This window comes from Streptomyces sp. NPDC026589, from assembly GCF_040638385.1.
Classification (GTDB): domain Bacteria; phylum Actinomycetota; class Actinomycetes; order Streptomycetales; family Streptomycetaceae; genus Streptomyces.
This window is the reverse complement of sequence record NZ_JBEZYG010000013.1, coordinates 1-57671: the sequence shown is the minus strand read 5'-3', so window position 1 is coordinate 57671 and position 57671 is coordinate 1. Positions and strand designations below refer to the sequence as shown.

Genomic DNA, 57671 nt, shown 5'->3' with positions numbered 1-57671 from the left:
CCAGGGACGCGAGCGAGGTCGTCCTGGACGGCGCGCTCGCGGCGGGCGGCCACGCCCCGGGCGAGCGGGTCGTGCTGCGGGCCGACGGAGCCGCGCGGACGTACACCGTCAGCGGGATCGCCCGCGCCGGGGACGGGGGCGACGCTCCCCCGGCCGTGTTCTTCACCGAGCCCCGGCTGACCGCCCTGGCCGGGCACCCGGGCCGGATCGACGCGATCGGCGTGGTCGCGGAGGAGGGCGTCTCGCCGGATGCGCTGCGGGACGCGGTCGGCGCGGTCCTGCCGGAGCGTTCGGGCGTCGCCGGGTCCGACCGGGGGGTGCGGGTGCTGACGGGTGCGGAGCGTGGGGAGGCCGAGCACGTGGACGCGCTCGGCGGACGCGGTGACCAGCTGGCCCTGCTCGGTTCGATCGGCGGCACCGTGCTGATGGTGGCGCTCCTCGTGATCGCCTCGACGCTGTCCCAGGCGATCCGTCAGCGGTCCGGGGAGCTGGCGCTGCTGCGGGCGGTGGGGGCCTCGCCCCGTCAGCTGCGGTCCGCGATCGGCCGGGAGGCGGGCCGGGTGTCCGCGGCGGCGGCGCTGCTGGGCGGCCTCGGAGCCGTGCCGCTGGGTCTCGCGATGCGTTCGCTGCTGACGACCGATCCGCTGCCGCTGCCGGTTCCGTGGTGGCTGCCGCCCGCCGCGGCGCTGACCGGCGGGCTGCTGGTCGCACTGCTCGCGCGGCCCGTCGCGATGCTCGCGGCCCGGTCCATCACCCGGCTGCGGCCGGCCGCCGCGCTGGGTGCGGCGACGGCGGACGAGCCGAGCGAGCCGGGACGGTTCCGTACGGTGGCGGGGGTGGTGCTGGCCTTCGCAGGGATCAGCTCGGCGGCGGTCGCGACGACGCAGAGCGGTCAGGCGGCGGGCGCGGCCGCCTCGGGAGCGGCGATGTCCCTGGTGATCGCGGTCGCCCTGCTGGGGCCCCGGATCTCCCGGATCGTTCTCGGCGTGCTGGGCCGTCCGCTGCGGAAGGCGGGCGGGGTCTCGGGGTTCCTGGCCGAGCGGGCCGCCTCGGCGCACACCCGGCGGCTCGCCACCGCGTTCACCCCGATCGTGCTGGTGGTCGCGTTCGTCTGCGTGCAGCTCGCCTCGGGGCCGACGATGGAGCGGGCCGCCGGCCACCAGGCGTCCGCCGCGCTGCGGGCGGACCTGGTGGCGACGGGCGGCGGGGCGGGGTTGCCCGCCGGGGCGGCCCGGGCGGTGCGGGAGGCTCCGGGGGTCACGGCGGCGACCGGGGTGCTGCGTTCGGCGGTCGTCCTGGCCGACCGGCAGGCCGGGGAGCCGGTGCTGACCCGGCTGCCCGTGCTGGGCGTGGAGGCGCGCGGCCTGTCCGGCACGCTCGACCCCGGCGTCACGGCGGGCGACCTGGACCGGCTCACGGGGCGGGACGCCGTCGCGGTCGGGGCGGACCGGGCGAAGAGCCTGGACCTCGGCCCCGGGGACCGGGTCGCGCTGCGGCTCGGCGACGGTACGCGGGTGGAACCGCGGGTCGTCGCGGTGTACGAACACGAGCTGGGCCTGGGCGAGTTCCTCTTCCCGCGCGAGGCGCTGGCGGGCCATGTCTCGGCCGCGCGGGACCAGGTCGTGCTGATCCGGACCGGGTCCGGGTCCGGGTCCGAGGCCGGGTCCGAGGCCGGGTCCGAGGCCGGGTCCGGTGCGGACCCGGCGGCCGCGGTGCGCCAGGCCCTGGCTCCGTACGGCGGCGGGGTCGCGGTGCGGGCGGCCACGGGCGACGACATCGCGATCGCTCCGCCGGTCTCGGACGGGGACAACGCCGTGATCGTCATCGGCGTCGGGGTGATCGGCGGCTTCGCGCTGCTGGCGGTGGTGAGCACGCTGGCGCTGATCACGATCGGCCGCCGGGGCGAGTTCCGGCTGCTGCGGATGGTCGGCACGGGGCGTCGGCAGCTGCGGCGGATGCTGGTGCTGGAGACCGGCCTGGTCACGTTCGCCGGGCTGGTGATCGGCACGGCGGTGGCCGCGGTTCCGCTGACCGCGTTCGCCGTCTCGCTGGCGGGCACGGCACCGTATCTTCCGCCGGTGCACTACGCGGTGATCGCGGGGGCGGTGGCGCTCGCCGCCGCGGCGGGGACGCTGGTCCCGGGCGCGTCGGCCGGGGGACGCTTCGTCCTCGGGCGCCGGGCGGGGTGAGAGGCGGCGGCGGGGCGGGGGCGAGCTGAGCTACGGGGCGGCCGAGAGACGAGCTGAGCGACGGGGCGGGGCGGGCCTGGATTCAGACCCGCGCCAGGCCCGCTTCCCGTACGGCCACCGCCTCCATCGCGTCCAGCACCGGCCGGATCAGCGGATGGCCCTCGGCCCCCTGCCGTACGGCCGCGAAGACTCGGCGGGTGGGGGCGCTCCCCTCGACGGGGCGGACGACCACCCCGGTCAGCTCCATCCCGCGCAGCGCGGACCGGGGCACCAGGGCCACCCCGGCGTCGGCCCCGGCCAGGGCGACCACGGCGCGGAAGTCGTCCGACGAGTGTTCGAGGCGGGGGGCGAACCCGGCGAACTCGCAGGCCAGGACCACCACGTCATGGCAGGGGTTGCCCGGGTAGGGCCCGATCCACGCGTCCTTCGCGAGGTCGGCGACCGCCACCTGGTCCTGGTCCGCGAGGCGGTGGTCCACCGGGAGCACCGCGTCGAACGGCTCCGAGTACAGGGGAACGCGGGTCAGGCGGCGGTCGTCCTCGGCGGGCGCGCCCCGGTATTCGACGGCCACCGCCACGTCGACCTGCCGGTCCAGCACCATCGGCACGCTCGCGTCGCCCTCCGCGTCCTGGACCTTGACCCGGATGCCGGGCGCGGTGCGGGCCAGCTCGGTGAGGGCGGGGGCGAGGACGAGGCCGATGCCGGTGGCGAACGCGGCGACCGTGACCGTACCGGCGACGCCCGCGCTGTAGTCGGCGAGCTCCGCCTCGGCTCGCTCCAACTGGGCCAGGACCACGTTGGTGTGGCTCAGCAGGATCTCCCCGGCGGCGGTGAGCCGGGCGCCGCGCGCACCGCGTTCGACGAGGCGGTGGCCGGTCTCCTGCTCCAGGGCGGCGAGCTGCTGGGAGACGGCGGAGGGCGTCAGGTACAACGCGGCGGCGGCGGCGGTCACCGTGCGGTGGTCGGCCACCGCACGGAGGATTCGCAGCCGCCGCGCATCGATCATGTGCCCATTGTCCCAGGCCGCGACGAGTGCCCGACCCGGTGAGCGGTTACGCCTCCGCGTCCAGGGCGGCCCGCGCGTCGACGAACGCGTCCACGGCGCGGTTGACGTCGGCCGTGGAGTGGGCGGCGGAGAGCTGGACCCGGATCCGCGCCGCGTCCTGCGGGACGACGGGGTAGGAGAAGCCGATCACGTACACCCCGCGCTCCAGGAGCAGTTCCGCCATCCGGCCGGCCTTGCCCGCGTCCCCGATCATGACGGGGGCGATGGCGTGGTCGCCGGGCAGGATGTCGAAGCCCTCCTCGGTCATCCGTGTGCGGAAGAGCGCGGTGTTGGCGTTGAGCTGCTCGCGCAGGTCGCCGGCGGACTCCAGCAGGTCGATGACCTTGAGGGAGGCGGCGGCGATGACCGGGGCGAGGGAGTTGGAGAAGAGGTAGGGGCGCGAGCGCTGGCGCAGCAGGGCGACGATCTCCGCGCGGGCCGCGACGTAACCGCCGGAGGCTCCGCCCAGCGCCTTGCCGAGGGTGCCGGTGATGATGTCGACCCGGTCCATGACGTCGTGCAGTTCGGGCGTGCCGCGTCCGCCGGGGCCGACGAAGCCGACGGCGTGCGAGTCGTCGACCATGACCATGGCGTCGTAGCGGTCGGCCAGGTCGCAGATCTCCTGGAGGGGGGCGACGTAGCCGTCCATGGAGAAGACGCCGTCGGTGACGATGAGGCGGCGGCGGGCCCCGGACGCCTCCTTGAGGCGCGTCTCCAGTTCGGCCATGTCGCGGTTGGCGTAGCGGTGGCGCTGGGCCTTGGAGAGCCGGATGCCGTCGATGATGGAGGCGTGGTTGAGGGCGTCGGAGATGACGGCGTCCTCGGGGCCCAGCAGCGTCTCGAAGACGCCGCCGTTGGCGTCGAAGCAGGAGGAGTAGAGGATCGTGTCCTCCTGGCCGAGGAAGGCCGAGAGCCGCTGCTCCAGCTCCTTGTGGACCTCCTGGGTACCGCAGATGAAGCGGACCGAGGCCATCCCGTAGCCCCAGCGGTCCAGCGCCTCGTGCGCGGCGGCGATGACCTCGGGGTGGTCGGCGAGGCCCAGGTAGTTGTTGGCGCAGAAGTTGAGGACCTCGCCCGCGCGCCCGCCGGAGGTGACAGCCACGGTCGCGGACTGCGGGGTGCCGATCACGCGCTCGGGCTTGTGCAGCCCGGCGGCGCGGATCTCGTCGAGGGTGGTGCGCAGGTCGTCGCGTACGGAGTCGAACATGCGGATTCCTTAAGGGATCAAAGGGATCAAAGGGATCAAGAGCGAAGGGCGGTCGGGAGATCAGGCGCGTCCCGCAGTCCGGCGGTCAGGCGGTCAGGCGGTCAGGCGGTCAGGCGGTCCAGTCCAGGATGACCTTGCCGCCGAGGCCGCTCGCGGCGTCGTCGAAGGCCGCTTCGTAGTCGCGGAAGCCGTACCGGCCGGTGATCACGGGGGCGAGGTCGAGGCCGCCCTCCAGCAGGACGGACATGGCGTACCAGGTCTCGTACATCTCGCGGCCGTAGATCCCCTTGATGGTGATCATCGAGGTGACGATGCGGGACCAGTCGACGGGGAACTCCTCGGCGGGCAGGCCGAGCATGGCGATACGGCCGCCGTGCGTCATGTTCGCGACCATGTCGCGCATCGCCTCGGGGCGGCCGGACATCTCCAGGCCGATGTCGAAGCCCTCGCGCAGGCCCAGCTCACGCTGGCCGTCGGCGATGGTCCGGTCCGCGACGTTGAGGGCGAGGCTGACGCCGACCTTGCGGGCCAGCGCGAGGCGGGCCTCGCTGACGTCGGTGATGACGACGTTGCGGGCCCCGGCGTGCCTGGCGACGGCGGCGGCCATGATGCCGATCGGTCCGGCGCCGGTGATCAGGACGTCCTCGCCGACGAGCGGGAAGGACAGCGCGGTGTGGACGGCGTTGCCGAACGGGTCGAAGATCGCCGCGATGTCGAGGTCGACGGGGGTCCGGTGCACCCACACGTTGGAGGCGGGCAGGACGACGTACTCGGCGAACGCCCCGTCCCGGCCGACGCCGAGGCCGACGGTGGAGCGGCAGAGGTGGCGGCGGCCGGCGAGGCAGTTGCGGCACTTGCCGCAGACGAGGTGGCCCTCGCCGCTGACCAGGTCGCCGACGGCGATGTCCGCGACGTCGGAGCCGGTCGCGGCGACCTCTCCGGCGAACTCGTGGCCGAGGATCAGCGGGGTGGTGACCGCCTGCTGGGCCCAGCCGTCATAGGCGCGGATATGCAGGTCGGTGCCGCAGATGCCGGTGCGCAGGACCTTGATCAGGACGTCGGTGGCGCCGTACTCCGGCTCCGGCACGTCCATCAGCCACAGTCCGGGTTCGGCCTTCTGCTTGACGAGTGCCTTCACGGCTGGGGCTCCCTGACGTCGGTACGCGAGTGGATACCCCGGGCCTCGGGGCATGTCGGACGAACCCTGCGGCCCGGGGTCGTTTTCGGGTGGGCGCCCCCACGTCGTGTCGGGGGGCTCGGCGGGACAGGACGGAGCACGACGTACGGCTGCACGGCATACGACTCCACGACGTACGGCTGCACGACATACCGCTGCACGTCGTACGGCTCCACGCGCCATCCTCGGCCGTCACGGAGAAATCTGCCGTACGACGGGGCCCGGGTCCATCGAGGATTTCTTAAGCACGGCCGCAGGAGATCTTCACGCCTGGCCCCGGCTTCACCGACCGCTGCCGTCGACAGCCCTTACACATCGCCGAACGGGCCCAGGAAGCGGGGGCGGCCCTTCTCGATCCGGTAGAGGAAGATCCCGTTCTCGTACCGCAGCACCTGGCGGGTGGACGGGTGGAAGGCGAGCGGGCGCACGATCCCCCGGTGCTCGGTACGGAAGAGCCGCCGGGCGGTGCCGCTGCGCACCTCCCCCGAGGCGCTGGTGGTCCCGGCGGCGCGGGCGATCAGGCCGACCGCGTCATACGCCTCGGCGGCCCAGGTGCCCGGGGGTGCGCCGAAGCGTTCGCGGTGGGCGGCGGTGAACTTCCTGGCCGACGGGAGGGCCGTGGGGTCGGCGTACGCCTCGGCGAAGACCCAGCCCTCGGCGGCGGCGCCCGCGCCCGCCAGGAAGGCGGGCCCGAGGGCGGGTCCGGCGGCGACCCTGCTGCCGGTGTAGCCCTCGCCCGCCAGCGCGGTGGCCAGGCGGGCGGCCCGGGTCGCGGCGCCGCTCGCGAACACCACGGCGTCCGCCCCGCTGCTCATGGCCTTGCGGGCGGCCGCGCCGAAGCCGGCGTCGCCCCGTGGGAGCGCGTGTTCGATGAGCGTGGCGTCGGTCGGCGGGGTGTCGCGGATCGCGCTGCCCAGCTGTCCGCCGAGGCCGGTGCCGTCGCTGTCGCTGTCGCTGTCCTGGACGAGGAGGACGCGCTTGGCGGAGCGGGTGTGGACGACGTAGCCGACGAGGCCCGGGGCGAGCATGCGGTCGTACGGGCGGGTCACGCAGAGGTGGGCGGCCGTTTCGGATGCCGTGGTGGAGCCCGCCGCGACGACGACCAGGGCGAGCCGCGCCTCGCCGTACCGCTGGACGACGTCCTCGTCCAGTACGGCGCCGGTGGGCCCGACCGTGGCGATGACGTCGGGGTCGGCGCCCAGCCGGTCGGCCGCCCGCAGGGCCCGGCGCGGGTCCCCGGCGTCGTCCTCGGTGCGCAGGGCGAGGCGGAACGCCGTGTCGGCGCGGGCGTTGTGATCGGCGACCGCGAGCCGTGCGCCGCGCTGGTGGGCCAGCCCGGCGGCGCGGCCGGGCCCGCTGAGGTCGGCGTGGAGCCCGATCGTGTACGTGGGCGGTGTGCCCGAGCCCGACCCGGCCCCGGCGGACCGCCGCCCGGCGAGCCACACCGCGGTGGAGCCGCCGGTGACCACGACGGCCCCGGCGGCACCGGCGATCAGGAGCCTCCGGCGTGTGAGGCCCGCCGCCGGCGGTGCTGCTTCGTCCTCGTCCGGGACGAGGGTGGCGGGCAGCGGCTCGGGGTCCGGCAGCGCGAGGGCGGCCGCGGAACGTTCGGCGATCAGCGCGGAGAGCCCGGGCAACGAGAACCAGGACTCCGGGGACGGGGCGGTGCCAGGCTCCACGGCCGGAGCCCCGCCCGGTGCGGCCTCGGCAGCCGCGTCCGGAGTCCCGCCCGGTGCGGCCTCCGCAGCCGCCTCCAGAGCACCATCAGCACCGTCCGGCACGGCCCCGGCAGTCACCTCCGAAACCCCGGCCGGTACGGCCCGGGCAGCTGCCTCCGAAACCCCGCCCGGCACCGCCCCGGCAGCCGCGTCCGGTGCCGCCCCGGAGGCTCCGTCGCGCGCACCGCCCTCGGATGCCCCGCCCCGGGCCGTTCCCGGAGTCCCGCCGCCCGGAGCCGCCCGGGGGGACCAGGCCGCACGGGGGTCCGGCGGCCGGAGCGGGACGGGCCCTGGGCTCCTCCCCGACCGGCCGCGGTCGGCTCCCCCGGCCGCCTCCAGGTCGTCGCCGACGCGGCTCGCCGACGGCCGGGCGGCCGGGTCCTTGCTCAGGCAGGCGGCGATCAGGGGCAGCAACTCGGGCGGCACACCCACCAGGTCCGGCTCCTCGTGGACCGTACGGAACAGCACACCGGCCGCGCCGGCCGCGCCGCCCTCGCCGAACGGCCGCCGGCCCGTCGCCGCGTACACCAGGACGCAGCCGAGGGAGAACACGTCGCACGCCGGTCCCACCGGCCCGGCCGACGCCTGTTCGGGGGCGAGGTAGCCGGGCGTGCCGATCACCGCGCCGGTGGCGGTGAGTGCGGTGGCGCCCTCGTGGCGGGCGATCCCGAAGTCGATGAGGCGGGGGCCGTCGAGGGCGAGGAGCACGTTGCCGGGCTTGACGTCGCGGTGGATCAGCCCGGCCTCGTGGACCGCGACGAGGGCCGCGGCGAGCCGGCTCCCGAGCGCCCGGACGGTGGACGTGGGCAGCGCGCCGCCGACGCCCACCACCTCGGCCAGCGAGGGCCCGGGGACGAACGCGGTCGCCAGCCACGGCTCGCGGGCCTCGGTGTCCGCGCCGAGCACCGGGACCACCCACGGGCCGGTGATCCGGGCGGCGGCCTCGGCCTCGCGCCGGAAGCGGGCCCGGAAGCCGGGGTCGGCGGCGTGCTCGGCCCGGATCACCTTGACAGCGGCGAGCGCCCCGCCCGCCGAGCGTGCCAGGTAGACCACCCCCATGCCGCCGGCGCCGAGCCGGACGAGCGTGCGGTACGGGCCGACGGTGCGGGGGTCTTCGGTGATGAGGGGCCGCACGTCAGCTCTTCGGCTTCGGGGCCGGGCCGAGATAGCGGTGGCGGCCCTTCTCCACCCGGTACAGGTGGGCTTCCTGGCCGACGAGTTGCTGACGCTCCTCGTCGAACGCGTACGGGCGGGAGATCCCCTCGTACCGGGCGGCGGCGATCGCGGCGGTGAGCTGGGAGCGGGTGGGGCGGCCGTCGCCGGAGGGCGTGGCGCTCGCCGTCGCCTTCTTGGCCGCGGCCTCGGTCAGAGCGGCCAGTTCGCGGGCGACGAGCCCCGTGACGTCGTACGCCTCGGCCGACCAGGCGGCGGGGGCCGCGCCGAAGCGCTTGCGGTGGGCGGCGGCGAACGTCGCGGCGGCCGGGGCGCTCGCGTCGGTGAACGGTGCGATGAACTCCCAGCCGTCGGCCGCGGCGCCCGCCTGTTCCAGGAACTCCGGCCCCATGACGGTGTGCTGGGCCATGCGCGGTCCGGGGAAGGAGAGGTCGGCCAGGATGCGGGCGACCCGGGAGGCGCCGGCCGCGTCACCGGCGTAGAAGAGGGCGTCGCTCCGGTGGGAGAGGAGGTCGGTGACGACCGGGTCGAAGACGGTTGTCCCGGCGGGCACCACCCGGGGGTGCGTGGTGCCGGTGGTGAGGTTGGGCGCCATCAGGTTCGTCGCGTAGCCCGCCTGGTAGGCCGTCTGCCCGCCGGCCCGGTCGATCAGGATGCCCAGCCGCTCGACGTCGGGGCGCAGCAGGAGGCGGTTGACGATGGGGACGCTGAGCGAGGCGTAGGAGGGGGCGGCCTGGAAGAAGGAGCCGTTGGCCCGGGCGGGGAAGGCGATCTGGAGGGCCGACACCGTCAGGACCGGCAGCACCGCCTCGTCGTACGCGGCCAGTGCCGCCCCGGCCGCCTCGTCGCCCGTGGGGCCGATGACGGCGACGACCTCCGGGTCGCGGGCGAACTCCTCGGCGACGCGGGCGGACCGGGCCGGGTCCCCCTGGTCGTCGAGGACCTTCACGGCGAGCCGGAACGGCTGGTCGTCGAGGGAGTTGAAGCGGTCGACGGCGAGCCGGGCGCCGCGTTCCTGGGCGCGTCCGGCGGCGCTCAGGGGGCCAGTGAGATCGGCGTGCACGCCGATGATCCAGCGGCGTGCGCCGGAAGCTCCGTCCCCGCCGCCGTCGGGTTCGTCGCCGGTGAGGCGTACGGCGGCGAAGGCGCCCGCGCCGAGGGCCACCGCCCCGCCCGCCGCGAGGAGCAGGAACCGCCGTCGGGCGGGGGCGGGTTCCGGCGGGCCGGGTTTCTCGGTGACGGTGGCGTCGATGCCGGGCAGGGCCAGCACGGCGGCGGACCGCTCCGCGATGATCCGGACGATGTCCTCGGGCAGCCAGCCGGCGGTGGGGTCGGCCGGTATGTCCTCGGCGATCAGGGAGTCGAGGCCGGCGGCGGACGGACGCTCACCGGGGTCCTTGGCGAGGCACCGGTCCAGGACGGCGCGCAGGTGGGCGTCGTCGATCCCGTCGAGGTCGGGCGCGTCGTGGACGGTCCGGTAGAGAAGGGCGTCGACCGCTCCGCTGCCGAACGGCGGCCGGCCGGTGGCCGCGTACGCCAGCAGGCAGCCGAGCGAGAAGAGGTCCCCGGCCGGTCCCGCGGTGTTCCCGGACGCCTGCTCGGGCGGGAGGAATCCGGGGGTGCCGACGACGAGTCCGGTGGCGGTCAGTGCGGTGGCGTCGACGGCGCGGGCGATCCCGAAGTCGATCAGCCGGGGGCCGTCGGCCGTCAGCAGGACGTTGCCGGGTTTGACGTCGCGGTGGACGAGCCCGGCTCCGTGCACGGCGGTGAGGGCGCGGGCGAGCAGTCGGCCGAGGACGGTGACGCTGCGAACGGACAGCGGCCCGCGCCGGGCGACGACATCGGAGAGCGTGGGCCCGGCTACGAACTCCGTTGCGAGCCAGGGGCGTTCGCCCTCGGTGTCGGCGCCGGTGACGGGCACGGCCCAGGGGCTGTCGACCCGACGGGCGGCCTCGGTCTCGCGGCGGAAGCGGGTCCGGAAGTCCTCGTCCTCCGCGAGTTCGGGCAGGATCACCTTGATCGCGGCGAGCGCGCCGGCGTCGGTGCGCCCGAGGTAGACGACGCCCATGCCGCCCGCTCCGAGGCGGCCCAGGAGCCGGTGTCCGCCGACGCGGGCGGGATCAGTGGGTCGCAGGTCGTCCATCGCCGGGCCTCAGCTCTGCTTTTCGACGGCGTTTTCGAGCCGGGCCAGCATGGCGCCGTGCGCCTCGTTGACCAAGGTGTCGATCTCGTCCTCGGTGCGCCCCTTCGCCCCCTTGCCGGTCACGGCGACGGTGAACTGGAGGGTCTGCGCCTGCTGCCAGGAGTAGTGGTGCGGCCCGCCGAGTTCGGAGCTCCGGTACTCCCCCATCTCGTTGAGGAAGTCCTCGGAGGTGTTCTGGGTGCTCTCGCCGCCGAGGAGGCCCGCGGCGACCATGGATCCGATCGTCTCGCCCTTGCGCAGTTGCTGGGTGGGGCAGCGCATGCTCTCCTCGATCGACTCCGCCATCTCCCAGGCCGCGTCCTCGCGGGTACGGTGCACGGTGACGACGGCACCGAGGCGCACCGGCCCCTTTCCCGCCTCGGCCGGCAGCTCGAACGACCGGGTGAGGGTGGCCAGGACGCTGTACGCGGGCTTCCGCTGCTGCCAGACACAGTCCTCGCCGAGCACGGGCCAGGTCGCGGGGTCGCTCTCGTACGGGCTCCGCTTCACCACCCCGGGGCCGAAGCTGTCGGGGCCGGCGATGACGCGGCCGATGAGGTCGCGCGCCTGGGCCGGGGTCTTCGGGAGCCGGGCGGGGTCGGGTACGAGCGAGGCCTCGGGCGACGGCCCGGCACCGGTGCCGCCGGGGTCCGGACTCGCGCTAGCGCTCATCGAGGCGTCGCGTTTCCCTGCTTCCCCCGGGTCGTCCGCCGCGCCGGAGCAGCCGGCGAGCAGCACGGTCACCAGGGCCAGGGCCAGGGGCAGCGCGTACCGGCCCCCTCCTAACGGCACGTGACAGGTCACAGCGTTTCCCCGTTCCTCCTCGACGCCGCGTCGATCATAGGATCGTCCGGCGTGGCGGGCGGGTGCCGATGAGGGACTGTTACCTCGTCGGGACATGCGCGGCGCCCCTGGGGCTCCGGGCCCACCCCCTCGGGCGGTCTCCGGAGCACCGGGCGGCCGATCCGTGCCGCTCGGGCCCACATGATGGGGAAACGCCGCCGTGAGCGCCCCGGATCTGCTGGGATGGGCGGTGAGAACACGCGTAGTGAGCACGGGGGCGCAGGGTGGGGTTGGAGTTCGGGCACGATCTGGGGCCGCGTCGTGCCCTGCGGGGGCTGCCGCTCTCCCCGCTCGTCACGGGGTACCGGCACGTCCTCGCCCAGCAACAGGCCCTGGGGCTACGGCACATCGGCGATGCGCTGGTGGAGCGCGGGCGGGTGCTGCGGGTGCTCGACGGGCTCTTCGAGGAGGGCGCCGGGCGCCGCTGGCAGCACATCGGCCCCGATCGGCTCCGTCGGGTGGGCGCCTTGCGCGGCGAGGCGTACCGTCCGCTCCTCGCCCGGCTGGAGACGGTGCAGCTCCAGGACCCCGCTGCCCTGCGCCGCATCCTCCTGTACCAGCTCGTCGAACTGCTCCAGGCCCACCCGCGGCACTCCGAGCCCGGGACCGCCGTCTCCCTGGGGGTCTGCCCGACGGAGGCGGCCGCCCTCGTGCGCGCGGCGGCCGTCTGCCACCGCCTCACCGGCGAACAGCGTCGTGCGGCCGAGGAGTTGGAGGACTCGTGGGACACGGGGAGGGTGCGGCGTGCCGCCAGGCTGGCGTCCCTGCTCCCGGCGGGGGGTGGGGGCGACGCACTGCTAAGGCGGCGGTTCGCGGACATCGCGGCACGCGCGGCGGAAGCCGACGTCGTCCTCGAAGCCGCGCAGGAGGCCGAACGGTCCGGCGATGCCCGTGCGGCCGAGGACGGCTTCCTCAAGGCCGCCCGGCTGGCCTCCGACTGCCCCCGCGCCCGGCTCGCCCTCGTACGGCTGCACCGACCGGCGGTCGAGGGGAGCGCGGGGACCGGCGCCGTACTGACCGCCCGTCACCTGTTGGATGCCGTGGCGTTGTCGCTCCGTCCTTCGCCATCGCCATCGCCATCGCCATCGCACGCCGACGCGACGCCCGAGCGGCAGATCGTCCGGCTGACCCGGGCCCCGGGCGGGCCGGCCGGGATCGCCGAGATCCCCGGCGGCTCCTCGGCGGCCGGCTGGGTGGACCGGGACCCGCCGCTCGGCCAGGAGGTCCGCTACGCCGTGTTCCCACTGCGGGAGGGCCTGGTCGACGGCCCTCCCGTGGTGTCCGACGTCCTGCTCGTCGCCCCGGATGTGTCCGCGTTGCGGTCCACCACGGGGCCGGGCCGTATCGGCGCCGCGTGGACCGAGCCGTCGGGGGCGCTGGACGTACGGGTCGTGCTCGACGGCCCCGACGGGCCGGTGGACGGCATCGAGGTACGTCCGGGCGCGCTGACCGCGACCGGCCTGGACGTCGGCACCTACGTGCTCCGCGTCCACTGCCGCTACCGGTCGCCGGACGCCACCGTGGTCGAGTCGACGGGCACGGACCGCCACATCACCGTCAGCCCCTGGCCCACTCCCGTGCACCGGCTGGACGCCACGGCGGGCCGGGGGTCCGTCCGGTTCACCTGGAGCGGCGGACAGGACGCGGACGTGCGTCTCGTCTCCTGGCCGGCCGATCCGCCGGAACCGGGGACCGAGCTGACCCACGACCCGGCGGTCCCCTGGCCCGCTCCGCTGTCCTGGGAGGCGGTGGCCGGCGGCCTGGCGCCTCCCCCGGGCTCCGTCACCCGGGTGTCCGCCCTGGCCGTGCTCGGACCGCACGCCGTGGCGGGTCCCGGCCTGCTCGTCGAGTGCCCGCCCGCCGTGGCCGGGGTGCGCGTGGAGCGGGTCGGCGGGGGCCGGGCCCGCATCACCTTCGACTGGCCGGCGGAGACGGGCCAGGTGGCGGCCACCGTGGAACGGGACGGCGCGAGCTCCTCGCACCGCGTGACCCGCAGCACCTACGTCCGGGAGGGGCTGTACGTGGACGTGCCGTCCTCCGCCTTCACCGTCGCACTCTCCGCCGCCCCGCGCACGACGGACGCGGTGGTGGTCCCTCCGCCCGGCAGCGCGACCGCCGTCCCCGCGGACATCTCCGTCAGCTACCGCATCGTTCCCGGCCCCCGCCGAGGGCTGCGCCGCGGACCCGCGCTGCTACGGGTCGCCCTCTCCTGTGCGGGTGAGGCACCTGACCGGCTCCCGGAGTTCGTCCTGGTGGCGAGGGCGGGCGGCGGGCGCGCCCCGGTCCGCCCGCTCGACCACACCGACGGGACGACCCTGCTCCGGCTCGACGGTTGCGCGTTGTCCGCCGGCAGGCCCGTCGAACTGCCGGTGCCGACGGACCTCCGGCCGCCCTACGTCCTGCGCGGTTTCCTCCTCGGCGACGGGGCCGCCGACGTACGACTCGATGAGCCCTCTCCCCCGACCCTGGTGGTGCGCTGACATGACGAGCGTCATCTGTCCCTACTGCTTCGACCGCGCACCGGCCGCGCGCCTGCCGTACCGCTGCCTGATGATGGCCACCGGGGTGCGCGGCGGCGACCCGTGCGACGCCGAACCCGACGACGTGTGGGCCGACTTCATGGGGCCGGGCATGCCACCGTCGCGACGGCTGCGCGGACCGGTCTTCCCCGCGCCCCGCACGCTCGCGGCCCTTCGGGGCTCCTCGACCCGACAGCCGTGCCCCCGTTGCGGGGTGACCACCTCGGTGCGGGTCTGCCGCGGCTGTCACAACGACTTCCCCAGCGAGTACTGCGACCAGGACAGCCGCATCATCGCCCTGGTGGGCGCCAAGGCATCCGGCAAGAGCACCTATGTGTCGGTGCTCGTCAACGAACTCCGGGGCCGGGTGGGCCGGGAGTACGACATCTCCCTGCCGGCGATGGGAGCCGAGACCCAGCGCCGCGACCGGGAGATGGAGGAGGACCTCTACGAACGGCTGCGGCTCCCCGACACGACACGCCCGGCGGCGATGGGTTTCAACGACCCGCTGCTCTACCGGTTGAGCGTGCCGCGCCGGGGCCGGTACGCCAAGGGCAGCAGACACACCACCCTGGTGTTCTTCGACGCGGCGGGCGAGGACCTCAAGAGCGAGGAGGCGATGGCCAGATACACCCAGTACCTGGCGGCCGCCGACGGCATCATCCTGCTCGTCGACCCGCTCCAGATGGGTTCGGTGCGCGACCGCAGCGCGACCGCCGACGGCCCGCCACTGCCCGCCGTCGAGACGTCCCCGCAGCAGATCGCCGCCGGCCTCGCCGCCCAACTGCGCTCCCACGGAAGGAGTGTGTCGCGGGGCCGGGTCACCACACCGATGGCCGTCGCCGTGACGAAGACGGACGCGCTGAGGCCGCTGCTCGGGTCGCATTCGCCGCTGCTGCGCAACGCCACCCACGCCGGCGGCGAACAGGACGACGACGACCGGCTCGCCGTGCACGAGGAGCTGCGGTCCCTGCTGAGCGACTGGGACTCCGGGGTGCTCTGCCGCCAACTGGAGAACGACTTCGCCGAACTGTCGTACTTCGGCCTCTCCGCGCTGGGCGCTCCACCGCCCGCCGGCGCACCGGCCGACGCACCGAAGTCGGGACCCCAGCCCCTGCGGGTGGAGGACCCGCTGCTCTGGCTGCTGGGGCGGCGCGGCCTGATCCAGGTGCGCAAGGGCCGGCGGGAAAGCGGAGACCGCACGGGGAAGGCCGGCTCATGAGCCTGGGACAGCTGCACTACACCTCGGCGCCGCCCGGCCCGGACGGCTCGGGCTTCCGCTTCACCGCACTCACCCCGGGGCTGCCGCAGGCGGTGCTCCGGGAGGCGGAGCAGATCATCGGGTACGAGCCACCCCGGAACGCCCCGTCCCGCCCGTCCCCGGCCGAACTCGACGCCTTTCCGACGGCGTTCAGCTACAGCGAGCTGTCCGACGGGAGCAGACTGCTGGCCCGCACGGTCTACACGGGCGCCGACTACAGCGGGCGCTGGGGCAACTTCCACGCCCACGCCGTGCACCTGGCCCCGGGCCGGTATCTGCCGGACCGGGCCCTGCCCGTCAGCGCCTGGGAGTCCCCCGGATGGGCCACCGCCACTCCCGAGTCAGGCGCCCCGTCGCCCCTGGCCGCCCTGCCGCCCTCCGCACTGCTGGACCCGGCAGGGCTGGTCGCCTTCGCCGTCTCCCGGGAGCCCTGGCTCGCCGGCGTGTTCACCGACCTCCAGCGCCAGGCCGAGGACGAAGCCGCCCCGCAGGTCGTCCTCGTGGAGCGGAACAGCGCCGACGTCGCGCGCTGGGTGGCCCTGGCGAGCGCGGTGCTGCCCCGGGACGACGCCCACCGGTTGACGTTCACCACCTACTCCCGGCGCCCGCACCTCGCCGGGCAGCGCGTCGTCGGTGTCCTGCCGGACGACGCCCACGGGCTCGCCGGTTCGGGGCGCCGCTACCGGGTCCACGATTGTGCCGTTCCGCCCGCCCCGGACGGGCCGGAGCCGAGCCCCTGGGCCGTGGCCGCCGCCCGGATGTGGTCGGCCGGCGCCTTCGAGCTCCTCCATCACGCCCATCAGCTCCCGGGAGACCCGTTCACCGCCGGCCCCGTGGCGGCGCTCGCGCTGTGCGCCGGTATCGAGCTGCCGACGCAGCATCGCACGGCGGCGGCGCGGTGGGTCTGCGACCACCCCGCCGAGCTGGACGGCGAGGAACTGGACCGGCTGGTCCACACCCTGGCGACGCCCCGGCAGGAGGCGGCGCCGGCGGCCGAGACCACCGCTCTGGCCGAGCTGTTCGCACGGGTGGGCGGCCACCTGCGGGCGGAGGCCGCCGCCCCGCTCGCCGCCCGTCTGCTGGTCGCCGCCGTCCGGTCCGCCGATCCGGTACGCCCCCCGCGCCGCGAGACCCTGACCGACCAGGTGGCCCGGCAGCTCGCCGCCGAGCTGGGTCCGGAGCTGCGGGCCGGGATCGAGGACACGGAGAACGGCTTCGCGCGCCCGCTGCGGCTGCTGCGGGTGGCCGGTCTCCTCGATGTGGACTGCTCCGACCTGGTACCGCTGCTCGCCCACCGGCTGGCGTCGGCGCTGCTGGCCGATCCGTCCGTGTACGGGGGTGAGCTCCACGAGGCTCTCCCGGAGCTGCCCGGCCTCCACAGCGCCCTGCTGCGGGAGCTCGAAGCGGCGGCTCAGGCCGGCCCGGCCACCGTCACCGTGCTCCTGGAGCGCGCTCCCGTACCGCTGGAGAGCGGCGAGGTCCTGCCGTGTCTGCGCATGTGCGGCTGGGCGGCCCGTCGCCCGGCCGGGGGCACAGACGGGGACCGGACCCGTGAGCTGCGGGCCGTGCTGGAGGCGGCGGGAGTCTCCGTCCTCGCGCGTCCGCCGCTTCTCCGCATCGCCTACCGCCTGGTGTGGGGCTCCACCGCGCCGACGCCGGAGGAGGCCAGGTACGACCTGCTGGAGAGGGGCGCGGGGCTCCACCACGCGGCGGGGACCTGGCCGTTCCTCGTCACGGCCGCGCTCCACGGCCGGCCCGGGGACCCGCAGGCGGACGAGCTCGCGCACGACCTCCTCAAGGCCTTCCCCGAGCAACTGGGCGACCGCGACCGGGCGGCGCTCCTGCTGCTGGACTTCTCACGCGACCTGCGGGCCGGCGCCGCTCCGCCCGGCTGGGTCGACCGGGTCCTCGGCCTGCGGAGGAGTGCGGAACCGGTGGACCCGCCGGTGCTGGAGCGCGTCTTCGGCGTTCTCGCGCGTCGTCTGCTGACCGACCACGGCGTGGGCCGCGAGCTGGACGCCCTGATCCGCAGCGGCGACGCCGACCTCTGCGCGGCCTATGAGCGGGCCGCGCGGGCCGAGGAGGTGGGGAGCAGGTTGCTGCGCGACCCGGACTACTTCGCGGACCTCTTCGTCGGCTGGAACGCCCACCCCCAGGCGGGCGGCGGCTGGGGCAGGGTCCGCGGCGCCCTGCTGGACGGGGTCTTGCGCCCGGCGGCGCGGGCGCTGACCGCAGAGGACCTGGCGGCCGTCGAGACGGCGCTCTCCACGAGGGGCGCGCGGCACGCGGAGGACTTCCGTGCCTGGAACCGGCCCGGTGCTCTGGGCCGGCTCGGGCTGCGGTTCGGCGGGCGGGACGGCCGCCCGGGCAAGGCATCGTCCCGCCGGCGTGGCTTCGGCGACCGCGACCGGGACGGTGGCGCCTGATGGGCGGGCCGGCCGGGGCGGCGGTCTGGCTGACGGTGGCCGTCGGGGCGGGTGTGTGCCTGTTCCGCGCGTTCTGGGAGTTCCTCGCCCTGGCGCTCGGCGCCTCCGTGAAGGTCCTCGGCCCCCGGACGCCCGGCACCCCCGATCCCCGGGTCCCGCCCGTCGGATCCGAGCCCGCGCAGCGCGCGTACTGGTCCCGGCTCATGTGGGTGGACGCGTCCACCTCCACCCGGGCCGCCGCCTCGGTCATCCGGCGCCGGTTACTGAACCGCTGGATGGCCGTCACGGCCCGGCGCATGCTCACGGGACGGCAGCCCTCCACCGGTTACGGCGGCCACTGGCTCGTCCGCCTCGGGTTCGTCCTCGTGGCCCCGGGCACCGCGCTGGGCGCGATCGCCGGTGCGCTCCTGGTCTCGTCCGTCATGGTGCTGATCCACCTGGTGATGTGGCTGCTGGTCGGGCTGGTGGGCCTGGCCGCGGTCGCCGGGGTCGCCGTGCTGCGCGGTGCGGACCGGGCCGGCGCCCTGGTGCGGCGGATCCGGATGAAGTGCCCGTATCCCGGGTGCTACCGGCCCTTCCCGCTCGCCGTGCACCGCTGTCCGGGGTGTGGATCGGCCCACCGGGAGCTGCGCCCGGGCAGGTTCGGCGCGCTGTGGCACGTCTGTGCCTGCGGGCGCCGGATCGTCGCCGTCTCCTCGGCCGGGCGCGACCGGCTCGCCGTCGGGTGCCCGCACTGCGACCGGCCGCTGCCCGTCGGGATCGGCCGGGAGCGCATCGTGCACGTACCGGTCATCGGTGGGACCTCGTCGGGCAAGACGATGCTGATGGCGGCCGCGGTGGCCGGGCTGCACGCGGGGGCCGGGCGGGGCGCGCCGAAGGTCTCGTTCGCGACGGCCGACGACCGGCGTGACGTGGTCGATCTGAACAGCCAGCTCAAGAACGCCGGTTGGGTGCGCAAGACTCAGGGCGGCCAGCCTCGCGCCCTGATGCTGCGGGTCACCCACCGCCGCAGACGCCGTCTGCTGTACCTCTACGACCCGATGGGCGAGTCGCTGTACGACGTGGACTCCACGCGCCGCCAGGAGTATCTGGCCCACGCCGACGGAGTGATCCTGGCCGTCGACGTCCTGGCCGACCCCCAGGTGCGCCGTTCCCTCTCGGCGCAGGAGGAGGAGCTGGCACGGGCGGCCCATCCGTCGGATCCGGGTCCGTGGCAGACGTACCAGACCTTCACCGGTGAGCTCTCGGCGCTGACCGGACGACGGCGGCGCGGCCGGCTGCCGCTGGCGGTGGTGGTCACGAAGCGGGACGCCCTGGACCGGATCGAGCGTCTACGGGTCCCCCCGACGGGGATCGGATCCTGGCTGGCCACGGTCGGCCTGGACCCCCTGGTCCGGGACATCGGGCACCGGTTCAGGACCCGGCGGTTCTGGGCGCTCAGCGCCTACGCCGCCACTGGGACGGGCCCCCTGGTGAGCGAGCAGCAGCGGGCTGCGGAGGCGGTGCTGTGGATCCTCGCCCGCACCGGACTGCGCGTCGGCAAGCTGCTGCCCGACGGGGGTCGCGAGGAGCTGCCGACCGGGTCCGTTCCGCACCCGCGCGATGCCCCCGCACAAGATCGTTCAACCCGCTGACGGAGCCGGACGTGGTCGTTAAGGTCGGTCGGGTCCGAGAAGAGAGAGACGGTTCACGGCTATGCCGGTCGTTACGCCGAACATCGCGCGGGGGCGTCGGCTGCTCCTCACCCTGTTCGTCCTCGCCTGCCTGGCGACCCTTGTCGGGCTGCTGGCCTGGGGTTGGGTTCTCCTCGACGGCCAGGTGGCCGAGGCGCTCAGGTGACCGGGGCGCTCAGCGAGTGACGACCGAGTGACGACACCACGTACGCACCACGGAACGAGGACGTGCACACCATGACAAGGAGGGCTTCGAGTGAGTGACATTCCCGGCGGTCCCATGGCGAACCGACCGGTCCACTTCATCTGGCTGCTGGACTGTTCCTACTCCATGCAGGGCGAGAAGATCGGACAGCTCAACTACGCGATCCGGGAAGCGGTTCCCGAGATGCGGTCGGTCGCCCATGACAACCCGGCGGCCCAACTCCTGCTGCGTACGCTGACGTTCTCCACGGAGGCGCGGTGGCACCACAAGGACCCGGTGCCGGTCGACGACTTCACCTGGCAGGACGTCCAGGTCGACGGCACGACCAACCTGGGCGAGGCGCTGGAGGTGGTCTCCCGGGAACTGCAGACGCCGCCGATGCCGCAGCGGGCCCTGAAGCCCGTGCTGGCCCTGGTCTCCGACGGGGTGCCGACGGACGACTGGAGGTCGGGTCTGCGCGCGCTGGACGCCACCCCGTGGGGCAGGAAGGCCGTGCGGGTGGCCATCGCGATCGGGGCGGACGCCGATCGCAGTGTCCTCCAGGAGTTCCTGGGCAACCCCGAGCTCCAGCCGTTGGACGCCAACAGTCCCAAGCAGCTGGCGGCGGCGATCCGCTGGGCCTCGACGGCCGCGGTCAAGGCCGCGTCGCAGCCGGTGGCCGGCCCGCCGGACATCACGGTCAAGCAGCCGCAGTACGCGCCACCGCAGTTGGACGACGACGATGACGACGTCTGGTGAGCGCTCCTGAGCAGCCGCTGTGGGAGACGCTCGAGCACAGCGTGCGGGGAGTGAACAAACAGATCAACCAGGACTGGTACGCCGCCGAGGGATCCGGGACGGAAGGTGATCCGTTGATCCTCTCGGTGGCGGACGGCCATGGCTCGGCGGTGCACGCCCGCAGCGATATCGGGGCGCGCTGTGCTGTCGACCTGTTCGCCCACCAGGCCCGGACGTTCGCCCAACTGGCGCGCGCCGACGGGCCGGACGGAGCACCCAGCCTGAGCTGGCTCATGAACTACGCCCGCAACGAGCTGCCCCGGCAGCTGGTGGCCGCCTGGCAGGAGAGAGTGCTCGCCCACTGGGACCACAACCAGGGGACGGTGAACCCGGCGGCCGAGCCTCCCCGCAAGGGCCAGAAGCTGCTGCTGTACGGGGCCACGCTGGTCGGTGCGGTGCTCACCCCGCGGATGTTCGCGGCCTGGCAGCTCGGCGACGGCGAGCTGACGGTGACCGACGCCGACGGAGCGATCGTGCTGCCGCTGGCTCCGGTGGAGGCGGATCTCGGCGACGAGACCGAATCCCTGTGCAGCCGCCAGGCGTGGAAGATGATCCGGGTCCACTGGGCTCCGGTCGTCTCACCGGAGCGCACCCCGCGGATGATCACCCTGTCGACCGACGGCCTGTCCAAGAGCTTCGCGTCCGACGAGGGCTTCACCCAGTTCATGACCGGCCTGGGCCGGCGGCTCTCGAAGGACGGTCACACCGACGGCGTACGCGACGCCCTGCCCGGATGGCTGGCCGAAGCGGCACGCTACTCCGGTGACGACACGACCCTGGTCGCTGCCCGGCGACCCGACCTCATCGCGGCGGACGACAGCGCCGCGGCGGACGAACGACGGAGTGACGCATGAGCGGCATGCTCGACGGAGGAACCCACCTCACCGCCGATGACGGGGAGTCCGTCCGCGTCATCGACATGCTCGGCGCCGGCGGCCAGGGGGAGGTGTACCGGGTGGAGACCTCCTCCGGCGAACGCGCCCTCAAGTGGTACTACCCGTCCTGCGCGACGCCCGAGCAGGACGCGATCGTGCGGGAGCTGGTGACCCGGGGCTTCGACGACGACCGATTCCTCTGGCCCACGGCGTACGTACCCTCCGGCACGGGGGCGTTCGGCTATCTGATGGATCTGCGCCCGGACCGGTTCAAGGGACTCCCGGACCTCTTCCGCCGCAGGCTGCGGACCACGCCGCGCGCCCTGCTGACCGCCGCCCTCTACACGGTGGAGGCCTACCAGGCCCTGCACTCCCGGGGGATCGCCTACCGGGACATCTCCTGGGGCAACATCTTCTTCGACCCGGCCTCGGGCGACGTCCTGGTCTGCGACAACGACAACGCCGTGGTCGAAGGGGGCAGCAGCGGGATCTCGGGGACCATGGAGTTCATGGCGCCGGAGCTGGTGCGCGGCGAGACGGGGGCCAGACCCGGCACCCAGTCGGATCTGCACTCGCTTTCCGTGCTCCTTTTCATGCTCCTGATGAACCATCACCCGCTGAAGGGAAAGCAGGAGTTGGAGATTCACTGTCTCGACGAGGTGGCGGAGAAGCGGCTGTACGGGAAGCGGCCCCTGTTCGTCTTCGACCCCGACGACACGGCGAACAGCCCCGACCCCGTGGAACAGTCCACGGTCCTGCAGACCTGGGCGGCGGCTCCTCCGGCTCTCCAGGACCTCTTCACGCACAACTTCACCGTGGGGCTGCACGAGCCGACCGCCCGGGTGCGCGAATCGCAGTGGCGGGACGCGCTGCGGTCCGTCCTGGACGCGGTCGTGGACTGCGCCGACTGCGGCCGCCAGAACATGACGCAGCCCGGGGCGGCCGCCGCCGGGTCCTGCTGGTCCTGCCGCAGCGCCCTGGTCCTGCCGCCCCGGCTGAGCATCATCACCCGCCTGCCCCGGTCCGAGCGCCATGTCCGGCTGCGACGGGCAGCCCGCGTCCATGAGCATCACCTGGCGCCGGAGCCGTCGCGCCACGACTACAGCGACGCCACCCTGGTGGCCGAGTTGACCGAACACCCGAGCAGGCCGGGGAAGTTCGGGCTGGCGAACCGTTCGTCGACGAGCTGGACCGGCACGCGTTCCGACGGCACCTCGCAGGAGATCGCCCCGGGCCAGACCGTCCCGCTCCGGGCGGGCCTGCGACTCGATCTCGGCGGGGCCCAGGCAGCGGTCCACGCGAAGTGAGCCGAGCCGGCGTGGCCGCCGGGACGCTTCCCCGGCGGCCACGCCCCGTACGGCCCGAAGAGCTGGGTCAGAGCCCGAGCAGCCGCCCGATCTCCTGCGCCAGGGCGATCCCGCCGCTGCCCGCCGCGAGCCCCACCGTCAGGGTCTCCAGCGCTTGCCGAATCCGCCCCTGGTCGGCGGGGCGCCCCTCCTCCCCCGCCCGGACCAGCTCTCCGCGCACGATCTCCGCCTGTGCGGCGAGCTCCGGCCGTGCCGTCTCCTGGCGCACAAGCTGTACGAGGTCGGCGGCGAGCTTCAGGGCTTCGGCCGGGGGTGTGCCGTAGGTGACCTGGATCTTTCCGTGGTCACCGAAGTTGCTCGGGCCGGAGATGTCGCCGTGGAAGTTGTAGGTGCTCATGTCTCTCCTGGTGGTCGGTCGCGTGGTGCCGGGACTGGCGGTCGGTCAGGGTGGTGCCGGGGCTCAGGGAGAGCCGCCCGCGGCGGCCGCCGGAGTCTGGGGTCCCTGGCCGTAGGCGGCGGAGATCTGTCCGTTGTTGCCGATGTTCGACGGGCCGGTGATGTCGCCGGAGATGTTGTACGTCTGGGTGTTGATGACCTGCTGGGCCCGGTCGAAGGAGCTGGTGTCCACGTTGTGGTCCGTCAGGAACCGCTCGGTCGCGATGAGCACCCCCTGTTGGAGCCGGTGGAGAAAGTCCTGCGAGTCCGTGCGCTCCGAGTGACCGAGCTGGTCCCATGAGGCGACCCGTTCGCGCAGGCTGTCCGTGGCGCCGTAGTCGTACAGCGCGTGCTTCTTGGTGATCTCCTTGCGCCACTTCTCCAGCGCGCGGGCGCGCAGCCTGTTCGCGGAGTTGCGGCGCGCGATCCGCCCGGGGGCTCCGGTCAGCGCGGACCAGGTGTGCGAGGTGGCGAACCGGATCAGGCTCCAGACGCGTTCGAACCCGTCGCGCGGGAGGTAGTCCGATCCGTAGTAGCGGGCGTGCACCGGGGGGATGCAGTAGGCGGCGACCTCCCAGGAGAGGCTGGGGTGCTGGAGCCGGGCCCGCAGGTGCATCGAGACGATGACCCGGCCGCCCTCGCCGACCCGTTCCAGGCTGAGGTAGGTACGCGTCCCCGCACCGGGCTTGAGCAGCCCCGCCTTGACCAGAAGGGGCGGAATCTCACTGTTGGGCGGGCGCAGCCGGTCCGGCAGCACCTCGTCGCCGAGGTAGTAGACCTGGGGGCCGATCACGTAGAGCCGGTTCTGTGCCCGCAGCCCTTCGAGACCGGCGAGGTTTCCCAGCTCCCGGGCCAGGTAGGTGTGGAGGTCGACGGCGTCGAAGGGGATCAGGGTCTTCTTGCCGCCGCCGGCGGCGTCCGCGGGGCGGCTGATGTCGATCGGCTGCCAGACCGTCTCCTTGATCTTGCTCCCGCTGCCGACGAAGGGGTTCTCCCGCTCCGCGCTCCGGGTGTACGGCATCATGTTCGGCCGCCGCAGCGCGCGCAGCCGCTGCTCGACCTCGTCGGCCACCTCGGGTACGAGGTCCTGGGGGCGGGTGGCGGAGAAGCGGGCTTCGAGGGCCTCGGCACGCCCCTGGGCCTCGGTCCGGCGCACCAGCCACCAGGAGCAGCCGAGCACGAGCGGCAGAACCGCGGCGGCCCCCGCCGCCACGCCGGACGAGCCTGCGACCAGGCCGCCGACCGCGCTCAGCACGGCGAGCCACCATCCCGCGCAGAGCCACGCCAGCCTGCGGTCGCGGAGGTCCGTCCGCCGCGTCGCGCGGGCCGCGTGGCGCGCCAGCGCGAGCAGGTTCACGCCCAGCGGCGGTCCGGTGGCGGTGAGGCGGTCCCCCGAGAGCTCCTGGTGCGCGTACCGGGCGAACTCGTCGTCCAGGTGCACCGACGAGCACAGCAGTCTGGTGGTCGCGTCCTTGTCGTACGTCGGCAGAGCGGGCACATGCCGCATCGCTTCCCCCTTCCGGTGCGCCCGGGCCGGCGCACCCCGCACAGTCTTCTACACGACGGCCGGGCGCACGTCCCGCGATGGTCCTCGGGGCAGCGCCTGACGCAGCGTAGGGATTCCGTCCCCGTCCTTGATAACGTCGCCCCCGCGGCTGCGGACTTCATTCCCCCGACCCCAGCCGTACGGGGTGGGCACGGGGATCGGGCGCGGCAGGACGAAGAGGGCCGACAGATGAGCCTTGCACAGGTGCACTACACCTCCGCCGCGCCGGGGGACGAGGAAACGGCGGGCCGGTTCACGGCGGTCGGTCCCGGAGTATCGGGTGCTCTGCTGGCGGAGATCGAGCCCTTGGTGCGCTACGAGCTTCCCGGGGGCGCCCCCGACCGGCCGTCCGACGGCGAACTGCGCGCGTTGCCGCAGGCGTTCGGTTACTTCGTCCTGTCCGACGGCAGCCGGCTGGTGGCACGTTCGGCCCCCGTGCGGGACGCGGGCGGCCACGCGGGGCCGGGCGTACGGTTCCACGCGCACGCGGTGCACCTGCCGCCGGGGGTTCCGCTGCCGGGCGACCGGCTGCCGGTCGAGGCGTGGCGGTCGCCGCACTGGGTGGCGGTGACTCCGGGCGGGACGATACCGGACCCGTTGACGCTGCCGCCGGGTCCGGCGGCGGTCTCCGAGGGCCTCGACGACTTCGCCGTCTCGCGCGGCCCCTGGCTCGCGGCCGTGCTGGCGGATCTGCGCCGGGCGAGCGACGCGGAGGCGCCCGGCGGCATGCCGGTGGTGCTGGTGGAACGGCAGTGCGCGGACGTGGCCCGGTGGCTGGGGCTCGCGTCGGTCACCCTGCCGAGAGAGAGCGCGGAGCGGCTGACGTTCACCACGTACACGCGGCGGCCGGGGAGTTCGGCGTCGCGGGTGGTGGGGGTGGGGCCCGAGGACGCGGGAGCGGCACGAGCGGCCGGACTGCGGGTGCACGAGTGCGCGGGGTCGCCTCCGGCGGGCGGCGGTCCGGCCGACGCGTGGGCGGCGACGGCGGCGCGGGTCTGGCGGAGCCGGTCGCCGGAGCTGTTCCGTGAGGCGCGGGAGCTGCCCGGGGAGCCGTTCGCGGCGGGCCCCTTGGCCGTGACGGCGCTGTGCGCGGGGATCGAGCTCGGGCCGGACGGGCGTGCGGCAGCGGCCGGTTGGGCCGCCGATCGCCCGTACGCGCTGGACGCCAAGCGCACGGGCCAGTTGGTGGAAGCCCTCACCTCCCCCGCCGTCGACGACCGTACGGGCCCCGAATTCGACGCGGCCGGGCGGCTGTTCGGCGCACTGGAGGGCCGCTGCCCGGCGTCGGTGACCGCCCCGCTCGCGGCGATGCTGGTCACGGAGGCGGTACGGGGCGGCAACGGCTCGCTGGAACTGCCGCGCCGGGAGGCGTTCGCCGGGCCTGAGGGGGCGGAGGTCGCCGAGCGGCTGGGCCCGGAGATCCTGACCGAGCTGGCCGACACGGTCGGTGCACGCTCGGTGGCGCGCACGGTACAACTGCTGCGGGTGGCACGGTTGTTGGACGTGGACGGCAGGGAGTCGCTGCCGGGGGTCGTGGACCGGCTGGCGCCCGCTCTGCTGGCGGAGGCGGCGGCTTCGGCGTCGCACGAAGGCCCCCCGGGCTTCGCACCTGCCCTGCTGGAGCTGTTGGACGAGCAGTTCGAGGTGCGGACGGCGCTGCTCGGCGCGCTGGACCGGATCGCGCCCGAGGACCCCGGGGCGGTGGCCCGGTTCCTGGAACGGGTCACGCTGCCGTTCACGGGTACGCAGGCGCTGCCGCATCTGCGGATGTGCGCCGAGGTGCCGGAGGCGATGGCGACCCTGGGCGGTGACCGGGCGGCGGTGTGGCACCGGGTGCTGCGGGCGGCAGGCCTCTCCCCCTTCGCCGAGCCCCTGGTCCTGCGCACGGCGGCCGGCCTGGTGTGGGAGGACCGGGCCCCGACGGTCGGGGAGGCCCGGCTGCTGCTGGACGCGGCCACGTCGGACGCGCACCGCGCGGCCGGTACGTGGGCGCGCCTGGTGGACGCGGCGCTCGGGGCGTCCACCGGTGGCACGTCCGCCGCCGGCACGTCCACCGGTGGCACGTCCGCCGCCGGCACGGATGAGGCGGCCGGCCTCGCCCACGACCTGCTGCGCGGCTTCCCCGAGGAGATCGGCGGCCGGGAGCGGGCAGGACTCCACCTGCTGGTCCTCGTACGCGAACTGCGCACGGGCGCCCCGGAACCCGGCTGGGCGGAACGGGTCCGCACGCTGTGCGCCCAGGCTGAGCCGGTCGAACCGGCGCTCCGGGAGCGGGCGCACGCGGCCCTGGTCGAACGGCTGCTGGCCCCGGACCGCCCGGGGGCGGAGCTGTACGACTTCGTCCACGGCGACGACGCCGAGCTGATCGCCGCGTACGACCGGGCCGCCCGGACGGAGGCCGTACGGGCGCGGCTGCGCACCCAGCCCGCCTACGCGGCGGACTGCTTCACCGTCTGGACCGCCCACCCGCACGCGGGCCGCACCTGGCCCCCGGTGGCCGCAGCCCTCCTCGACGACGTCCTGCGCCCCGCCGTGCGCGGCATGTCGGCCGAGGCCGTGGCGGAGGTCGAGGAGACGGTGGGCCGCACGGGCAGCAGCGGCCGGGCCGACGCCTTCCGCGACTGGAACCGGGTCAGCGCCCTGGGGCGGCTGAGCCGCCGGATCGCGGGGCGCGTGCGGCGGGGTTGAGCCGACGAGGATGAGCCGGCCGGGGCGGCGGCGGCCGTGATCGTGGGCACCGCCCTCCCCTTGCGCGTACGCGGCGACGAGTCGTCAGTAGACGTTCCCCGAAACCGCCGGGAAGTCCGGCGGCCAGGGCCCGTCGAACAGCGACTCCCGGCCACCCATCGAGGCGTACTCCGCCTCGCGCCAGCCCGGATTGCCACCGACGACGAAGCTGTCCCCGTCAGGCTCCAGCATCCAGGTGTAGGCCGCATCGGCGGATCCCAGGCCGTGCCGCTCCGCCAACAGGGCGAACTCCTCCGGGCCGGCGCGCCGGATGTGCAGGCCGTTGCGGTAGTACGGCTGGAGAAGCATCAGCGTCACGTGGCTGATATGGATCTCGATATGGGTCGAGGTCCCGTCGACCAGCGTCGCTTCGCTCCGCAGGAAGAGCTGCCGGTGGGACGGGTTGAACCCGGCCACCCGGAACAGCCTTCCGGTACGGATGAGATCGGTCATGCTCGAAGCCCTCTCCTGATCACGGCACCGGCTCCCCGCCGACCGGTTCGAAGCGCTCGGAAGGACCTTTCACCCGGACGCGTCCGCGGTGCGGGCGAGGTGCGCGTACTTCCTGTTGTTCCGCTGTGAATATGTCCGGTATTCCCTTCCTGGGGCACTCGACAGGAGACCACTGGCCATGGCAGCGAAACGCACGGCGGTCCTCGCGGTCCTCACAGGCGCGGTCGTCACAGGCGCGGTCCTCACGAGCGCGGCCCTCCTCATGGTGGGCGCGACGGCCACCGAGTCCCTGCCTCCGGCGGGTGCCGGGAGCGGCGACACTACCGTCACGGCCCGCACCGACACCGGCCTCGTCCGGGGCATGAGAACAGCCACCCACACCATCTACCAGGGCATTCCCTACGCGGGCCCGCCCAGGGGAGCCCATCGCTGGGCCGCCCCGCGCCCGGTCCGTCCCTGGGCCGGCGTACGGGACGCGACGAAGCCGGGGCCGCTCTGTCCCCAGGTCGCCTCGGCCTACGCGGACGTGTCGAGCCTGGAGGAGGACTGTCTGGTCCTCAACGTCACCACGGGCGCCTCGGCCGCAGCGCGGCGCCCCGCGCCCGTCGTGGTGTGGATCCACGGCGACGGAGCTGTGGGCGCGGGCGCGTTCTTCGACGCTCGGCGCCTCGCCGACCGTGGCACGGTCGTGGTCACCATCAACTACCGGCTCGGAGTCTTCGGCGGCTTCGCCTACCCGGGACTGGAGGGCTCCGGGACGTTCGCTCTGCAGGATCAGCAGGCGGCGCTGCGGTGGGTCCGGCGCAATGCCGCCGCGTTCGGCGGTGACCCCGGCAACGTGACGGTGGCCGGTTCCTCCTTCGGTGCCGCTGCCATCAGCGGCCACCTCACATCGCCCGACGCGCGGGGACTGTTCCACCGGGCCATCCTGGCCAGCGGCGAGGGAATGATGGACATGCCGGCGGGGGCGATGGGAGAGGGCGTGCCGGCCTATCCGCACTACACCTGGCGCACGGAGCGGGAGTCGCGGACCACGGGTGTCGCGATGACGTCGTCCCTGGGCTGCGCCGACACCGACCCGCGTCGGGCGCTGCGGTGCCTGCGCGCGCTGCCGGTGAAGAAGCTGCTGAAGGTCCCGAACATCGGGAACGCCTTCCAGGCGTTCGCCTACGGCAACGAGGTGCTTCCGGAACTGCCCGAGGCGGTACTGGAGCAAGGCCGTTTCCCCCGAATCCCGCTGATGTCGGGGGCCACGCTGGACGAGCACCGCCTGTTCGTCGGGATGGCCCACGACGCGATCGGCTCCCCGTTCACCGCCGCCCAGTACGCCGCCGCTCTCGATACCGCCTTCGGCCGGGACGCGGACACCGTGGCCGCGCGCTACCCGGTCACCGCGTTCCCCTCGCCGGCCCTGGCCTGGTCCACCGTGGTGACCGACAGGATGTGGGCCCTCGGCACCTACGCCCAGGCGACCGCTTTCGGACGCCGCGCCCCCACGTACGCCTACGAGTTCGCCGACCGGGACGCCCCGATGTACCTTCCCCTCCCCGGAACCTTCGACTTCGGCGCCTACCACGCGGGCGACACGCCGTACATCTTCGAGGACCCTGACGCGCAGAAGCACTTCACCGCGGCGCAGGTACGTCTGTCCGGCATCATGACCGACTACTGGGCACAGTTCGCCCGTACCGGCACACCGAACCGCCCGGGGCTTCCGGGGTGGTCCCCGTTCGACCCGGCGGACGCCGTACCGCACACCCAGTCCCTGGCGCCGGACAAGGTCGGGCCGGTCGACTATGCCGGAGGACACCGGCTCGACTTCTGGCGCCGCCTCGCCGAACAGGGGGCTCCGTCGGCATCCCAGCCCGCCCGGGGCAAGGAGCCGGTCTCGTGACCTTCCCCGACGTCACCCATGACTGGGGCGTGCTCAAGGAGACCGTGGTGGGCCGGGTCATCGACTTCACCTTCCCGCCCGAGCTCGCCGCAGGAGTCCCCGCCCCCTTGGGCTTCCTCCCCGAGCGTACGAGGCAGAACATGCCTCGATGGGCAGGAAAGCCCTGGTCGGAGGCTGATCCGGAGGGCTACGGACGCTGCGTCGAGCAGGTCGAGGAACTGGCACGCTTCCTCACGGCCCGCGGCGTGAGGGTGCACCGTCCACGTGTCCTCAGCGAGGATGAACTGGACGTGTACGACGGCGGCTTCAGTATGCAGACCTTCGTGCGCGATCCGATGATCGTCATCGGCGACCGGGTCATCGAAGCCGCGCTGCGCCTGCCGGCCCGCTTCAAGGAACGCTTCGGCCTGCGTCCCGTCATCGAGGAAGCGGAAGCACGCGGGGCACGCTGCTCGGTCATGCCACCGCCGGCTCCCGTACCGGTGGCGGACCTCCCCACGGCCGTGGGGCCCTTCCTGGAGGGCGGAGACGTGCTGCCCATGGGCCGTGACATCCTCGTCGGCACCGGCAGGACCGCGTCCGACGCGGCGGGCGCCCGGTGGCTGGAACGGCTTCTCGGGGACGACTACCGCGTCCACCAAGTGCCCCTCTCGGAGCGGGTGATCCACCTCGACGACGGCCTCAGCACCGTCCGCGAGGGGCTCGCCGTGGTCTGCCGGGAGCAGTTCACCGACGGGCTGCCCCCGCCGGTGGCCGACTGGGAACTGATCGACGTCAGCCTCCATGACGCCGTCAACCTCCTGGCCGGCAACAGCCTGGTCCTGGCCCCCGGCGAGGTGCTCGTCGACGAACGCCTCACCGGCCTCGCCGAAGCGCTCACCGCCCGCGACGTCACCGTCCACACCTTGCCCTACGACGCCGTCACCCCCTTCGCGGGCGGCTTCCGCTGCTCCCACCACCCTCTGGTGCGCAAGCTCCCCGAGTGACCGGCCCGGGAGTTCGTCCGCGAACGCGGAGGCCACCCGTACCCCGTCGGCGCCGCGCAGCGCGGCGCCGACGGGGTACGGTCGATCAGTGCCCGGGTGGCGAGGCGTGCTCCGACGCCGAAGGTCCCCGGTCAGGCTCCTGAACATCGGCCCGCAGCACCGTGCCACGCCCGGCCACCAGCGCCACCGCCGTCTGACCGGCCGCAGCCACACACATCAGCACCAGAGGCACCTGCCAGCCGGAACTGACGGTGTGCAGCAGCCCGAAGACCACCGGGCCGACAGCGGCAAGCAGATAGCCGACCGACTGCGCCATCGCCGACAGCGCGCCCGCCCCGGCCGCGTCCTGGGCGCGCATGCCGAGGAACGCCAGCGCGAGCACGAGACAGGCCCCGCCGCCCAGGCCGAGGACGATGCTCCACAGCAGCGCCGGCTCCGGGGCCACCAGGAGCCCGAGGTAGCCGAGGAACAGGATGGCCGAGCAGATCGCCGCCGGCGCCCGCTGGTCACGCGCCCAGCGCAGCGCGCCCGGCACCGCCAGGCTGGTCAGCACCGCGACCGCCTGGAACAGGAACAGCAGCCATCCGGCCTTGGCAGCGCTGACGCCGTTGTCCTGGAAGACCTGGGGCAGCCATGTCACCACCACGTAGAAGCCGAGAGACTGCAGCCCCATGAAGGCCGCGACCGCCCACGCGAGGCCGGACCTCCAGGGCAGCCGGTGCTGCCCGCGCGCCGCTTGCGGGGCGGACGGCGCGGCGCGCATCTGAGGGAGCCACACCAGCACGGCGATCAGCGCGATCAGGACCCAGCCTCCCAACGCGGTGGACCAGCCACCGGGAGCGACCTCGCTGACCGGCACCGCCACCCCGGACGCGACTGCGGCGACGCCTCCCATCACCGTCGCATAAGCGGCGGTCAACAGCCCTACCCTGGTGGGGAAGTCACGCTTGATGAGGCTCGGCAGCAGGACGTTGCCCACAGCGATACCAGCTCCGATCAGTACGGTTCCCCCGAACAGACCGACCGCCGAGGGCACCCACCGAACCGCGATCCCCAGGGTCAGCACGGCGAGCGCAGCGCCGAGGAGCCGCTCGTCTCCCCACCGCGCGGCAAGCCGGGGCACCATCGGGGACAGTGCGGCGAACGCCAGCAACGGCAGTGTGTTCAGCAGGCCGAGCAGCGCCGGGGCCAGCCCCAGGTCGTCCCGGATTCGGTCCAGCAACGGCCCGACACCCGTCAGACCCGCCCGGAGGTTGGCTGCTGCCACGAGCAACCCCCACAGCAGCAGTGCCTGTCCGGAACGCCGTCTCGCTGTGTTCTCCATGACCGTCATCATCGAGCTTCACCCGGCGCTCAACGAGGCCGTACTGAGGCTGGCCCCCGCAGGGCCACCCTCGGCCCACCCGGCGGCCCTCGGCCCACCCGGCGACACCCGTAACCTGGCGGCATGGGGACTCCGTTGGGGAACTTCATCCGGGCCAAGCGCGACACCATCCAGCCGGAATCTCTCGGCCTGCACAGACACGGCCGCCGCCGATCACCTGGGCTGCGCCGCCTCGACCTCGCCACGCGAGCCGGTATAAGCGTCGAATACCTGGCCCGCATCGAGCAGGGGCGCGACCACAACCCATCGCCCGCGGTCGTCAACTCACTCGCCGACGCGCTCTGTCTCGACCCCTCGGAGCGCAACCATCTGCGCTACCTCGCCAAGATCTCCGGTGACCAGTGCTCGGTGCGGATCACGCCCGTGCCGCCGCCCCGGCGCGTGCGCCCGTCCGTCCTGCAGACGCTCTGCCTCCTGGAACCCGGCGTCGCCCTCGTGACCAACCGGCTCGGCGATATCCTCGCCCACACCACGGGCTTCCAGTCGATCACCAGCGGCACCGGACTGCTCGACGGCGCCGAGCCGAATCTCAACCGCTATCTGTTCACCGACGCCCGCTCCCGGGCGTTCTTCGTCGACTGGGACGACATCGCGGACGAGCACACCTTCGATCTCTGGCAGGCGCCGTCCCTGGAGAACCTCGAGTGGCTCACCTCCGAGCTCACCCCCGTCGCCGGGCCCGAGTTCACCAACCGCCTGTCCCGCCACGTCGTACCGCGCCGCGGGGTACTCAGGCTCAACCACCCGGACGGGCACCAGCTGAGGCTGCACCGCGAGACGCTCGAACTGCCCATGGACGCCCAGCAGCTCGTCATCTTCCTGCCCGAGTGCGATCAGACGGCCCAGGCCATCGACCAGCTCCGGCGCCAGTCCCATGGACGGCTGCGGTCCATTTCGTGACGCGGTGAGCGACAGGGCCGTCGGATGCGCGGCGACAGCGCATAGCGGGGGCGGCGGCGAGAGCCCTCAGTACAGCAGGTCCAGCTCCGCCCGGACCGTCTTGCCCGGGTTGCGGTCGAGAACCGCCCAGCGGTCGGCCAGGGCGTCCACGATCAGCAGCCCGCGCCCGCTGTCGGAGCTGTCCTCCGGCGCGGTGATCTCGCCGGGGCCCGGCGGCCGGCACTCGCCCCGGGTGTCGGACACCTCGATCCGCAGGAGGCCGGGCGATCCCGGGTCGCCGGGCAGGAACGACAGGCGCAGTTCGAAGTCGCGGTCGGGGACGCGGCCGTGGGTCGCCGCGTTGGCCGTCAGCTCGCCGATGATCAGGGCCGCCGACTCCGAGGCGTCACTGAGGTACGGGATGCCCCAGGTGTGCAGCTTGTGCAGCCCGACGCGGCGGGCGAGCCGGGCACCGCGTGGATCGGCGTCGAATTGACGCTTGAACACACGTACGGTTACCTCGGGTTGGGTCTTCGTGAGTGCTTCCATGCCCCCAGATTCCGGGCCCCGGCCCCTCTCCACCAGGCCAGAAACCCGTACGCTGAGTCAGCGTACGGGTGCGAAGGGTAGACGGTACGCGTCACGTTCCGTGAGCATGGACGGGTCGCGGACCAGGACAGGCGCATGGGGAGGTGGCCGTACATGACGCACGGCACGGACGGCATCGACAGCATCACCACGTACGGGACTTTCGGCAACGGCGGCGGACGCGGCGGCGAACCCGAACCGCAGTACATCCTCAAGATGTTCGGAGAGGTGGTCAAGACCTTCCGCAAGCGGGCGCGGCTGACACAGGAGCAGTTCGCGCCGCTCGTCGGATACTCACTGGAGACCGTCGCCTCCATCGAGCAGGGCCGCCGGCTCCCGCCTCCGGACTTCGCGGAGCGCGCGGACAGACTGCTCGACGCGTTCGGCGTGATTCTGGCGGCGGCAAAGCATTTGACGCGGCGGAAGGGGCTGGCGAGCTGGTTCCGGCAGTGGGCGCAGCTGGAGCTGGGGGCGCTGAGCCTGTACACGTACGAGTGCCGGTTGATTCCGGGGCTGTTGCAGACGCCGGCGTACGCGCGGACGCTGTTTACCGACCAGTTGCCGCCGCTCGACGACGAGCAGATCGAGGCCCAGCTCGCGGCCCGACTGGAGCGCCAGCAACTCCTGCGGAACCGGCCCAACACCGCATTCAGCTTCATTCTCGAAGAGCATTTGTTCCTACGGGAGTTGGGGGGCGCGGAGGTCACCAGGGAGCTGATCGACCACATCCTCGACCTGTCCGAGCTGCGCAACGTGGACATCCAGATCATGCCGCTCGTACGGCATCACCACGCAGGTCTCGGCGGTCCCGCTCAGCTACTGGAGACACCGGACCACCAGTGGTTCGGCTACTTGGAGGGGCAGGCGCACGGGCAGTTCGTCTCCGACCCCAAAGCAATCAGCGTCATCCAGATGCGGTGTGCCAGTATGCGTTCACAGGCTCTCTCGTTGGACGACTCCAAGAGCCTGATGCGGCGGATGCGAGGAGCGAGATGAGCACCACACACCTGGTCTGGTTCAAGAGCAGCTACAGCAGCGGCGACGGCGACTCCTGCGTGGAGGTCGCGATGGAGTGGCACAAGTCGAGCTACAGCGGCGGCTCGGGCGACGACTGCGTCGAGGTCGCCGCCTGCCCCTCCACCGTCCACGTCCGCGACTCCAAGCTGGACGAGAGCCCCCAACTCGCCCTCGCCCCGGCCGCCTGGAGCCACTTCCTCGCGTACGCCGCCCAGGCCTGAGCCCCGGGCGGCACGTGGAGCGCGCGGCGGGGGCGGGCGCTGTGCGCGGCACCGCCCCCGATGGGACACGTCAACGCCAGGGCGCTGCCTTGGCATGGAAAGTCAGTCCCGGCCATGCCTCGACCGGTGTGGGTGAGTACACGATCCGACCCGGGCACAAGTCCCGCTCGGCGAGCCCCTGGACGATCTTCGGGATGGCCGCGAGGGTCGTCTGCAGACCGTCGTGCATCAGGATGATGCCGCCCGGTTTCACGGTGAGCGCGTTCGCCACGATCGTCTCGGTGGGAATGCCGCTCCAGTCGACGGTATCGGCCGTCCAGATCACCTCGGTCATGCCCAGTCGGGCCGCATCCCGCCGGGTCCGCGCGTCGGTGCTCCCGAAGGGCGGCCGGAACAGCGTGGGCGCCCGACCCGTCTGGGTTCGGATGACGCGGCTGGTGTCGCGCAGTTCGGCGAATGCGGCGGTCGCGTCGAGCTCCACGAGATTGGCGTGGGTGTAGGAGTGGTTTCCGACCTGATGCCCCTCGGCGACCATCCGCCGTGTCCCGGCCCGCTGCCCTTCGGCCAGTGTGCCGGTCACGAAGAACGTCGCCCTGACGCGTCCGGCATCCCGCAGCGCCTTCAGGTACTGGGCCGTGGCGTCCGTCGGGCCGTCGTCGAAGGTCATGGCCACGTAGCCCCCGGAACAACGGCTCCCGGAAGCCGTCGCCTGCGCGACCGCCGGCGGTAACGCGAATGACGTCATCAGCATCGCCACAGCCGCGCTGAACCCTATGCGCGTTCTGTATCGGTTTCTCATACGGGGATCGATCCTCTCCAGGGGTGGACTGGTGAACCAGCAAGGCACCGGAGCGCCACGAAACAGCGGCTCACTCACCCATATCCGCCCTGGGTATGGCTGCAGCCGGACGTCGCACACGTTGCGCAGGACAGTCCTGTCCCTCGGAAAGATGCGGCAAACGCGGGCAGGCTCAGTACGAATCCCGACAGAGCCCGGCAGGTACGTCCACACAGGTTCAGCTCGGCGGGGACCGCCTCGGGGATCACCGCGCAGCCCGGCCGAAATCCCGGGAGCAACGCGGTTCACCGGTCCGGTGGTGACACCGGACCATGAGATCGCGGGTGGCCACTGACGAGGACGGGGCTGTCCGGCCTCCCGGCCGGACAGCCCCACACCAAGATTCTTCGGACGGCTTCTACCAGGCCGACCGTCTGGCGGGGCTCAGCGGCCGGAGAAGGGGAGACGGGCCGGTGCCGCGGCCGGGCCCGGCGAGGCGGAACGGGAGCCGGCCGCGGGGAGCGGGTCGGCCGCGCAGGTGACGTCCCGGGCGGGAAGCCGTCCGGTGGTCAGATACCTCGTGGTGACGTCGTCGGCGCAGTCGCTGATGCCGAGCGAGTACACGCCGTGGCCCTGGCCCTCGTCCACGGTGACGAGCCGGGAGCCTTTCAGCGCCCGGCGCAGGCCGAGTGCGGCGGCCAGGGGGGTCTGCGAGTCCCATTCGTTCTGGACGATGAGCGCGGGGACCTTGTTGTCGATCTTGGTGGTCGGTTCGACCGGGCGGTCCCAGTAGGCGCACGGGAAGATGTTCGAGACGGAGTCGCCGTACAGGGGGTAGCGGACGCTGTCGCGCCGGGAGTCGGCTCGGTAGACGGCCGGGTCGGTGGGCCAGCGGGTGTCACCGCACATGATCGCGAGGTAGCTCGCCAGTTCGCTGTCGGTCGGCACGAAGGTCGGGAAGGTCGGGACGGGCTTGCCCTCGGCGGCGTCCCGGAGCAGCCCCAGGGTCCTGGCGGCGACGGCAGGGTGGGTGATCTCCCAGCGTATGTACTCGCGGACCTCGGCACCGTCGAACCTGGTCCCGCCGAGGTCGAGCGGCTCCCGGTCGGCGCGCGCGACGATGTCCCAGAACAGCTTCTCGACCTCGGCGGGCGTGTCACCGAGTCCGTACCGTGCCGCATGACGAGCGGTCCAGTCCGTCCACCGGTCGAACGCGGGCTCGGCCTGCTCCGCCCAGGACTGCCCCATGCTCCGCCACACCCGCTCGGGGTCGACCGCGCTGTCCAGGACGAACCGGTCGACCCGCCGCGGGAACAGCTGGGTGTATACGGAACCGAGATAGGTCCCGTACGACAGTCCGAAGTAGGAGATCCTCCGTTCCCCGAGGGCCGCGCGGATGACGTCCATGTCGCGTGCCGTGTTGCGGGTGCTGATGTGCCGGAGCGTTTCCCTGTTGCGGTCGCGGCACCCGTCAGCGATGTCGCGCGCCCAGGCGACGTCCTTGGCGAAGGTCGCGTCCTTGTAGGGCCGGTACGTCAGCCGTTCGTCGGCGGTGGTCGTGCCACAGGCGAGCGGGCTGCTGGTGCCGACCCCGCGCGGATCGAAACCGATCAGGTCGTACCGGTCCTTCACGGACTGCGGCAGAAGACCGCTGAGCGCCAGGGGATAGAAGAGCCCGGAACCACTGGGGCCGCCCGGGTTGAAGAGCAGGACACCGCGGCGCTCGGCCGGGTCGGCGGCCTTGATCCGCGACAGCGACACATCGATCTTCCTGCCGCCCGGCCTGAGGTGGTCGAGGGGCACCTTGAGGGTCGCGCATTCGACGGTGGCGGGAAGGTCGCCGCCGCAACCCTGCCAGGTCAGTGAGGAGGTGTACGGCGCGGCCACCGGCACACCGGGACCGGCGGCGGGCGCAGCCGTGGCGGTGGCCGTGGTGCCGAGGAGCGTGGGGGCGAGCAACGCGGCGACGCCCAAGGCGATCTTGGAGATCGCTCTTCGTCTCAGGAGCAATGGAGTGCCTTCGTTCGCTGGGATGGTGCATGGCGCTCAGTGGTCCGGAGGGACGGACCGCAGGGTCGTCGGACAGGCTAACGACCATACGGAACAAGCGAGTTCGGATGCGCGATTTCAGCGAGGCGCCTGGCTCGGGGGGTGCCGTGACGGAGAGGGCGAGGGGCGCGGCGCGCGGGGTCGGATCGACCCCGCAACCAACGCATGACGTCATGCGGAAGGTCCGGATGCCGTCCTACGGGATCGAGGCAGACCGTAGGTTCGCGTGCCGGGTCCTCGTCGGGGACGATCACGGTCACGAGCGCTGATCCCGGACGAGATCCGGTTCCCGTTACCAGGCGTCGTCAGGTGCGGAGTACACCTCGGTGATCGCTCGGTCGCCGCCCGGGGGCGCGAACATCGGCCCCGGGCCTTCCGCCCGGTCCGTGCGCCCGGTCCGGGCAGGTAACGTAAAGAGGTACGACTGATCGACTCATGGGCCTCCTGGCGGGCTGCGTGAACCCAGGAGGAGCAACATGACGACCAACCGTGGCCGCAAGGACGTCATCCGTGACCGGATGGCCGCCACCGGCGAGTCGTACAACGTCGCCGCCCGCAACCTCAAGGCCATGAAGGACATGGGCGCGACCCGCGAGGCCGTCCTCGTGCAGCGCTGGACGCCCGCCGACAGCTTCGACGTGCCGTGTCCGTGCGGCGGGACCTGTGAGCCGGGCGAGACCTGCGACCGCTGCCACGCCCGCCACCGGCACGTGAAGCGGTACCCGGGCTCCACCACCGAGGTCGAGACCTGGGCCGACCGCTACGAGTGCACCGGCTGCTCCTCCTCGTACACCCTGACCATCCACCTGGCCGGGCGGCCCTGGGGCGTCGCCGAGACCGTCGTCCAGGGCGGGTCGGCCGAGGAGGTCGTGCGGGCCCGGGTCTTCCCCGGTGTGATCCACCCGCTGCTGCGGTCCGATGCCGCCGAAGGCCCCGACCAGGACTGAGCGCGGCGGCGCCGTCGGCCGGCGAGGTGGATCACCGACCTGGGTCGACGGGGTGCGGGCGTGAGTCCCGGAGTACCGCCCGGAGGGCGATGAGCCCCGGGGTCGAGCGCCGTGCCCGGCGTCCTACGGGCGCGCGTCGAGGCGGTGCTGGAGGCGACCGTCCGGTCCGAAGACGTCCATGAGGTACCCCTCGCTCAGATCCACGCCCTTCTCGCGCTTCAGGTAGTCGGTGAGCGAGACCTTCAGCCGGTCGAAGGGTCCGGCGTCATCGTCCTTGCTGTGCGTCCACACGGTCAGCAGCGGCACGTCGGCGGGGCCGTCGGAACGCTGGATGCCGTACACGTGCTTGTTTCCGCTCGCTTCTCGGTAGTGGTCGGCAAGCCGCACGGCGGAGTCGGGGGCGACGGTGGTGGTGGCGGTCGGCTGCGGGAACTCGGCGGAGTGGTCCCTGGCCGTGTCGGCGGCCGGGGTGCAGCCCGCCAGTAAGGGCAGGGCCGCGGCGAACGGGATGACGGCAAGGCCGGCAATTCTTCTCATGGCCCCATAGTCCCCGGTCGGCACAGCGCGGCGAAATCCCCGGCACGAACGGCTCACGGCGTGCCGGGAACGAGAAGATGCCCGCACAGGTCGCCCTGTGCGGGCATCGGTCGGCCCGGCGTCGCCGGGCATCGGTCGGCCGGCCTCGGCCGTCCCGGCTCAGCTCTCGTCCGGCGCCAGGGTCAGCGAGATCGAGTTGATGCAGTACCGCTGGTCCGTGGGGGTCGGATAGCCCTCGCCCTCGAAGACGTGGCCCAGGTGCGAGCCGCAGCGGGAGCAGCGCACCTCGGTGCGGACCATGCCGTGGGCGCGGTCCTCGACCAGCTCGACCGCGTCGGTGTCCTTCGGGTCGTAGAAGGACGGCCAGCCGCAGTGCGACGCGAACTTGGTGTCGGAGCGGAACAGCTCCGCCCCGCAGGCCCGGCAGGAGTAGACGCCCGCCGTCTTGGTGTCGGTGTACTCACCCACGAAGGCGGGTTCGGTGCCGGCCTGGCGCAGCACCGCGTACTCGGCGGGGGTCAGCTCTTCCCGCCACTGCTCGTCCGGCTTCTCGACGTCGTACGGCACGGCTCGCTCCTCAGCTCGACAGGTGGTCGCTCGGTCCGGTCGCCACTCGGCTACCGGCCGCTCGACAGGTGGTCCAGGATGCGCGGGCCGAGGTCGGTGACGTCGCCCGCTCCCATGGTGAGAACGAGATCGCCGGGCTTCGCCATTCCCGCGACGGCGGCGGGGACGTCGGCCTGGTCGTGTACGGCGGTGACCTCGGCTCCGGCCTCCTTCGCCGCGTCGATGATCAGGGCGCTGGTGATGCCGGGGATCGGGTCCTCGCGGGCCGGGTAGATGTCCAGGACCACGGAGGCGTCGGCCAGGGCGAGGGCCTGGCCCATCTCGGTGCCCAGCTCCTGCGTACGGGAGAACAGGTGGGGCTGGAAGACGACCAGGATGCGGGCGTCGGCGGCCGCGCCGCGCATGGCCTCCAGGTCGGCGGTCATCTCGGTGGGGTGGTGCGCGTACGAGTCGATGACCTGCACGCCCGCCGCCTCGCCCTTGAGCTGGAGGCGGCGCTTGACCCCGGTGTACGAACCGAGGGCCGAGGCCAGGTTGTGCGCGGGGATGCCGAGGGCGACGCCGGCGGCGAGGGCGGCGACCGCGTTGTGGGCGTAGTGGCTGCCGGGCACCGAGACCGTGAAGGTCAGGAACTTGCCGTTGAGCAGGACCGTGACCTCGCTGGTCAGGCCGCGCGGGGTGACCTTGTGGACGCGTACGTCGGCGTTCTCGGCGGAGCCGTAGGTGACGACCTTCAGCTCGGAGAGGTCGCGGACCCGGCGGGTCAGCTCGACCGCGCCGGGCTGGTCGGCGGAGATGACCAGGGTGCCGCCGGGGACGACCTTGCCGACGAACGTCTCGAAGGAGTCGTAGATCTCGTCCATCGAGGCGTAGTTCGCGTGGTGGTCCAGCTCGACGTTGAGGACGATCGCGACCTCGGGGTCGTACTTCTGGAAGCTGCGGTCGCTCTCGTCCGCCTCCGCGACGAAAATGTCCCCTTCGCCGTGTGTGGCGTTGGTGCCGGGGCCCTCCAGGTCGCCGCCGATGGCGTACGAGGGGGCCAGGCTCAGCGAGGAGAGCGCGACGGCCAGCATCGACGTCGTCGTCGTCTTGCCGTGGGTGCCGGCGACCGCGATGGCGCGCAGGCCGTTCATCAGGGAGGCCAGGGCGTCCGAGCGGTGCACCACGGGGATCGCCAGCTCGTTCGCGCGGAGCAGCTCCGGGTTGTCGGCGCGGATGGCGCTGGAGACGACCACGCAGGACGCGTCGTCGGCCAGGTGGCCCGCCGCGTGTCCGATGTGCACGGTCGCCCCCAGCGCCCGCAGGGAGTCGGCGGTGGCGGACTCCTTCGCGTCGCTGCCCGCCACCTTCGCCCCGCGCTGGGCGAGGATCTTCGCGATGCCCGACATTCCGGCGCCGCCGATGCCGATGAAGTGGGGTCGTTCCATGGCGGCGGGAATGCCGGGTGCCATCTGTGCTCCTGCGTGGTCGCTGCGGTTCGGACGGCGGCCGGGGGCCGACCCGGACCGCGCGGCCTCAGCCTATTCGCTGTGCGCGAAGAGCTTGAGCACCGGGACGCCGACCTTGTGCCGGGCGCGGGAGGCCCAGTCGCGGTGGAAGAACTCCTCCACGTAGTGCGGGGCGGTCAGGACGATGACCTCGTCGGCGCCCGCCTCCTGGACGACGGTCGTCAGTCTGTCCAGGGGGTGATTCTCGATCACCTGTCCGACCGCTGCGGAGCCCGCGTCGCGCAGGGCCCGGAGGGAGTACTCCAGGCCGATCTGCGCGGTCTCGCGGGCCTCGTCGCCCTCCGGCTCCTCGCCCTCGCGGACCGCTTCCTTCAGCTCCCCCATCGCCACGTCGTCGATCGCGCGCAGCAGGACATCGGCCTGGTCGCCGCGCGGCTGCAACAGAACGACGAACGAGATCCGCTCCTCGCCGTGGAGGGTGGTGACGAATTCCACGTCCTCGGGAGTCAGCGGCTTCTCGATCATCAAAACGCTTGTGAACACGACAGGCGCCCTTCCGCTTCTTCGTCTCGTCGACTGCCGGCTCGACCGTCGACGGTCGTTTGCTGAAACCATCCTTCCCCGTGCTTCCACGGGGACCGCAGGGGTAAGTGTGCCCAGCCGGAGCCAAGCGGAACGGCAAATTCCGCTATCCGTCGGTCCGACGGTACCGAGTGAAGAGGAACCCGGCCTCTTCCAGGAGCGATGTCAGGGAAAAACGTTCCGGCACGGTGACCCCGGGGCCCCCCGCGATCCGCTGGGCGTCCCCGGCGGTCAGCATCGGGGACACGGTCAGGCACAGCTCGTCCAGCGCACCGGCCGCCACGAACTGGCCGAGCAGCCGGGGTCCGCCCTCGGTGAGCTGCCGGGTCAGCCCCCGGTCGGCCAGCTCGCGCACGACACGGGCCGGGTCCACCCGGGCGCCCTCGCCCGCGATCACCACCTCGGCGCCGGCCTTCCGGGCCGCCGCGATCCGGTCGCCAGGGGCCCCGGCCCCGGTCACCACGAGCGTCGGGACGAGCGGCTCGGTGAACAGCGGCAGCGAGAAGTCCAGCTCCATCGAGCCGGTCACCACCGCGACGGCGGGAGCGGGGCCCTGTCCGGCGGCGGCCCGCCGCGCGGCGAACGCCTCCCGAGCGCGGGCCGGACGGTACCCCTCCAGGCGTACGGTCTCGGCCCCGGCGATCACCACGTCGGCCAGGCCCCGCAGGGTGCCGAAGATCCGCATGTCCGCCGCGCAGGAAATGGGCTGCGAGCGGCCGTCGTGCTGGGCGGCCCCGTCGAGGGTGGAGACCATGTTGGCGCGCAGCCAGGGGGTCGCGGGCCCTTCGGCCGGGAGGCCGGCGGGGTAGGCGTAGGCGTCCGCCAGCTCGTCGAGGCTCCACTCGCGGTCGATGAGCGGCCCGGACAGGTCCTCCGCTCCCGATCCGCTTTCTGTCAGGTCCGTCACAGGGAACAGGCTTCGCATGGGTTGCAGTCTGGCATGAGCCTTAGGGTGGAGAGTTGTGTCGTCATCCACCGCGTTTCCGGGGCAGAGCCCCCTTGCCGAAACGGCCCCGCAGTCCCTGTGCGCCCGTGAGCCGCACGTACCCGCAGACCGTCTGGTCGCCGAGATGGTGCCTCCGCCGCGCTTCGACTCGGTGCGCTTCGACACGTACGTCCCCGACCCGAACCAGCCCAGCCAGAGCGAGGCGGTCACGGTCCTGGCGGGCTTCGCCGCCGGCCTCGGCGGGGCGCACGCGACGGGCTCCGGGCGGCGCAAGTGGTTCAGCAGGAAGCCGGCCGCGCCGACCGGGCCGCGCGGCGTGTATCTCGACGGCGGCTACGGCGTCGGCAAGACCCACCTGCTGGCCTCCCTCTGGCACGCCACGCCCGCCGAGCCGTCGCTGAAGGCGTTCGGCACGTTCGTGGAGCTGACAAACCTCGTGGGCGCGCTGGGCTTCCAGCAGACCGTGCGGACCCTCAGCGGGCACCGGCTGCTGTGCATCGACGAGTTCGAGCTCGACGACCCGGGCGACACCGTGCTGGTGTCCTCGCTGCTCAGCCGGCTCGTGGAGGCCGGGGTGGCGCTCGCCGCGACCTCGAACACGCTGCCGGGCAAGCTGGGCGAGGGCCGGTTCGCCGCCGCCGACTTCCTGCGCGAGATCCAGGGCCTGTCCGCGCACTTCCGCCCGCTGCGCATCGACGGCGAGGACTACCGGCACCGCGGTCTGCCCGAGGCCCCGCCGCCGTACGACGACGAGCAGGTCACCCGGGCCGCGTACGCCACTGCGGGCGCGTCCCTCGACGACTTCCCCGGTCTCCTCGACCACCTGGCCCGGGTCCACCCGAGCCGGTACGGCGCGCTGACCGACGACCTCCGCGCGGTCTGTCTGACCGGGGTGAGCGCGGTGCCCGACCAGTCGACCGCGCTGCGCCTGGTGGTGCTGGCGGACCGGTTGTACGACCGGGAGGTCCCGGTGCTCGCCTCTGGGCTGCCGTTCGACCGGCTGTTCAGCGACGAGATGCTGAACGGCGGGTACCGGAAGAAGTACTTCCGGGCGATCTCCCGGCTGACGGCACTGGCGCGTGACGCGAAGGGGCTGGTGGCGCAGTAGGTTCGGGGGCGTAACGCGACGGGACACCGCACGCAGACGGTGGGGTGCCCCGTCTTGTCCCCGTACCACCGCGCACACTTTTCGAAGGGGTCCAGCATGGCTACCACGCGTCAGGCGCACACGAACTGGGAAGGCAACCTGATCGAGGGCAAGGGGGTCGTCACCTTCGACTCCTCCGGCATCGGCGACTACCCCGTCTCCTGGCCCGCCCGCTCGGAGCAGGCGAACGGGAAGACGAGCCCCGAGGAGCTCATCGCCGCCGCCCACTCCAGCTGCTTCTCGATGGCCCTCTCCCACGGCCTCGCCGGGGCCGGCACCCCGTCGACCCGGCTGGAGACCAAGGCCGAGGTGACCTTCCAGCCCGGCACGGGCATCACCGGCATCCACCTCACCGTCGTGGGCGAGGTGCCCGGTCTCGACGAGGACGCCTTCCTGAAGGCCGCCGAGGACGCCAAGGCGAACTGCCCGGTCAGCCAGGCGCTCACCGGCACCACGATCACCCTGACGGCCTCGCTCGCCTGACCTTCCGCGAACGGCTGCCCCGGCGGGGCAACCACGGCGGAAACACGTGGCGCGGGGGTGCGCATGGTTCCCCCGCGCCTTTGTGCGTGCTACACACGTGCGGGTCACTTCACCTGTCCGCCAACAGGGAGTCACCTCATGTCAACCGCACCCCGCTCCACCGCGACACGACGCCAGGTCCTGGCAGGCAGCGGCGCAGCCGCCGCGATCGCCTTCACGGGGGCCTTCTCCGAACTCTTCGCGGGCACGGCCGCCGCACGCGGCCACGACGGCTACGGCCCGCTCGTCCCCGACCCCGACGGACTGCTCGACCTGCCGAAGGGATTCCGCTACCGGGTGCTGTCCCGGGAGGGCGAACCGCTGCGCTCCGGCGAGGGGCCGGTGCCGGGCAACCACGACGGGATGGCCGCGCTGCCCGGTCGCCACGGCCGGGTCCACCTGGTCCGCAACCACGAGAACCGGCACACCGCCAAGCTCGGCGTACCGACCGTCGAGGGGCTGACCTACGACCCGGCGGCCAAGGGCGGCTGTACTTCCCTGGAGCTGGACGGCCGCAACAAGGTGCTCGGTGAACGCGTCGCCATCGCCGGCACGGCGGTCAACTGCGCGGGCGGGCCCACTCCCTGGCGCACCTGGCTGACCTGCGAGGAGAACGAGGACAAGGCCGGTACCAACGGGTACACCAAGGACCACGGCTTCATCTTCGAGGTGGACGGCGCCGATCCGCGCCGCACCGGGGCCGTCCCGCTGACCGCGATGGGCCGCTTCCAGCACGAGGCGATCGCCGTCGACCCGAAGTCCGGGATCGTGTACGAGACGGAGGACGCGTTCGACAAGCCGTTCGGACTCTTCTACCGCTTCCTTCCCGAGAAGCCGCTCGGCGGCACCGGATCGCTCCGGGCGGGCGGGGCGCTGGAGGCGATGCGGGTGCCGGGCGTTCCCGACCTCTCCGCCGCCCAGAAGACCGGGACCAGCTTCGACCGGATCGAGTGGGCCCCCGTACCGGATCCGCTGGCGGCGGAGACCGCGATCCGCTTCCAGGACTTCGGCCCGAAGGGCGTCACGCACGCCCAGAAGCTGGAGGGCTGCTACTGGGGCGGCTCGTCCGTCTACTTCGTCTCCAGCTTCGCCCGTAGCGACGAGGGTTCGGCGGCCGACCACTACGGCCAGGTCTGGCGCTACGAGCCGAAGAAGCGGCGGCTCACCCTGGTCGTGATCTTCGGCCCGGACACCGACATCCAGCTGCCCGGCGAGTCGCCCGACAACATCTGCCTGGCGGCCGACGGCGGGCTGATGGTCTGCGAGGACGGCGACGGCGCGCAGCACGTGCTCGGGGTGACCCGGCGCGGCGAGGTGTACACGATGGCGCGCGGGCGGCAGAACATCGGAACGCCCGAGGCGCCGGAGTGGGGGGAGTTCGCGGGGGTCGTCTTCTCCCCGGACGGCTCGACGATGTACGTGAACTGCTACAGGCCGGGGACGACGTTCGCGGTGACGGGGCCGTGGTGCTGAGGTAGCCGGCGCGGCGTTCCGGAGGTGACCGGGGGCGTTCCGGAGGTGATCGGGGCGGCGTTCCGGAGGTGACCGGGGCGGCCTCACTTCATCGGACACCGGAGCACCGCCGCCCGATATAACCGGATTATCAGACATTTTCCGTTATTTTCCGTGAGTGATCACTGCTGCGCGGAAGATGCGGAAGACGACGACTCTGACAGTCGCGGGCGTACTGACCGGCGCCACCCTGGCCGGGTGCGGGGGCTCTGCCCCCGCACCCGCTCCCCCGCCCACCCCGGCGGCATCCGCCCCGGCCTCGGCCGCACCGGAGAAGCCGCCCACGATGGCCCCCGGTCCGGCGGGCCGCACCCCGGTCTTCGAGCGGAGGCCGACGGGCGGGGGCGCGGCCGGCCGCGCGGCGGAGAAGGTCGTGGCGCTGACGTTCGACGCCGACATGACGGCCGACCAGGGCCCCCGGGCCGCCTCCGGCGAACGCTTCGACAACCCGGAACTGGTCGCGCTGCTGCGCCGGCTGAAGGTGCCCTCCACCGTCTTCATGACCGGGCGCTGGGCCGAGGAGTACCCGGCGCAGGCGAAGGCCATCGGCACGGACCCGCTGTTCGAGATCGCCAACCACTCCTACAGCCACCACGCCTTCAGCTCCCCCTGTTACGGCCTGCCGGTGGTCGGGAAGGACACGATGGCCCGCGAGGTGGAGCGTACCTTCGCCGCGTTCCGGAAGGCGGGGGCGCGGAACGTGGTGCCGTACTTCCGTTTCCCCGGCGGCTGTTACGACGACACGGCGCTGCGCGCGCTGGCCCCGGCGAACGTGACGGCGGTGCAGTGGGACGTGGTCAGCGGCGACGCCTTCGCCACGGACGCGGACGCGGTGGCCGAGCAGGTGCTGGACGGGGTGCGGCCGGGCTCCCTCGTGGTGATGCACTGCACCCGCAGCGCGGCCCCGGCCACCGAGGCGGCCGTACGCCGGATCGTGCCGGAACTGCGCGAGCGCGGCTACCGCTTCGTGAAGGTGTCGGAGTTGATGGAGGACAGGCCCTGAGCTCGTTGTGCGGAGCGAGGGCCGGAGATGTGCACTCCAGCCCTCGCCCCTTGAGACGGCATCTCACCGTCTGTCGCGTCGGCCCTCTGTACTACGGCAGGGCCCACTTCTGGTTGGGACCGGTGTGGCAGGCCCACAGATGGACCGGTGTGCCGTCGTTCCAGGCGCCTCCGGACGCGTCGAGGCACTTGCCGGACCGCGGGTTGCGCAGCGTGCCGTCGGCCTGGGGTTGCCAGGTCTGGGCCGCGCTGCCGTTGCAGCCGTAGAGCTGCACCTTCGTGCCGTCGGCAGTGCCCGCGTTGTCGATGTCCAGGCACTTGTCCAGGGCGCGCACGGTTCCGTCACCGGAGACCGTCCACTTCTGGGCCGCGGTGTTGTTGCAGGTCCACAGCTGGATCTTCGTGCCGTCGGCGGTGCCGCTGTTGTCCACGTCCAGGCACTTGCCGTTGACCCCCTTCACCTCGCCCGTTCGGGAAGTCGCGCCGGGCAGCTGGTTCATCGTGTACCAGGCTTCGGTGCTCCAGAGCTGTTCGCCGCCCGTCGCGCTGAAGGGACGGGCCGAGCGCACATGGACGACTCGGTCGGCCTTGAGCCCGGGGATCGTCAGCGTGACCGTCTTGCGGTCGGCGGAGAGGGTGGCCGACTGGGCGGTGAGGCTCTCCTCGTCGACCTTGGGGCCGCCGTACGCCGCGGTCGGCACGTAGCGCCACTGCTTGATCTTGTAGCGTCCGGCCAGGTCGGCCGCGGTCTCCGTCGACACCGGCTGGGTGTACTCCAGCTCGAAACCGCCCGGGACCGCGCGCATGGCGCGGATGTCGAAGGCGTCGGTGCCGTTCGGCGTCAGCTTCTGCAGACCGTGGCTGAGCTTGCCCTCCTGGCCCCAGTTGCCGCCCGCCCCCAGCCCGCCCGCGTAGAGGGCGCCGTCCGGGCCGACGCTGATCCGGGTGACACCGGCCTCCAGCCCCTGCGTGAGGCGGAAGACCGCCCCCTGGTACTCACCGCCGACCTTCTCCAGGAACCCACGCTGAATGCCACCGTAGGTCACGTCTCCGAACAGCATCTGACCGGCGAAGGGGCCGTCCTTCAACTGGAGGGGTGTGCTGGGAGAGTTGGCTATCTCGTTCTGCGGGAGCCACAGCACCGGTTTGGTCACCGGCCGGGAGTCGAAGGGCCCGTCCGGGTTCATGTAGTGGTTGAAGAAGCGGTCCTGCTTGATGTGCACCAGCTTCGACGAGGGCAGCCAGCCGCCCTGGTTGTCGGTGACGAACATGTCGCCGTCCGGGCCCCACCCGATGCCGTTGGGGGTGCGCAGTCCACCGGCGACGTAACTGACTTCGCCGCTCGCCTTGTTCACCTTGATCGTGGTGCCGCGGTTCGGTGCCGGTTGCGGGTCCGTGGTGGCCCCGCCGTAGTTGATCGACACCGACAGGTTCAGATAGAAGAACCCGTCCTTGTACAGCAGGCCGAAGGCGAACTCGTGGAAGTTGTTGCCGAACGGCCAGGTGGCGATCCGTTTGTACTGGTCGGTGACGCCGTCGCCGTTGGTGTCGTTCAGTTCGGTCAGTTCGTGTTTCTGGGAGACATAGAGCTTGCCGTCCACGTACTTGACGCCCATCGGCTCCTTGAGGCCGCTCGCGATCTTCTTGTACGTCACCTTGTCGGGGCCGGTGGCCCCGGTGACGTTGCTCAGCAGGTACACCTCGCCCGTGCTGTTGTCCGTGCCGCCCCAGGTGGTCACCGCGAGGCGGCCGTCAGGCAGCCAGTCCATGGCGGAGACCTGCGGTTCGAAGCCGGCCGGCCTCAGGTTCGTCAGGGTGTAGTTCGGGTGGACCCCGGTCAGGGGCAGTCCGTCACCGGGCGCGTCGAGGACGCCTTCGCACTCTTTCCGGCCCGGCGACGTGACGCGTACGACGCCGGCGTCGGTGCTCAGCACCGAGTCCGGTACGAGGCTGAAGCCGGTGGCGCCCGGAGGCTTCCAGGCGAGCGTGATCTGCTGGCCGCCACCGGCCTCGAAGTGCTCGATGCGCAGGGAGTGCACGCCGGCCGTCAGCGAGACCGTGCCGTCCTTGGGCAGGTCGGGGCCGTGCAGTCCGTCGTGGTCGATGACCAGCTTGTCATCGACGTAGAGGCGGGAACCGTCGTCGCTGGTCAGGCGGAAGGTGTGGCTGCCGGCCGCGGCGACGTCGAGGTTCCCGGTGACCTGCGTGACGAAGTTGGACGCGAGCCCGAAGTCCGCGTCGGAGGTCCAGTTGATCACCGACATCTTCTTGTCGATGTTCGGGGTCTGTCCGGGCTTGAGGGTGCAGATCTCCTTCAGCGATGTCTGCACGTCGAAGACGCGGAGCGTGACACCGGGTTCCTGCGGGGGAAGAGGTGCGGCCTCCGGGGCGGCCGCGTCCGCGGGGAGCGACAGGCCGAGGGCCAGTAACGGGACGGTGAGCGATACGGCCAGACGTCTGCCGAGTCGCGGGGAGAACAGCCGTGGATACACGTGACCTCCTGTAGGCCCCCGAGACCGGGGGCACAAATGGGGCAAAGTGCAGAATCCACCGCCGCCGGAGCGCGCCGCCGTTCCGGATACGGAGAGATGCGGAGATGTGGAGATGTGCGATGCGGAGATGCGGAGATGCGGACGGTGACGCTGGGGCGCGTACCGCCGCCCCACCGCCGCGCCGCACACAGTAGGGACTTCCGCCGGGCACGTCCATACTTTGTCATGAGCCTGTACAAAGTTCTCGGCAGATGCGGTGAGCGCCCGTCAACTCCAGCCTCATTGAAGGCACTTGGGATCAAGAAGGCCGGAGGAGATCATCACCCCGGGGCTCATCCAGTCGCTTTGTCCCTCTACTGGAAAAAGTTACGGCCATCTGTGTCAAAGGGGTTTCTGCTGCGTGAAAAAGCGAATAGCTTCCTGCCCTGTACCGAACGACAAGGGCGGAACGCCCTCCCTCCGGGGTCCCCCAAGCCCCTCGGCGCGATGGCGTGCGCCTGTGCTCCAGACCCCCACCCCGTCAGCACACGGAGGATGCGCGTGCACAGGAGACTCATTCGACCTCTCGCGGCGCTGGCCTGCACCTTGCTCGCCGCCGCGGGCGCTCTCACCGCCCAGCAGAGACCCGCGGACGCGACACCCGCACTCACGTCGGCCGCCGCGGCCGACGAGTTCCAACAAGTCACCCTCGCCAAAGGGGTGGCGGAGACCGGCGAGCCCATGACGCTCGCCGTCCTGCCCGACAGGTCCGTGCTGCACACGTCACGGGACGGCACCCTCCGCCTCACCGACGCGGCAGGCGCCACCAAGGTCGCCGGAAAGCTGGACGTCTACTCGCACGACGAAGAGGGCCTGCAAGGCGTCGGCGTGGACCCGGGCTTCACCACGAACCGCTTCATCTACCTCTACTACGCGCCGAAGCTGACGACCCCCTCCGGCGACGCGCCCGCGAACGGGTCCGCAGCGGACTTCGCCCCCTTCGACGGCGTCAACCGGCTGTCGCGTTTCGTCCTCGGAGCCGACGGCTCACTCGACATCGCCAGCGAGAAGAAGGTCCTCGACGTCCCCGCGAGCCGCGGACTGTGCTGCCACGTCGGCGGCGACATCGATTTCGACGGCCAGGGCAACCTGTACCTCTCCACCGGTGACGACAGCAACCCCTTCGCGTCCGACGGCTACACCCCCATCGACGAGCGCGCCGGCCGCAACCCCGCGTACGACGCCCAGCGCTCCTCCGGCAACACCAACGACCTGCGCGGCAAGGTGCTGCGGATCAAGGTGGGCGCTGACGGGGGTTACACCGTCCCGTCCGGCAACCTCTTCGCGCCCGGCACCGCGAAGACCAGGCCGGAGATCTACGCCATGGGGTTCCGTAACCCCTTCCGGATGAGCGTCGACAAGGCCACCGGCACCGTCTACCTAGGCGACTACGGCCCCGACGCGGGCACGGCGAACGCGGGACGCGGACCCGCCGGGCAGGTCGAGTTCAACCGGATCACCAAGGCCGGCAACTACGGCTGGCCCTACTGCACCGGCGACAACAGCCCGTACGTGGACTACAACTTCGCCACCTCGACGTCGGGCGCCGCCTTCTCCTGCGCCGCCCCCAGGAACACGTCGCCGAACAACACCGGCCTCACCGACCTCCCCCCGGCCCAGCCCGCCTGGATACCGTACGACGGGGGTTCCGTCCCCGAGTTCGGCAGCGGCTCGGAGTCACCGATGGGCGGACCCGTCTACCGCTACGACGCGGCCTCGACCTCCACCGTCAAGTTCCCGCAGAGCTTCGACGGCGACTTCTTCGCCGGCGAGTTCGGCCGCAAGTGGATCAAACGTATCGAGCAGTCCGGCGACGGCACCGTACAGTCGATCAACGCCTTCCCCTGGCAGGGCACCCAGGTCATGGACATGACCTTCGGCCCGGACGGCGCGTTGTACGTCCTCGACTACGGCACCGGCTACTTCAACGGAGACGCCAACAGCGCGGTCTACCGTATCGAGTACGTCACCGACGGGCGCGCCCCGCTCGCCAAGGCCACCGCGAACCGCACCTCCGGACAGGCCCCGCTCACGGTGGCGTTCTCCTCGGCCGGGACCTCCGACCCCGACGGCGACCCCCTCACCTACGCCTGGAAGTTCGGTGACGGGGGCACGTCCACGGCCGCGAACCCCTCACACACCTACACCGCCAACGGCCGCTACACCGCCGAACTGACCGTCTCCGACGGCACCGGCGCCACCGCCACCGCCTCCGTCATCATCACCGTCGGCAACACCGCGCCCACCGTCACCCTCAACCTGCCCGCCGAGGGCTCCATCATCGACCCGGGCGCCGCCGTACCCTTCACGGTCACCGTCACCGACCCCGAGGACGGCACGATCGACTGCTCCAAGGTGAAGGTCACCTTCATCATCGGCCACGACAACCACGGTCACCCGCAGACCTCCGCCACCGGCTGCTCCGGCACCGTACAGACCATCGCCGACGGCGAACACGACCCCAACGCGAACATCTTCGGCGTCTGGGACGCCGAGTACACCGACAAGGGAGCAGGCGGCCAGCCCGCCCTGACCACGCACGACCAGAACATCAGCCAGGGCAGCAAGCGACAGGCCGAGCACTTCAGCGCCTCCGCCGGCATCCAGATCGTCGACAAGGCCACGGCCAACGGTGGCAAGACCGTCGGCTACATCGACAACGACGACTGGATCTCCTTCACCCCGTACATCCTCGGCAACGCCACCAAGGTGACCGCCCGGGTCTCCTCCGGCGGTGCGGGAGGCACGCTGGAGGTACGGGCCGGCTCGCCCACCGGCACCCTGCTCGGCTCGGCCGCGGTCCCCGCCACCGGAGGCTGGGACACCTTCCGGGACGTGAGCGCCGACCTGACCAACCGCCCGGCCTCCACCACCGCCCTGTACCTCGTGTTCAAGGGCGGCAGCGGCTCCCTCTTCGACCTCGACGACTTCACCTTCACCACCAGCGGGGCCACCGCACCCGGCGGTGAGCTCAAGGGGATCGGCGGCAAGTGCGCGGAGGCCGCCGGCGGAGCGAGCGCCGACGGCACGCAGATCCAGTTGTGGACGTGCAACCGGACAGCCGCCCAGAAGTGGACGCCCGGCACGGACGACACGCTGCGGGCGCTCGGCAAGTGCCTGGACATCAGTGGCGCCGGCACCGCCGACGGCACCAAGATCCAGCTGTACGGGTGCAACGGTACGGGCGCCCAGAAGTGGGTGGCTCAGGCCGACGGAACGTTGAAGAACCCGTTGTCCGGCAAGTGCCTGGACGCCTCCGGAGCCTCCTCGGCGGACGGTACCAAGCTCCACCTGTGGACCTGCCACACCGGCGCCAACCAGAAGTGGACCCTGTCATGAGCCGACATCTCACCCGTCTCGCCTGCTGGGCCGCCTGCGGCCTGCTCGGCGCCGCAGCCCTGCCCACGGCGGTCTCCACAGCCTCCGAACCGGGCCCGGCCGCCCCCGACCGCACGGCGGCCACCCCTGCCCGCACGGCGGCCGCCGCCGCCGACCCGGCATACGACGTGCTGGTCTACTCCAAGACCGCCGGATTCCGCCACTCCTCCATCGACGAGGGCATCACCGCCCTGCGCCAGCTGGGCACCGCCAACAACTTCACCGTCACCGCGACCGAGGACGCCGCCGCCTTCACCCCCGGCAACCTCAGCGGTTACGAGGCCGTCGTCTTCCTCTCCACCACCGGCGACGTCCTCAACACCGCCCAGCAGACCGCCTTCGAGGGATACATCGGGGCCGGTGGCGGCTACGTCGGCATCCACGCGGCGGCCGACACGGAGTACGACTGGACCTGGTACAACGGCCTGGCCGGCGCCCTGTTCAAGTCCCACCCGCACATCCAGCCGGCCACCGTCAAGGTGGAGGACCGCGCCCACGACGCCACCGCGCACCTCGGCCCGACCTGGCAGCGGACCGACGAGTGGTACGACTACCGCACCAACCCCCGCGGTTCGGCCCACGTCCTGGCCTCGCTCGACGAGTCCACGTACAGCGGCGGCACCATGGGCGGCGACCACCCCATCGCCTGGTGCAAGGACTACGAAGGAGGTCGCGCCTTCTACACCGGCGGCGGCCACACCGAGGACTCCTACGCCGACCCCGCCTTCCGCCGCCATCTGCTCGGCGGCATCCGCTGGGCCGCGGAGATGACGGAGGCCGACTGCCGCCCGGAGACCGGCTACACCGCCCTGTTCGGCACCTCCGGAACGACCGGCTGGAAGCAGGCCGGTCCGGGCTCCTTCGCCGCCGCCGACAACACCCTGACCTCCCGGGGCGGCCTCGGCCTGTTCTGGTACCAGGCCAAGGAGTACAAGTCCTACTCGCTGAAGCTCGACTGGCGCCAGGCCGGTGACGACAACTCCGGCGTCTTCGTGGGCTTCCCCGCCTCCGACGACCCGTGGTCGGCCGTCAACAACGGGTACGAGATCCAGATCGACGCCACGGACGCTCCCGACCGCACCACCGGCGCCGTCTACGGCTACAAGTCCGCCGACCTCGCCGCCCGCGACGCGGCGCTGAACCCGCCGGGCGAGTGGAACACGTACGAGATCCGGGTCGAGGGCGAGCACCTCCAGCTCTTCCTCAACGGCCGCAGGGTCAACGACTTCACCAACACCGACCCCGCCCGCAGTCTCCAGCAGGGCCACATCGGCCTCCAGAACCACGGTGACGGCGACGACGTGTCCTTCCGCAACATCCGGATCAAGGAGCTGGGCGGCGCGACCGGCCCCCGGGAGGGCGCCATCACCGGCATCGGCGGCAAGTGCGTCGACGTCGCCAACGGGTCGAGCTCCGACGGCACGCAGATCCAGTTGTGGACGTGCAACCAGAGCGCCGCCCAGAAGTGGACGGTCGCCTCGGACGACACGCTGCGCGCCCTGGGCAAGTGCATGGACATCAGCGGCAGCGGCACGGCCGACGGCACCAAGGTGCAGCTCTACGGCTGCAACAGCACCGGTGCCCAGAAATGGGTGCCCCAGGCCGACGGCACGCTGAAGAACCCGCAGTCGGGCAAGTGCCTGGACGCGTCCGGTGTCTCCTCCGCCGACGGCACCAAGCTCCACCTGTGGAGCTGCCACACCGGTGCCAACCAGAAGTGGGCGCTCCCCGGCTGAGCGATCCTCTGGACTTCGTCGGCACCGCTGAGGGCGGCGCCGGCGAAACCGGCCGCGAGACCGGGCCGGTGACGGCGGCCGGGCGCCACGCCGAGGCGCCCGGCCGCCGTGCGCTCACGCTCGTCGAGGCGCAGTTCTGCCGCCGTCCCGCGAGCCGACCCGCGGCACAGCGGCACAGCGGCACAGCGGCACAGCGGCAGAGGCAGGGAAAATGCAGGTGCGCCTGCTCGCACCAGCCCCCTACGTTGGGCGATCAGGACATTCCCTTCCAAGGAGCCGACCGCTTGCAGGCCGCAGTAACCGTCACGCCCACGCAGATCCCGGACCTCCTTCTGGGCCTCGCCACCGTCCGCCCGGTGTTCCTCTGGGGCGCCCCCGGCATCGGGAAGTCCTCCCTGGTGCGGAAGTTCGCCGAATCCCTGGGCCTGGAGTGCGTCAGCCTGCTGGGCACGCAGCTCGCCCCCGAGGACCTGATCGGCGTGCCGCAGATCCGTGACGGCCGCTCCGTGTTCTGCCCGCCGGAGGCCATCGCCCGCGACGAGCCGTACTGCCTCTTCCTCGACGAGCTGAACGCCGCGACCCCGGACGTGCAGAAGGCCTTCTACTCGCTCATCCTCGACCGCCGGATCGGCAGCTACGAGCTTCCGGAAGGCTCGATCGTGATCGGCGCAGGCAACCGCGCCACCGACAACGCCCTGGCACGCCCCATCGCCTCCGCGCTCGTCAACCGCCTCACCCACGTCCACCTGCGTGCCTCCGCCACCGACTGGCTGGTGTGGGCGGGCGAGAACGGCATTCATCCCTGGGTGGTGGACTACCTCGCCGACCGGCCCGACCACCTGTGGTCGCAGCCGCCCAAGACCGAGGAGCCGTTCTCCACGCCCCGCTCCTGGCACATGCTCTCCGACGCGCTGGACTCCTTCGGGCCGGCGCTGGACGAGGAGACGCTGAAGATCGTCGCCCACGGGACGCTGACTCCCGCCCATGCCGTCTCCTTCTGCGGGTACGCCAAGATCGTGCGGCACACCTACGGCATCGAGGCGATCATCAAGGGAGACGCCTCCTGGCCCCGCCGCACCGAGGACCGCGACCTGCTCTACTACCTCGCCGAAGCGTTCCGGGGACGGCTCGTCAAGGAGCTCCCGGCCCAGCGCGAGCACGCCTCGGCCGCCGTGCGCGAGACCTCCTACCGCGCCAAGTCGCTGCTCGTGCAGCTCGCCGAGATATCCGTCGAGGTCGCCCAGACCGTCATCGCCGAGGACGCCGACGGCAACCCGGTGCTGCCCGCCTGGTTCCTCGTGGAGGCCGCCCGCGACATGCCCCGGCTGGTCGAGGCCCGGCGTTGAGCCGCTCCCGCAAGCAGGGCGCGGACCGCCCCGACCCGGCCGCCGAAGCCTTCGCCGCCGGCGCCGAACTGGTACGCCGCAACCCCGCGCTCGCCGCCGTCGACGCCGACTTCATCCGGGCCAAGGCCAATGCCGACGCCCCCGGCCAGGGCCTCGTCCGCGCGGACTCCAACGGGCGGGTGCACGTCCACCCCACCCGCCGGGCCGAACCGGGCGAGTGGGCCTGGGCACTCGCCCACGCCCTCCTCCACCTCGGTTTCGGCCACCTCCCCGCCGCCAAGGAGCTCCGCGAGCAGCCCGACCGCTTCGCCCTCGCCGCCCGCTGCACCGTAGTCAACCGCTTCCTCGCCACGTTCCCCATCGGCACCGCCCCCGACCACCTCCCCGAGAGCTACCCCGACGGCGACGAGGAGCAGCTCGCCGCCCGCTGGCGCAGGACCGGCGTCCCGGCCGCCTACGAGCGGTGCGGCACCGCGGACGGCGAACCCGACCAACTGCTGGTCCAGTGGCCGCGCCCGGACACCACCCTGCCCGACCGGCAGCTCGCCTTCGCCTACGCACTGACCCGTACGGTCTCCGCCGCGATGGACGTCGCGGGCGGCCGCCGCGACCGGCTCACCGGTGAACGCGTCGCCCAGCGCCCCTGGGACCGCGCCCTCAACTGGTTCGTCTCGTCCTACCCGCTGCTCGGCGGCCTCGCGGCCGGACTGACCGTCGTCGCCGACGCCGAACTCGCCCGCACGCACGACATCTCCGTGGCCGCCGTGGACGCCACCGCCGGCGAGATCTATGTCAATCCGCTCAAACGGTTCACGGACGAGGAGTGGCGGTTCGTCCTCGCCCACGAGATGCTGCACGCCGCCCTGCGTCACGGCGGGCGGCGCGGCGCCCGCGACCACTATCTCTTCAACGTCGCCGCCGACTACGTCATCAACGGCTGGCTGGTCGAGATGGACGTCGGCGCGATGCCCGAAGGGCTGCTGTACGACCCCGAGTTGAAGGGACTGTCGGCCGAGGAGGTGTACGACCGGATCGCCACCGGGCTGCGGCGCGGCCGACGCCTCGCGACCCTGCGCGGCAAGGGCGTCGGGGACATCCTGGGCGAGCCCCTGCCGGGCCGGACCGCCGACCCCGTCGACCTCGACGCCTTCTACCGGCGCGCCCTCGTCCAGGGCCACCAGCTGCACACCGACCGACAGCGCGGCCTGCTGCCGGCCGGACTGGTCCAGGAGATCCGTGCGCTGGCCCACCCGCCCGTTCCGTGGGACGCCCGGCTGGCCCGCTGGTTCGACGAGTTCGTGCCCCGCCCCGAGCCGGTACGCAGCTACTCCCGGCCCGCCCGACGCCAGGCCTCGACCCCCGACATCCCGCGCGCGGGCCGCTCCTTCCCGCCCGAGGAGGTCGCCCGCTGCACCTTCGGCGTCGTCCTGGACACCTCGGGCTCGATGTCCGGCCCCCTGCTCGCCAAGGCGCTGGGGGCGATCGCCTCGTACGCCGAGGCCCGCGACGTGCCGGCCGCCCGCGTGGTGTTCTGCGACGCCGCCGCCTACGACGCCGGGTACCTGGCGCCGACGGAGATCGCCGGACGGGTACGGGTGCGGGGGCGCGGCGGCACGGTCCTGCAACCCGGCGTCGACCTGCTGCAACGGGCCGACGACTTCCCGCCGACGGCCCCGGTCCTGGTGATCACCGACGGCTGGTGCGACGCGCTGCGGGTCCGCCGCGAGCACGCCTACCTGATCCCGGAGGGCGCCGGGCTGCCGTTCACCCCGCGCGGACCGGTCTTCCGGGTGCGCTGAGCCGTTCCGGACGCACCGAGCGGCGGGGCCGCGCACGGGCTCGCCCCAGTGCGCCTATCCGGCGATCAGTTCGCGCATGGTGGCCATGTCGCTGAACGGCAGCAGTTCGCCCCGGACGCTCTGGTGCGGTTCGCTGC

43 protein-coding genes (1 of these 43 running past the window's edge) are annotated in these 57671 nt (G+C 72.6%); 24 read left to right on the top strand and 19 right to left on the bottom strand.

Annotated features, from left to right (window positions below):
• On the top strand, positions 1-2189 hold the 3' portion of the coding sequence (locus AB0F29_RS22550) for an ABC transporter permease (RefSeq protein WP_361874623.1). 445 nt of this gene lie to the left of the window's left edge; the window shows 2189 of its 2634 coding nt (coding positions 446-2634); its start codon lies beyond the left edge, outside the window; it ends in the stop codon at positions 2187-2189.
• Positions 2190-2271: 82 nt separating this feature from the next.
• On the opposite strand, the gene AB0F29_RS22545 is transcribed toward AB0F29_RS22550, so the two are convergent.
• The 6 genes from AB0F29_RS22545 to AB0F29_RS22520 all read right to left on the bottom strand — a co-directional run bounded on the left by AB0F29_RS22545 (position 2272) and on the right by AB0F29_RS22520 (position 11495).
• Positions 2272-3195 (bottom strand): LysR family transcriptional regulator, encoded by a 924-nt coding sequence (locus AB0F29_RS22545; protein WP_361874621.1) that lies wholly within the window; start codon positions 3193-3195, stop codon positions 2272-2274.
• Positions 3196-3241: 46 nt separating this feature from the next.
• Positions 3242-4441 (bottom strand): glycine C-acetyltransferase, encoded by a 1200-nt coding sequence (locus tag AB0F29_RS22540; RefSeq protein ID WP_361874619.1) that lies wholly within the window; start codon positions 4439-4441, stop codon positions 3242-3244.
• 109 nt (positions 4442-4550) lie between these two features.
• A complete protein-coding gene (tdh, locus tag AB0F29_RS22535; protein WP_361874617.1) occupies positions 4551-5579 on the bottom strand; it encodes an L-threonine 3-dehydrogenase in 1029 nt (342 codons plus the stop codon).
• Between the two features lie 347 nt (positions 5580-5926).
• Positions 5927-8470 (bottom strand): ABC transporter substrate-binding protein, encoded by a 2544-nt coding sequence (locus AB0F29_RS22530; protein ID WP_361874615.1) that lies wholly within the window; start codon positions 8468-8470, stop codon positions 5927-5929.
• A 1-nt stretch (position 8471) separates the two neighbouring features.
• Complete coding sequence (locus AB0F29_RS22525) at positions 8472-10652, bottom strand: bifunctional serine/threonine-protein kinase/ABC transporter substrate-binding protein (protein ID WP_361874613.1); 2181 nt, start codon at positions 10650-10652, stop codon at positions 8472-8474.
• A gap of 9 nt (positions 10653-10661) precedes the next feature.
• Positions 10662-11495: a hypothetical protein gene (locus tag AB0F29_RS22520; RefSeq protein ID WP_361874611.1), complete on the bottom strand. Its 834-nt coding sequence runs from the start codon at positions 11493-11495 to the stop codon at positions 10662-10664.
• 263 nt (positions 11496-11758) lie between these two features.
• Here AB0F29_RS22520 and AB0F29_RS22515 point away from each other — a divergent pair, with 263 nt between their 5' ends.
• The 8 genes from AB0F29_RS22515 to AB0F29_RS22480 all read left to right on the top strand — a co-directional run bounded on the left by AB0F29_RS22515 (position 11759) and on the right by AB0F29_RS22480 (position 22577).
• The gene (locus AB0F29_RS22515; RefSeq protein WP_361874609.1) at positions 11759-14014 is read left to right on the top strand and encodes a hypothetical protein; all 2256 of its coding nucleotides are present in this window, start codon (positions 11759-11761) and stop codon (positions 14012-14014) included.
• A 1-nt stretch (position 14015) separates the two neighbouring features.
• On the top strand, positions 14016-15275 hold the full coding sequence (locus AB0F29_RS22510) for a hypothetical protein (RefSeq protein WP_361874607.1): 1260 nt from the start codon (positions 14016-14018) through the stop codon (positions 15273-15275).
• Positions 15272-17740 carry a GTPase-associated protein 1-related protein gene (locus AB0F29_RS22505; RefSeq protein WP_361874605.1) on the top strand — a complete coding sequence of 823 codons (2469 nt, stop codon included), beginning with the start codon at positions 15272-15274 and terminating at the stop codon, positions 17738-17740. Before AB0F29_RS22510 ends, AB0F29_RS22505 begins: the two co-directional genes overlap by 4 nt.
• Positions 17740-19374, top strand: a complete 1635-nt coding sequence (locus AB0F29_RS22500) for a hypothetical protein (RefSeq protein ID WP_361874603.1) — start codon at positions 17740-17742, stop codon at positions 19372-19374. Before AB0F29_RS22505 ends, AB0F29_RS22500 begins: the two co-directional genes overlap by 1 nt.
• 61 nt (positions 19375-19435) lie before the next feature.
• Positions 19436-19579, top strand: a complete 144-nt coding sequence (locus tag AB0F29_RS22495; protein ID WP_361874601.1) for a hypothetical protein — start codon at positions 19436-19438, stop codon at positions 19577-19579.
• A gap of 114 nt (positions 19580-19693) precedes the next feature.
• Positions 19694-20356 (top strand): VWA domain-containing protein, encoded by a 663-nt coding sequence (locus AB0F29_RS22490; RefSeq protein WP_361875060.1) that lies wholly within the window; start codon positions 19694-19696, stop codon positions 20354-20356.
• Between the two features lie 50 nt (positions 20357-20406).
• On the top strand, positions 20407-21249 hold the full coding sequence (locus tag AB0F29_RS22485) for a protein phosphatase 2C domain-containing protein (RefSeq protein ID WP_361874599.1): 843 nt from the start codon (positions 20407-20409) through the stop codon (positions 21247-21249).
• Positions 21246-22577, top strand: coding sequence for a protein kinase (locus AB0F29_RS22480; RefSeq protein WP_361874597.1), 1332 nt, complete (start codon positions 21246-21248; stop codon positions 22575-22577). Before AB0F29_RS22485 ends, AB0F29_RS22480 begins: the two co-directional genes overlap by 4 nt.
• A gap of 67 nt (positions 22578-22644) precedes the next feature.
• Here AB0F29_RS22480 and AB0F29_RS22475 read toward each other — a convergent pair whose 3' ends face one another.
• Together AB0F29_RS22475 and AB0F29_RS22470 are read right to left on the bottom strand one after the other, a co-directional pair.
• Positions 22645-22974 (bottom strand): hypothetical protein, encoded by a 330-nt coding sequence (locus tag AB0F29_RS22475; protein WP_361874595.1) that lies wholly within the window; start codon positions 22972-22974, stop codon positions 22645-22647.
• A gap of 63 nt (positions 22975-23037) precedes the next feature.
• Positions 23038-24519 (bottom strand): hypothetical protein, encoded by a 1482-nt coding sequence (locus AB0F29_RS22470; RefSeq protein ID WP_361874593.1) that lies wholly within the window; start codon positions 24517-24519, stop codon positions 23038-23040.
• A gap of 228 nt (positions 24520-24747) precedes the next feature.
• On the opposite strand from AB0F29_RS22470, the gene AB0F29_RS22465 reads away from it, so the two are divergent.
• Positions 24748-27246 (top strand): GTPase-associated protein 1-related protein, encoded by a 2499-nt coding sequence (locus tag AB0F29_RS22465; RefSeq protein WP_361874591.1) that lies wholly within the window; start codon positions 24748-24750, stop codon positions 27244-27246.
• An 84-nt stretch (positions 27247-27330) separates the two neighbouring features.
• On the opposite strand, the gene AB0F29_RS22460 is transcribed toward AB0F29_RS22465, so the two are convergent.
• Positions 27331-27738: a hypothetical protein gene (locus AB0F29_RS22460; RefSeq protein WP_361874589.1), complete on the bottom strand. Its 408-nt coding sequence runs from the start codon at positions 27736-27738 to the stop codon at positions 27331-27333.
• Between the two features lie 178 nt (positions 27739-27916).
• On the opposite strand from AB0F29_RS22460, the gene AB0F29_RS22455 reads away from it, so the two are divergent.
• Entirely contained in the window at positions 27917-29632 is a 1716-nt protein-coding gene (locus AB0F29_RS22455; protein ID WP_361874587.1) for a carboxylesterase family protein, read from the top strand.
• Positions 29629-30618 (top strand): amidinotransferase, encoded by a 990-nt coding sequence (locus AB0F29_RS22450; protein ID WP_361874585.1) that lies wholly within the window; start codon positions 29629-29631, stop codon positions 30616-30618. Before AB0F29_RS22455 ends, AB0F29_RS22450 begins: the two co-directional genes overlap by 4 nt.
• A gap of 85 nt (positions 30619-30703) precedes the next feature.
• Here the strand turns inward: AB0F29_RS22450 and AB0F29_RS22445 are convergent, their stop codons facing one another.
• A complete protein-coding gene (locus AB0F29_RS22445) occupies positions 30704-31942 on the bottom strand; it encodes an MFS transporter (RefSeq protein WP_361874583.1) in 1239 nt (412 codons plus the stop codon).
• A 123-nt stretch (positions 31943-32065) separates the two neighbouring features.
• Here AB0F29_RS22445 and AB0F29_RS22440 point away from each other — a divergent pair, with 123 nt between their 5' ends.
• Complete coding sequence (locus AB0F29_RS22440) at positions 32066-32902, top strand: helix-turn-helix transcriptional regulator (RefSeq protein ID WP_361874581.1); 837 nt, start codon at positions 32066-32068, stop codon at positions 32900-32902.
• A 66-nt stretch (positions 32903-32968) separates the two neighbouring features.
• Here the strand turns inward: AB0F29_RS22440 and AB0F29_RS22435 are convergent, their stop codons facing one another.
• The gene (locus AB0F29_RS22435; protein ID WP_078625733.1) at positions 32969-33388 is read right to left on the bottom strand and encodes an ATP-binding protein; all 420 of its coding nucleotides are present in this window, start codon (positions 33386-33388) and stop codon (positions 32969-32971) included.
• 195 nt (positions 33389-33583) lie between these two features.
• Here AB0F29_RS22435 and AB0F29_RS22430 point away from each other — a divergent pair, with 195 nt between their 5' ends.
• Both AB0F29_RS22430 and AB0F29_RS22425 read left to right on the top strand, forming a co-directional pair.
• A complete protein-coding gene (locus tag AB0F29_RS22430) occupies positions 33584-34465 on the top strand; it encodes a helix-turn-helix transcriptional regulator (protein WP_361874579.1) in 882 nt (293 codons plus the stop codon).
• Positions 34462-34707 carry a DUF397 domain-containing protein gene (locus tag AB0F29_RS22425; protein ID WP_361874577.1) on the top strand — a complete coding sequence of 82 codons (246 nt, stop codon included), beginning with the start codon at positions 34462-34464 and terminating at the stop codon, positions 34705-34707. Before AB0F29_RS22430 ends, AB0F29_RS22425 begins: the two co-directional genes overlap by 4 nt.
• A gap of 70 nt (positions 34708-34777) precedes the next feature.
• On the opposite strand, the gene AB0F29_RS22420 is transcribed toward AB0F29_RS22425, so the two are convergent.
• A complete protein-coding gene (locus tag AB0F29_RS22420) occupies positions 34778-35458 on the bottom strand; it encodes a polysaccharide deacetylase family protein (RefSeq protein WP_361875057.1) in 681 nt (226 codons plus the stop codon).
• A 471-nt stretch (positions 35459-35929) separates the two neighbouring features.
• A complete protein-coding gene (locus tag AB0F29_RS22415) occupies positions 35930-37495 on the bottom strand; it encodes an alpha/beta hydrolase (protein WP_361874575.1) in 1566 nt (521 codons plus the stop codon).
• Between the two features lie 515 nt (positions 37496-38010).
• Here AB0F29_RS22415 and AB0F29_RS22410 point away from each other — a divergent pair.
• Positions 38011-38481: a hypothetical protein gene (locus tag AB0F29_RS22410; RefSeq protein ID WP_018956885.1), complete on the top strand. Its 471-nt coding sequence runs from the start codon at positions 38011-38013 to the stop codon at positions 38479-38481.
• A 123-nt stretch (positions 38482-38604) separates the two neighbouring features.
• Here the strand turns inward: AB0F29_RS22410 and AB0F29_RS22405 are convergent, their stop codons facing one another.
• The 5 genes from AB0F29_RS22405 to AB0F29_RS22385 all read right to left on the bottom strand — a co-directional run bounded on the left by AB0F29_RS22405 (position 38605) and on the right by AB0F29_RS22385 (position 42540).
• Positions 38605-39018 (bottom strand): hypothetical protein, encoded by a 414-nt coding sequence (locus AB0F29_RS22405; RefSeq protein WP_361874572.1) that lies wholly within the window; start codon positions 39016-39018, stop codon positions 38605-38607.
• 159 nt (positions 39019-39177) lie between these two features.
• Positions 39178-39585 (bottom strand): peptide-methionine (R)-S-oxide reductase MsrB, encoded by a 408-nt coding sequence (msrB, locus tag AB0F29_RS22400; RefSeq protein ID WP_274343305.1) that lies wholly within the window; start codon positions 39583-39585, stop codon positions 39178-39180.
• 50 nt (positions 39586-39635) lie between these two features.
• On the bottom strand, positions 39636-41036 hold the full coding sequence (gene murC, locus AB0F29_RS22395) for a UDP-N-acetylmuramate--L-alanine ligase (protein WP_361874570.1): 1401 nt from the start codon (positions 41034-41036) through the stop codon (positions 39636-39638).
• 69 nt (positions 41037-41105) lie between these two features.
• Complete coding sequence (locus AB0F29_RS22390) at positions 41106-41558, bottom strand: indole-3-glycerol phosphate synthase (protein WP_361874568.1); 453 nt, start codon at positions 41556-41558, stop codon at positions 41106-41108.
• Between the two features lie 163 nt (positions 41559-41721).
• Entirely contained in the window at positions 41722-42540 is an 819-nt protein-coding gene (locus tag AB0F29_RS22385) for a pyrimidine reductase family protein (protein WP_361874566.1), read from the bottom strand.
• A 37-nt stretch (positions 42541-42577) separates the two neighbouring features.
• Between AB0F29_RS22385 and zapE the strand changes: the two genes are divergently transcribed.
• From zapE to AB0F29_RS22365, 4 genes are all read left to right on the top strand, one after another.
• Positions 42578-43669 (top strand): cell division protein ZapE, encoded by a 1092-nt coding sequence (gene zapE / locus AB0F29_RS22380; RefSeq protein WP_361874564.1) that lies wholly within the window; start codon positions 42578-42580, stop codon positions 43667-43669.
• Between the two features lie 96 nt (positions 43670-43765).
• A complete protein-coding gene (locus tag AB0F29_RS22375) occupies positions 43766-44191 on the top strand; it encodes an OsmC family protein (protein ID WP_018956892.1) in 426 nt (141 codons plus the stop codon).
• Positions 44192-44329: 138 nt separating this feature from the next.
• The gene (locus tag AB0F29_RS22370; protein ID WP_361874561.1) at positions 44330-45703 is read left to right on the top strand and encodes an alkaline phosphatase PhoX; all 1374 of its coding nucleotides are present in this window, start codon (positions 44330-44332) and stop codon (positions 45701-45703) included.
• Positions 45704-45881: 178 nt separating this feature from the next.
• Positions 45882-46745 carry a polysaccharide deacetylase family protein gene (locus AB0F29_RS22365; RefSeq protein ID WP_361875054.1) on the top strand — a complete coding sequence of 288 codons (864 nt, stop codon included), beginning with the start codon at positions 45882-45884 and terminating at the stop codon, positions 46743-46745.
• Between the two features lie 91 nt (positions 46746-46836).
• Here AB0F29_RS22365 and AB0F29_RS22360 read toward each other — a convergent pair whose 3' ends face one another.
• Entirely contained in the window at positions 46837-49170 is a 2334-nt protein-coding gene (locus AB0F29_RS22360) for a ricin-type beta-trefoil lectin domain protein (protein ID WP_361875051.1), read from the bottom strand.
• Positions 49171-49776: 606 nt separating this feature from the next.
• On the opposite strand from AB0F29_RS22360, the gene AB0F29_RS22355 reads away from it, so the two are divergent.
• From AB0F29_RS22355 to AB0F29_RS22340, 4 genes are all read left to right on the top strand, one after another.
• Positions 49777-52614, top strand: a complete 2838-nt coding sequence (locus AB0F29_RS22355) for a PQQ-dependent sugar dehydrogenase (protein ID WP_361874559.1) — start codon at positions 49777-49779, stop codon at positions 52612-52614.
• The gene (locus AB0F29_RS22350) at positions 52611-54389 is read left to right on the top strand and encodes a ThuA domain-containing protein (RefSeq protein WP_361874557.1); all 1779 of its coding nucleotides are present in this window, start codon (positions 52611-52613) and stop codon (positions 54387-54389) included. Before AB0F29_RS22355 ends, AB0F29_RS22350 begins: the two co-directional genes overlap by 4 nt.
• A 284-nt stretch (positions 54390-54673) precedes the next feature.
• Positions 54674-55735, top strand: coding sequence for a MoxR family ATPase (locus AB0F29_RS22345; RefSeq protein WP_361874555.1), 1062 nt, complete (start codon positions 54674-54676; stop codon positions 55733-55735).
• Positions 55732-57534 (top strand): VWA-like domain-containing protein, encoded by a 1803-nt coding sequence (locus AB0F29_RS22340; protein ID WP_361874553.1) that lies wholly within the window; start codon positions 55732-55734, stop codon positions 57532-57534. The genes AB0F29_RS22345 and AB0F29_RS22340 overlap by 4 nt, the downstream gene beginning before the upstream one ends.
• The last annotated feature ends 137 nt before the right edge of the window (positions 57535-57671 follow it).

What these genes read in the sequence shown, in the direction of transcription:
- AB0F29_RS22545 (WP_361874621.1), bottom strand. Translation starts at nt 3,195, where the DNA reads ATGATCGATGCGCGGCGGCTGCGAATCCTCCGTGCGGTGGCCGACCAC.
- AB0F29_RS22540 (WP_361874619.1), bottom strand. Translation starts at nt 4,441, where the DNA reads ATGTTCGACTCCGTACGCGACGACCTGCGCACCACCCTCGACGAGATC.
- AB0F29_RS22525 (WP_361874613.1), bottom strand. Translation starts at nt 10,652, where the DNA reads ATGGACGACCTGCGACCCACTGATCCCGCCCGCGTCGGCGGACACCGG.
- AB0F29_RS22510 (WP_361874607.1), top strand. Translation starts at nt 14,016, where the DNA reads ATGACGAGCGTCATCTGTCCCTACTGCTTCGACCGCGCACCGGCCGCG.
- AB0F29_RS22505 (WP_361874605.1), top strand. Translation starts at nt 15,272, where the DNA reads ATGAGCCTGGGACAGCTGCACTACACCTCGGCGCCGCCCGGCCCGGAC.
- AB0F29_RS22500 (WP_361874603.1), top strand. Translation starts at nt 17,740, where the DNA reads ATGGGCGGGCCGGCCGGGGCGGCGGTCTGGCTGACGGTGGCCGTCGGG.
- AB0F29_RS22495 (WP_361874601.1), top strand. Translation starts at nt 19,436, where the DNA reads ATGCCGGTCGTTACGCCGAACATCGCGCGGGGGCGTCGGCTGCTCCTC.
- AB0F29_RS22490 (WP_361875060.1), top strand. Translation starts at nt 19,694, where the DNA reads ATGGCGAACCGACCGGTCCACTTCATCTGGCTGCTGGACTGTTCCTAC.
- AB0F29_RS22480 (WP_361874597.1), top strand. Translation starts at nt 21,246, where the DNA reads ATGAGCGGCATGCTCGACGGAGGAACCCACCTCACCGCCGATGACGGG.
- AB0F29_RS22475 (WP_361874595.1), bottom strand. Translation starts at nt 22,974, where the DNA reads ATGAGCACCTACAACTTCCACGGCGACATCTCCGGCCCGAGCAACTTC.
- AB0F29_RS22470 (WP_361874593.1), bottom strand. Translation starts at nt 24,519, where the DNA reads ATGCGGCATGTGCCCGCTCTGCCGACGTACGACAAGGACGCGACCACC.
- AB0F29_RS22465 (WP_361874591.1), top strand. Translation starts at nt 24,748, where the DNA reads ATGAGCCTTGCACAGGTGCACTACACCTCCGCCGCGCCGGGGGACGAG.
- AB0F29_RS22460 (WP_361874589.1), bottom strand. Translation starts at nt 27,738, where the DNA reads ATGACCGATCTCATCCGTACCGGAAGGCTGTTCCGGGTGGCCGGGTTC.
- AB0F29_RS22455 (WP_361874587.1), top strand. Translation starts at nt 27,917, where the DNA reads ATGGCAGCGAAACGCACGGCGGTCCTCGCGGTCCTCACAGGCGCGGTC.
- AB0F29_RS22445 (WP_361874583.1), bottom strand. Translation starts at nt 31,942, where the DNA reads ATGGAGAACACAGCGAGACGGCGTTCCGGACAGGCACTGCTGCTGTGG.
- AB0F29_RS22440 (WP_361874581.1), top strand. Translation starts at nt 32,066, where the DNA reads ATGGGGACTCCGTTGGGGAACTTCATCCGGGCCAAGCGCGACACCATC.
- AB0F29_RS22430 (WP_361874579.1), top strand. Translation starts at nt 33,584, where the DNA reads ATGACGCACGGCACGGACGGCATCGACAGCATCACCACGTACGGGACT.
- AB0F29_RS22425 (WP_361874577.1), top strand. Translation starts at nt 34,462, where the DNA reads ATGAGCACCACACACCTGGTCTGGTTCAAGAGCAGCTACAGCAGCGGC.
- AB0F29_RS22420 (WP_361875057.1), bottom strand. Translation starts at nt 35,458, where the DNA reads ATGCTGATGACGTCATTCGCGTTACCGCCGGCGGTCGCGCAGGCGACG.
- AB0F29_RS22410 (WP_018956885.1), top strand. Translation starts at nt 38,011, where the DNA reads ATGACGACCAACCGTGGCCGCAAGGACGTCATCCGTGACCGGATGGCC.
- AB0F29_RS22405 (WP_361874572.1), bottom strand. Translation starts at nt 39,018, where the DNA reads ATGAGAAGAATTGCCGGCCTTGCCGTCATCCCGTTCGCCGCGGCCCTG.
- murC (WP_361874570.1), bottom strand. Translation starts at nt 41,036, where the DNA reads ATGGCACCCGGCATTCCCGCCGCCATGGAACGACCCCACTTCATCGGC.
- AB0F29_RS22390 (WP_361874568.1), bottom strand. Translation starts at nt 41,558, where the DNA reads ATGATCGAGAAGCCGCTGACTCCCGAGGACGTGGAATTCGTCACCACC.
- AB0F29_RS22385 (WP_361874566.1), bottom strand. Translation starts at nt 42,540, where the DNA reads ATGCGAAGCCTGTTCCCTGTGACGGACCTGACAGAAAGCGGATCGGGA.
- AB0F29_RS22375 (WP_018956892.1), top strand. Translation starts at nt 43,766, where the DNA reads ATGGCTACCACGCGTCAGGCGCACACGAACTGGGAAGGCAACCTGATC.
- AB0F29_RS22370 (WP_361874561.1), top strand. Translation starts at nt 44,330, where the DNA reads ATGTCAACCGCACCCCGCTCCACCGCGACACGACGCCAGGTCCTGGCA.
- AB0F29_RS22365 (WP_361875054.1), top strand. Translation starts at nt 45,882, where the DNA reads ATGCGGAAGACGACGACTCTGACAGTCGCGGGCGTACTGACCGGCGCC.
- AB0F29_RS22350 (WP_361874557.1), top strand. Translation starts at nt 52,611, where the DNA reads ATGAGCCGACATCTCACCCGTCTCGCCTGCTGGGCCGCCTGCGGCCTG.